The organism is Acinetobacter sp. SWAC5, from assembly GCF_003419885.1.
Taxonomy (GTDB): domain Bacteria; phylum Pseudomonadota; class Gammaproteobacteria; order Pseudomonadales; family Moraxellaceae; genus Acinetobacter; species Acinetobacter cumulans.
Genome location: NZ_QUWR01000021.1, coordinates 1 through 57,671 on the forward strand (window position 1 = coordinate 1; position 57,671 = coordinate 57,671).

Consider the following 57,671-nt stretch of genomic DNA (forward strand, 5'->3'; position numbering starts at 1 on the left):
TGAATTTCTTTGTCAGACATAGTGATCAGCATCTATATTTATATCCAGTCCATGGTGATAAAAACCATCATAAACTAGACATTTTTATTGGTGAGAATATAGACACTTTAAATGGGTTCTAACAATATCGCAGCAGAATACCCAGAATATGTAAAATCTGTGGTGTTATTGGCCCCTTATCTTAAAGGCAATGCACGCACTAAACTCCAATTTGAGCTATGGAAAGATTTAGGTCAAAACAACCGTAAAGCGATGTCGAGTATTATTATTCAAACAGGTTTTAGCGCAAATTTCACCTCGGCATGGGATGAAAATACCATGGCGCAAACCTTAGAAAACACGCTGCAAACCAATAATTGGGAAGGATTTATCCGCCAAGCTGAGTTGCTGATTCATACCGATGTGACTGCTCAAGCGAAGAAAATCAACAAACCGACCTTGGTGATTGGCTGTACTTATGACTATATGGTGCCAAGTGTACTGGCCAAAGACGCTGTAGCGCTGATTTCACACGCTGAATATGCTGAACTGGCAGCTGGACATATGGCTGTATATGAAAAACCGGAAGAATTTTTAAAATTAGCGACTGAATTTTTGCAAAAATCTTAATCTTTAAATGACGTAAAAAAGCCGATCATCTGATCGGCTTTTTTTAATACTGTCTTAACTTAAGCAACTTTCGCTTTCGCCATCAGCGCTTCAATATCTTCTACAGATTTCACAACTGCTGCAGTTAAAACATGTGGGCCATTTGGCATTGCCACCACATCATCTTCAATACGGATACCAATACCACGCCATTTTGCATCCACTGTTTCATCATCTGGTGCAATATACAATCCTGGCTCTACAGTCACGACCATTCCTGCTTCATAAGCACGCCATTCGCCATCTTGTTTATATGAACCCACATCATGCACATCCATACCTAACCAATGCCCTGTGCCATGCATATAAAACTGACGATAGGCTTCTTTCTGAATAATTTCCTCAAGATCACCCTGCATGATGCCAAGATCCAGTAAGCCTTGAACTAAAATACGTACTGCAACGTTATGCGGTTCTTTATAAGAGTTGCCAATGCGTACCGCATCAATCGCAGCAATTTGCGCATCTAGCACGACATTATAAAGCGCCTTTTGTTCTGGGCTAAATTTGCCGTTGACTGGGAAGGTACGGGTAATATCCGAAGCATACAGTTGATATTCGCAAGCTGCGTCAATTAGTACCAAATCACCATCTTTTAATTCTTTATCATTTTCCACATAGTGCAAAATACAGCCATTTTCACCACCACCAACAATACTGTTATATGACGGCACACAGCCATTTTTACCAAAAACATAATTCAGTTCAGCTTCTAGCGCGTATTCTATCATGCCCGGTTTAACCATTTGCATAGCGCGTGTATGTGCTTGTGCTGAAATATTAGAAGCAATTTGCATCAGTTCAATTTCATCTGCAGATTTCTGCAAACGCATTTCATCTACAATACGGTCAAGCTGAATGACTTGACCTGGTATCGCATGACCGCGACGGCTTTCGCCCCCCGCTGTTGCTAACCATTTTGTAACTCGTGCATCAAATTCGGCATTTTGTCCAATACGGTAAAATAACTTATCTTTATTTTGAAGCTTGCTTAAAATTTCCTCATCAAGCAAATCAATCGCATAAGCTTCATCTGCTTCATAATCGTCTACCGCGCCATCTACACCAGCGCGGTAACCGTTCCAAATTTCCATTTCACGGTCACGTTCACGGCAAAATAAGCTATAACTATAGCCGTCTTCTTCCGAATCAAAGGTTTCAATCACCGCAACCGCTTCTGGCTCTGCAAAACCCGTCAAATAGAAAAAACTGCTATCGCTACGATACTTATAATCAGCATCTCGGTTACGTAACATTTCTGCACGCGTCGAAATAATAGCAATACTGCGTAAACCCATTTCAGCTGCGAGATGATCACGACGTTCTTGAAAGTCTTCTTGAGTCAGTTTTTTCATTGGTTTTTAAAAGCTCGAATTGAAAATGAAATTTGGAAACACAACGCCCGATTAACTCGGACGGTGCGGTGTAAACATTTCTACAACATTAGTACTGTCAGCATTTGCTTGGGTATTTGATTTACCGAGGTGTAGTTGCAATAAAGGCGTCTCAGACACTTCGACTTTCTTACGCCCCATCGACAAACTTACAGGAATTAAACGCACAAATTCGTATAATTCTTGGTAGCTTTCTTCGCCTTCTTCGTCATCGTCTGATTCATCAAACTCTACAGCAGCGACATCTTGTAAATGCTCAATCAGTTCATGTTCTTCAGCACGTAAGTGACCTGCTGCCAAACCAAAACCAAGCACCACACCTGCACACCAATCTGCCAAGGCTTGTACACGCTCAGCCAATGAATGTGTGTCATCTGGAAGTAGGGGTAAATAGTCTAATTCGTCATCAGACAATGCATTTGCAATATCTTCTGATTCGTCAGTCAGTATTGCTAAAGCTTCAGGATGAATTTCGAGCACTTCAAGTGTAGATAAAATTTGTTCCCACTCATCACGCGTAGGTGCTTGAGACACACAAACTATACCTGTAAGCAGGCCGTGTAACTCACTTGGGCTTGAAATCTCTTCAATTGCCTTAAAATTTTGGTCCCATTCCGACCAACCTGAAATATCGTCTTGCATTCGTTTATCCAATCTCTATACTTCTTATATATTACCTTTGTTTGCAATACTGTGCGACCACGATATGTTAGAAGAATTACAGCGTCTGCAAGCGCATATAGGTGTTTTAAAAACACGCCTCGCGCATTATGAATCGGAAAATGATGCTTTAGCTGAAGATAAAAACTCAGCGAATGAACAGCACCATAGTCAAATTGTGCAAAAAAATGGCATCATCACCAAGAAACAAGAAGAAATTGATAACCTGACTGAGCAACTCGCTGAATCTCGAAGTCAATTTCAAAAGCTCAATACAGATGCCTCGGCTTTAGCGGATCGCTATAGTCGTTTAGAAAAAAGTTGCACCGATTTAAAAAATCGCTTTCAAGAAATTTTGTCAGAGCGTAATGAGTTACGCATTGTCAAAGAGAAAATTCAGAATGAGCAGCGCCATGCGCAGCAAGAAATTCAAAACTTAGAAAAAGAACGCGAACGCTTATTACAAAAAAATGAGCACGCCAAAGCAAAAGTTGAAGCGATTATTCAGCGTTTATCTGTCTTGGGTACCGCACAAGATCATCATGCGCAAGAAATTCAACAATTGGCCCACCCTGCCGATGTTAATGAGGAAGTTTAAGCATGAGCGAAGCAATTCCAGTAGATTTAAAAGTTTTAGGGCATAACTTTCGTTTAGCCACAACGCAAGAAAAACAGCCAGAACTCGAACGCGCCGCTCAACTCCTCAACGACAAATATGATGAGTTCCGTCGTAAAGCACCACGTATGGAACCTAGCAAACTGATCATTATGGTAGCGCTAGAGTTGATGCAAGAAGTGCTCAGTATGAATAAAAGTTTACAAGAGTACGAACATTGTGAGCGCTTGCTCCAAGCCATTCTTGAAGAAGTAGAAGATCTTGCTGAATAAGCAAGATTTTTTTTGCCTAAAGCCTAGCCAATTAAACATCGCTTTACAGTTATACATGCCAAAAGATTTGCCAAAGCCTCGTTATTCGCTATACTTGGCATAACTCTGAGGTGTTCGCCAGCGCGTCTATATCCCTGCCGATACTTAAATCTCCGGATTGTGTTCTGCATATTTAGAGTGTATGCCTACCTTCGTGTAGGAAACCCAGCAAGTATGCGTCGCGTCCACCTTGAACTTCTTCGGGTTCAGGGTAACGACATGCAGCGGCATCTTCGGAGCTATTTATTTTCTCTCTTATAATTATTATAAAATTCTGTTTTTATTTATTTTTCTAATATCCTGCCAAATATACAATAAATTCTTTGTCATTTCCCTCACTCGTATTTAGCACAACTTTAAGCCATAAATGGCGAAGGTATTAAAAGACTTTCAAAGACGTTTAGCTAAAGTCGAAACCTACAGAAAGAACAAAATGACTACTATTAAATTAGTAGCCGCTTTTCTGTCCTAGCCAAAATAATGGACAGCACTTCCCTCTAAAGATAACGTAACGTTAACTTTGGAGATACAAGAAATGGCTAAATGCTGAAAAAGCTGGGTTTACGCAGCAGGATTTCGCGTAAATACAAGCATACGACTGATTCAAACCATCGTTTTCCTGCAGCACCCAATCTGTTAGAGCGTCAATTTACAGTCATTCAGCCTAACAAGGTTTGGACAACGGATATTACCTATATCTGTACCAAGCAAGGTTGGCTGTATTTATGTGTGATGCTGGATCTATTTAGTCGTCGTATTGTGGGGTGGCAAACCAGCCATCGAATAGACCGTCAATTGGTGTGTGATGCGTTTCATTATGCAATGGCTCGTCAAGGGTATCCAACGGGTGTCATGGTACATTCACTTGCGAAGCAATGCTTCTCAGGCTCACAGTACTGTAGTCGTGATTTTAGAACGCTATTATTAACGAATAACTGTATCCAAAAGCATGTCACGCAGAGGGAACTGTTGGGATAATGCAGTGACCGAAAGCTTTTTTCATACATTGAAAGGTCATGTCGTACATGACAGTGTATTTGCCACTCGAAAAGAGGCGAATGCTGTCTTGTTTGACTATATTGAGATTTATTACAATCGGGTCAGAAGGCATTCTGCAAATGGTTGGTTAAGCCCAGAAGCTTTTGAACAGAAATATTTTAAGAATTTAGAGGGATCGGTTGTCCACAATACTGTCTAGGATCAACCTTTTAAAGCACAAGCAAATGTCCTACTTTTATTGTGCTGAAGGGACATAAATCGTCAAAGCAAACATAAAGCGTATGAATAAGCGACTTAAAGTTATCATCACTGCAAATTCCCTCTATAATATGCTGCATTCAGGACTATGCCTTACATAACACCAAAGTTTTGTATGTCAGTGTCCACTCATATTTTTTAAGTCAATGTTTATCCTAGCGTTCGGCTTGATTCATTTTTACTGCTTATTTGTCCGTGATGACAACTAAGAATTTAGGTGCCTACATGGAAATCAAAGTTAATTATCTCGACAATCTTCGACAAGAAGCTAAGTTCGATGACTTCACGGTGATTGCCGATCAGCCAATCCGTTATAAAGGTGATGGTTCGGCACCAGGCCCTTTTGATTATTTTTTAGCGTCTTCTGCACTTTGCGCGGCTTATTTTGTCAAAGTTTATTGCTTAGCCCGTGACATTCCGACAGACAATATCCGTCTTTCTCAAAACAATATTGTTGACCCTGAAAACCGCTACAAGCAAATTTTCAAAATTCAGGTGGAGTTGCCTGCAGATATTTCTGAAAAAGACCGCCAAGGGATTTTGCGTTCAATTGACCGTTGCACTGTTAAAAAAGTTATTCAAACGGGTCCAGAATTTATTATTGAAGAAGTTGAAAGCATTGATGCTGATGCTCAAGCCTTGCTGATTCCAAGCCTGACTGCTGAAAATAATACTTATATTTTAGGTAAAGACCGTCCTTTAGAAGAAACTATTGCCAAAATGTCGGGTATTTTGGCGGACTTAGGCATGAAAATTGAGATCGCATCTTGGCGTAATATTGTGCCAAATGTTTGGTCTTTACATATTCGTGATGCTCAATCGCCAATGTGCTTTACCAATGGTAAAGGTGCAACGAAAGAAAGTGCTTTAGCATCTGCACTCGGTGAGTTTATTGAACGTCTAAACTGTAACTTCTTCTATAACGACCAATTCTGGGGTGAAGAAATCGCCAATGCGCCTTTTGTGCATTATCCAGAAGAACAATGGTTCCAACCGGGTCCAAATGGTGAATTACCAAGCGAAATTTTAGATGAATATACGCTGGAAATTTACAATCCTGATGAAGAGTTATTGGGTACGCATCTTTACGACACCAACTCAGGCAATACAAAACGTGGCATTTGCTCACTCCCTTTTGTACGCCAATCTGATAAAGAAACTGTATATTTCCCATCAAATTTGATTGAAAATTTATATCTTTCAAATGGTATGAGCGCGGGTAACACCTTAGCGGAAGCACAAGTACAATGCCTATCTGAAATTTTTGAACGTGCAGTTAAGCGTGAAATTTTAGAAGGTGAATTAACTTTGCCTGACGTACCTGCTGAGTTTTTGGCTCAGTACCCAAGTATTGTTGCAGGCATCCAAGGCCTTGAAGAACAAGGCTTCCCTGTATTGGTTAAAGATGCGTCATTGGGCGGTGAATTCCCTGTCATGTGTGTGACTTTAATGAATCCACGTACTGGCGGTGTGTTTGCATCCTTTGGTGCACATCCAAATATGGAAGTCGCGATTGAACGTAGCTTAACTGAGCTATTACAAGGCCGTAGTTTTGAAGGTTTAAATGACCTACCAAAACCAACCTTTAGTTCAAATGCAGTCACAGAACCTAATAACTTTGTAGAGCACTTTATTGACTCAAGCGGTGTGGTGTCTTGGCGCTTCTTTAGCGCAAAGTCTGACTACGAATTTGTAGAATGGGATTTTGCTGGTGAAGGTGAAAATGCCAACCAAGAATCTGCGGACGCTTTGTTTGCTATTTTAGAAGAGATGGGCAAAGAAGTTTATATGGCGGTCTATGAACACCTTGGTGCAACAGCCTGCCGTATTTTAGTCCCTGATTATTCTGAAATTTATTTGGTTGAAGACCTTGTATGGGACAATACCAATAAAGCACTGCTTTACCGTGAAGACATTTTAAATCTGCACCGTTTAGATGACGAACAACTTGAGGCTTTAGTTGAACGCTTAGAAGAAGCGGATGAAGATGACTACACTGAAATTAAAACCTTGATTGGTATTGAGTTTGATGACAATACCGTTTGGGGGCAATTAACCATTTTAGAGCTGAAAATTCTCATCTATCTTGCACTAGAGCAATTTGAAGAAGCACATGATTTGGTAGGCCAATTCCTTCAGTTCAACACCAATACTGTTGAACGTGGTTTATTCTATCAGTGTATGAATGTAGTTCTTGAAGTCATGCTGGATGATGAAATGGAACTCGAAGACTATGCCTACAATTTCCGTCGCATGTTTGGTGATGAACGTATGGATGCAGTAATGGGCACAGTTGAAGGCGATGTTCGTTTCTATGGTTTAACTGAAACTAATATGCAACTTGAAGGTCTAGACCGTCATTTACGTCTGATTGAAAGCTATAAAAAATTACATGCTGCTCGCGCTAAAATTGCAGGGCTTTAATGCTCAAGCTTAAGCATGACACGGTGTGTATCAAACTGAGTATGCTGTAAAAACATAAAAAAACTTCCTTCGGGAAGTTTTTTTATCGCCAATTTTTTATCTTAAGACTCAATCGAATCGGCTATACCCAATACTTTTCAATTAAGATTTCAATTGCTCAAGCTGTTGAATATATCCATCCAAACTGCGTTCCATATCAGGCATGATCTTTTTTAAAAACTGACTATAGTGAATCGCATCATCCGCTGTTAATGCACCTACACGAACCAAATTCACTTGCGTTTTGAGCAATCGATCGACTTCACGAGGATCAACCTGTTGCCCATGACTTAAACGATAACTTAGTTGCTCAAAAGCTTGATATAGCTCGTCGCGTTGCTGAATAAGTTCAGGACTCACCTGCTGTGGTACTTGCGAAATAAGCGTCGTCGTCTGCTGTGTCTCTTTAGACTGAGGCTGTGACACAGTGTTTTGTAATGGTCGCTCTACCTCGCCGCTCTTCTGTTGTTGCGTTTGCATAGCTTCTGCTGGCTGTAATATTTTACTCAGCCCAAATCCACCCAACACAACCACGAGGGCCAAACTTGCATATTGTAATGAATGACGCATAAGCACTCCTTTTGCTCATCCTTGTATCTACGCGAAATTGCTTAAAACTTCATGCATAAAGCGAGTGGAATGTACTCGCTTTATGCAGTCCATCACCTTAGTTGCTCCATCCTGCAGGTGCATATCCAATACGCACACGCTGAGGATGATTGCCAACGGGTACGCTCAGCACTTTCTCGCCTGTCTCAAAATCAATTACGGTCACTACATCATTGGCACTTTCAGAAATCACGCAACTTTTGCCATTCGGGCTACGGGTTGCCCAATACGGTTTACCTGCTGGAATTAACTTGGCTGCGGTTAAAGTTTTACGGTCAACGATAGTTGCATAATCATCCATCGTACCTGCGACACACAGTTTCTCACCATCTGCACTCATCGATAAACCATGATGGCGTGAGTCATTCACCCACTTGGTACGGTCAGCAGGAATCGTTGAGCTGCCTGGTAGTTGACCAATGCGCGTGATTTTGTCTTGATTCAAATCGTATTCAATCAAGCCATTAAAAAATGACACTTGGGCATAAATTTTTGACTCATCTTTACTTAACACCATCGGTCGAACAGCATTGGATAAATCTTTACGTCCAAAGGCATCCAGCGCTGGTCTGAAGTCAATTTTTTTCAATATCTTATAGTTATTGGCATCTGCAATCGTGAGATAACGCTTTCCTTTGGTAAAATCTTGCCAGCTTGCATCCATTGGCGTTTCAACATTACCAATGGCTGAGTTGATAATTTTAGTGCCACCAGCAAAATAGATATTTTCATGAGGTTTATCACCAGTATCAAAACGGCCTAATTCCTTACCCGTTTGAATATCCAATACCTGCACCACGTTACCAGAAGAAGCCGATACCGCCACACGTAAACCATCAGGTGAAACTGCCATGTGATCTGCACGGAAGCCTTCTACAGAAGTTCGCCAATTAATTTTTCCACTTGCAATATCAATAGACACCACATCTGCGTAGCTTGGACGCGATGCCACCACAGACTTACCATCTGGCGTGGAATACATGTCGTCAACCAATTGGTCATTGCCCTCGCCAGCGGTATTTCGAATATAGCTATACGCCACCAGCTTGATGGGGTTTAAATAGATTTCTTTCAGGCGCTCTTTACGATCTGGCACCATATTAATCACGCCAATTTTAGCAAAGTCACCCGAAGGCCGAATCACTGTTACCGTGCCATCCCAGTTATTGCCCACAAAAAAAACTTGCTGGCTATTTAATGGGGCTGCATGACTCAGGCCACAACAGCTTGCAAGTGCCAAAACTGTCCCTAAACCGTATTTAAATAATGGTGTACGCTTTGTCATTTTTGTCCTTCCTGTATTTCCATATTTTTATTTTCTTGCGGATTAAACTTGCTGGCTTTTCCTTTCTAAGGCCAGATCAAGACAAATTAATATACAAATGTAGTTCAACAATAAATAAGCTTATCCGACCAAAATAACCCAATCCGATGAACCGTAAACTCATGGTCACTACACACAAGCGCCCATTTCGCAATACAAACGCTATGCAGTTGTTCTATAAAAGGATTAGACTATCCATACGCTCTGTTACTTCTGCTTCTCGTATGCATGAATTTTGTGTCGATTTAAAACAGCTCCGCAAACAATTAAGACAGCAACGCCGTGGCCTCAATAAATTCCAACAAAAACAAGCTGAACAAGCCTCTCTCAACCGTTTAATTCGCCTCGCAGAATTTCAACATGCCCAGCACATTGGTATCTATTTACATGCCTTTGGTGAGATCCATACCCAAAAAATCATTGAATATTGCTTTGCACACGGTAAAGCAGTGTATTTACCTCTCATTTGTAATATGAACCAACGCTTACAATGGGTGCGAATTTCACAGCATCAATTCCGTACACAGCGCTTTGCACCCCATCGTCTAGGAATGCGAGAGCCTATGCGTGCAAGAGGATTACATATTAGCCATTTAGATTTAGTGCTTATGCCGTTATTGGCCTGTGACACAACAGGTACTCGAATTGGCATGGGCGGTGGCTTTTATGATAAAACCCTTGCCAGCGCTATTCAGCGACCTTTTCGCTTAGGGCTTGCACATGAGTTTCAACTTTATAAATCATGTTTAAAGCGTGAAAAATGGGATCAACCCCTCGATGCACTGTTAACGCCGCAACGCATTCTACGTTTCAAACGTTAAATTGATCATTTTGACCATTAACAATGGTTAAAAAACATATATTTACTTATTTTTTGCACAATTTATATCACGTCGCCCTTGTAATTTTTAAAATACCCATCACTATAAAAAATATGGCAACACCGTTGTCACTCATTAGGAGTGCCCATGTCTGAACTTATTATGAATGAAGAAAGCTTAGAACTCGAAGTTCCTAGCGTTTTACCGCTTTTAGCGCTGCGTGACGTGGTGGTTTACCCGCATATGCAAATTGCACTGTTTGTTGGTCGTGAAAAATCGATTAACGCAGTGAATGTGGCTCGTAACAGTGACAATCTAGTATTTGTAGTTGCACAAAAAGATTCGCTTACAGAAGAAATTGATCACGAAAACTTATATCAATACGGTACTGTCGCGAAGATTGTGCAGGTTGTAAATCACGAAAATGACGAGAACTGCATTAAGGTCTTAATTGAAGGCTTGCACCGCTCTAAACTCGAAAAAATCATTGATGACAATGATTATTTGACTGCTGAGCATAGCTTAAGTCCAATGACCATTGATACTGATGCTGATGCACAGCAAAATCGTGTTGAAGAACTACGCACGCTGTTTGCTCAGTACGCTGAGGCTAAGCTACGTAATGCACGTGAACTGATTGCGGCTGCCAATAAAATTGATGACTTACTGCAATTATTGTTCTTTGTTGCAACACGTGTACCGCTAAACATTGATGTGAAACAAAAATTCTTAGAGCACGATGCTTTTGAAGCGCATTTGCAAGAATTAATGACTTATTTGTTGCAGCAGTCTGAAGAACAGCAGATTGAACAAACACTGCATGATTCTGTAAAACGTCAAATGGAGAAAAATCAGCGCGAATACTTCCTCAATGAAAAGATGAAAGTGATTCAGCGTGAACTTTCTGACATGAATGGCGGTGCAGAAGATGACGTTGCAGAAATTGAAAAACGTCTTGCTGAAGCAGATTTGCCTGAGCATGTGCGTAAGAAAGCAGAAAATGAATTCCGTAAATTAAAAGCGATGCAACCTGCGTCAAGCGAAGCTGCTGTTGTTCGCAACTATTTAGAGGTGATTTTAGATACACCTTGGAATAAAGCCAGCAAAGTCAGCATTAACTTGGCTAAAGCGCAAGAAATTTTAGATGCAGACCACTACGGCTTAGATGACGTTAAAGACCGCATTGTGGAATATCTTGCAGTACAGTCACGCGTGAAAAAATTACGCGGGCCGATTCTATGCTTAGTGGGTCCTCCTGGTGTAGGTAAAACTTCATTAGGTGAGTCTGTAGCAAAAGCAACAGGCCGTGAGTTCGTGCGTATGGCTCTTGGTGGCGTACGTGATGAAGCAGAAATTCGTGGTCACCGTCGTACTTATATCGGTGCGATGCCGGGTAAAATTGTGCAGTCTTTAACAAAAGTTGGCGTAAAGAACCCACTGTTCTTACTCGACGAAATCGACAAGATGGCACAAGACTACCGTGGTGATCCTGCTTCTGCGCTACTTGAAGTACTTGATCCGTCACAGAACAATAAGTTCAACGATCATTACCTAGATCTTGATTTGGACTTATCTGAAGTGATGTTCATCTGTACTGCAAACAGCATGAATATTCCTGAAGCATTGCTTGACCGTATGGAAGTGATTCGTCTACCGGGTTATACCGAAGATGAAAAAGTGAATATTGCTGAGCGCTACCTTGTGCCTAAAGCCATTAAAAATAATGGTCTACGTGCAAAAGAATTAACAGTTCACGAAGAAGCCATTCGCGACATCGTACAGCGTTATACACGTGAAGCTGGTGTGCGTAGCCTTGAGCGTGAAGTGTCTAAAATTGCGCGTAAAGTGGTGAAAGAAGCGGTCAGCAAAAAAGCCAAAAATCTTCAAATTGAAGTGAATTCAGGCAACTTACCAGACTACTTAGGTCCACACAAATTCGACTTCGGTATGGCTGAAGATGAAGCTCAAGTGGGTCGTGTGAATGGTTTAGCGTGGACTTCTGTTGGTGGTGAATTACTTACCATTGAAGTTGCGGCAGTGAAAGGTAAAGGTAAGTTTATTACCACAGGTTCACTTGGCGATGTAATGAAAGAATCCATTACCGCAGCCATGACCGTTGTACGTACACGTGCAGATGAGTTAGGTATTGAATCTTCACGTTTTGAAGAAACAGATGTACACGTACACTTACCTGAAGGTGCAACACCAAAAGATGGCCCATCTGCTGGTTTAGCACTCACGACTGCTTTAGTTTCGGCATTCACAGGTATTGCGATTCGCCCAGATATTGCAATGACGGGTGAAACAAGCCTAGGTGGCCGTGCAATGCGAATTGGTGGTCTAAAAGAGAAACTTTTAGCTGCACACCGTGGTGGAATTAAATTAGTGTTTATTCCTCAGGAAAACGTTCGTGATTTGGCTGAAATTCCAGAGAACGTTAAAGCTGGTTTAGAAATTAAAGCCGTGAAATCAATTGATGAGATTTTACCTTTAGCTTTAGTAGACATGCCAAAACCTTTGGTAAAAGCACCGATTGTAAAAGCCAATGATGAAGCGAAAGCTGCCCGTCATTAATTAAATTATAACAATGTAAAAGCCCTGTTTCGACAGGGCTTTTTAATGTCCTCAACTTAGACTCAGTTAAAGGTATTAGCACATACGTCAAGCACTTCACATTGAATATGACGACTCTGTTCATTGCTTCCTAACAAGCAACACTTGATTAAAAAACATAAAAAATGAATTTTATTTAAATAGGCTAAATTACTGATAAAGTTTAAATTAATAATAAAATTCAAAACTAAAACTTTATATTTTTATACTGATTTAATTTTTTCGCTTGAAATATAAACCACACTCCCCCATATTTTTAATAAGATCATACGCGCTGTATGTTTCTTTTTTGCTCTTAGATGATTACATCTAGAATGGCTACCAACATCTCCAGGTTGGTAACCACCTTTCGCAGTCCTATGGCTTTCTGGACTGCGTTTTTTATGCTTCTCAGTTAAGTAGCATTTTGACAACGCCATTCACCACTTGCCCCATTTTTTCGGTATCTAAACGATCCAAAGTATCTTGACGAGTGTGATAGTATTTATTGCGGTACATCGCGGTATCTGTAATGGTTATCGCAGGGAAATCAAATTTCCAATAATTCAAATGATCTGAAAAATCTAAATCTTGCATAAAACTTGGTGCAATCAAACGCTCACATTGCAGTTGATTGAGTTTTCTCATGGCTGCGCAATAGTCATAAGTCAAATCACGTGACATTAAATTACCCACTGCAGCAATAAAATTACCATGTGCTGGGTAAATCCACTTTAATCCTGCTGGATATTGTTGCACCTCATTTTCATCAAAATAGCCAATCATCTCTAAAATATATACCCCAGCAATATTTTGTTTTTGCTTGGCTACAGACTTAGCATGAATAAAACTTCCCATATTTTCTGTTCCAAAATATGGTGGCTCAGCCAAAGTATAAAAAACAAAATCGACATTATGTTTTAAACTGGTTTTTTCTGTGGCCAAAATACGTGCAACCTCTATCACGCCTGCCACACCAGAGGCATTATCATCAGCACCCGTGGTGTCTTCCAACACATCATAATGTGCTCCCACAATCACCTTTTGTTTTTTACCCGCATTTAAAGAGCACACCACATTACGATAAGGCAAACTATTTGCCGTATAGTTTTGATACTGACACGGCACACCAAACAAGCGCATTTGCTCGCGTATCCATGCCGATACTCGATTTAACTCTTGAATGTTTTTGGCATGACGACCTGCTTGAGCACCAATCACTTGCTCCATATATACACGCAAATTTTTAGCATCTGCAGGTACAGCAGCAAAGCTTATAGAACTCAAACTGAATAACGATAAAAGGCTAAGGATTAAACCAAGGGATTGAACAGAGTTTTTGCAGGGTTGAGGCATTATTATTATTCTCACTACTGATGGTTTTATATCATTATTTTGACCAGTTATGGCGTAGACCACAGACGCTATTCGGATATTAAAGCAACAATATTCGACCTAATTCAATTGCATTTTGTGTCTGAAATTCGCAATAGCGTATTACATCGTTATAATAGGCGTTTCTTGTTGTTACCCTGCTCACTATGAAAATTCGTATTTTGACCATTGGCCAAAAAATGCCTGCTTGGGTACTTACTGGATTTGAAGATTATTTCAAACGTATTCAGCCTTTTGTACAAACGCAGATTATTGAATTGCCTATGGCAAAACGAGGCAAAAACGATTCTGAAGCTGACATTTTAAAATACCGCCAAATTGAAGGTGACAGTATTTTAAATGCAATGAAGCACAATGAAGTACTCATTGCTTTAGAAGTCGGTGGCCGTGAGTTCAGTACAGAAAAGCTGGCAGAAACCATGAAAGGATGGATGCTTGAAGGCAATGATATTGTGTTGGCGATTGGTGGGCCAGATGGACACTCTGAGGCCGTGCGTAAGGCTGCTGCATGGCATTGGTCGCTTTCAAAGCTCACCCTGCCTCACCCAATGGTACGCGTGATGCTGATTGAACAACTTTACAGAGCCATGAGTATTAATAATAACCACCCTTACCATCGTGCAGGTTAATTTCACTTAAATTCAACTGTCATTTTTACACACTTATTCCTGTGTAGAATCATGTTATAAAGATTCACTTTTTCATTTTGGGCATGTAAATGTACATGCCTAAATTTATTTAGGGCATATCTCTCCTATGAAGCTACAGACTTTGCCTGGCTTATTCATTTCTCATGGCTCTCCAATGTTAGCCATCAATCCCGAGCAAATTGGGCCTGCACTCGAACGCCTGAGTCTTAACCTACCAAAGCCCAAAGCCATTATTGTGATGTCGGCCCATTGGGAGAGTAAAGATATAGAAGTCAGTACAGCTTCACGTCCTGAAACATGGCATGACTTCCGTGGCTTTCCGAGCGAACTCTATGAGATACGCTATCCAGCGCCCGGTCAGCCTGAGCTTGCTGAGCATATTTTAGAACTACTGGCTCAAGCAGGATTTGAAGCGCATGCCAATAACACACGTCCACGTGATCACGGCGTGTGGATGCCTTTGCTACACATGTACCCAGAAGCAGATATTCCACTCATTTCTATTTCATTGCCAATGAACTTATCCGCTGAACGAATTTATAAGATTGGACGCGCTTTAGCGGTGCTGCGTGAACAGCAAATTTTACTGATTGGTTCTGGCAGTATTACCCACAATTTACGTGAAATCGAATGGCAAAATCCTAAGCCAACCACTCCTGAATGGTGCTCAGTATTTCGTAATTATGTCGTGGCTAAATTACAACACCATGATTTTGATGCAGTGCTTGATTGGCAAGAGATCCCCTATGTCATGCGTAATCATCCAACCCTAGAACACTTTGCACCACTGTTCTTTGCCATGGGCACTGGCAACCGTTTTAACATTGTGCATCATAGCTATTCTATGGGCGCTTTAGGACGTGACATTTATCGCTTTGACTAATTTAAAAGCATTTAATAATTTATTTTTATATATTAACAAATATTTATTTATGGATACATTTTGATACTTAAATGCCCAAAATGTATCCATTAGTTTATGATTTAATTTATGTATTCTAAATTCTGTTATTTAAATCAATTATTTGTAGACTAAAATATGAAATTAAAATTTTTAGCCATTGCTCTTTTTCCACTCACACTGGCTGCCTGCCAAACCGCTGATCTACAAAAAGCAGGAGATCTAGCCGTGTCTGTATTACAACAGCAAAATGCAAGTAAGACTTTAAGTTCATACCAATGGAGCACCAATACAGGTTCAGAAAAGCCTTTGGTTTTAAATTTCCTGAATAATGGTACGCTTGGTATTTCAACCAGCTGTAATAACTTAAGTACAAGCTGGAAAGCTGAAAATAATACGATTGTTACAGGGAATATGGCCGCTACAATGATGGCTTGCCCACAAGACCGTATGCAACAAGAAGGCATTGCAAGTCAAATTTTTGATGGCGGTAAAACCGCATTTTTATTCAATTTAAATGACATCAATGCGCCGACCCTAACGCTGACAGCAAAAAATGGTAAGCAGTATGTTTTTACTGGAAAAATGACACCTGAAACGAAATACCAAACTCAAGCTGAAACCATCTTTTTAGAAATCAGCCCTGAAACCAAACAATGCACAGGCGTTGCACGACAAACTTGTTTACAAGTGCGTGAAATTAAATATGCAGAAAATGGGATAAAAACCCAAGTTGATAAAGACTGGACATTGTTCTACGACCAAATTGAAGGCTTTCAACACAGCCCAAATGAGCGTCAGATCATCCGTATTAAACGTTATGAGCTGAAAAACCCAGCTGCGGATCAATCTAAATATGCCTATATCTATGATATGGCTGTAGAGCGTGAAGCGGTAAAAGGCACGCTATAAGCTTTAAGCATCGCTGAAGCAGTAACGAATATAGGATTCACCCTACTTCGCGCATATCAAGCTTTGGCTTTTAAAGCGCATAAAAAAACCGAGGCATTAGCCTCGGTTTTTTTAATTCGAACTTGCGTAGAACTTAGTAAACGCCTTGAGCAAGCATTGCATCAGCAACTTTTACGAAGCCAGCGATGTTCGCGCCATTTACATAGTTCACAGTACCGTCTTCTTCAGTACCGAATTTCACGCAGTTACGGTGAATTTCTTTCATGATCGCGTGTAGACGCTCATCAACTTCTTCAAATGTCCAACCCAAACGGATTGCGTTTTGTGACATTTCAAGACCAGAAGTTGCAACACCGCCCGCATTTGATGCTTTACCTGGTGCATAAAGAATTTTCGCTTCTACAAATTTCTCTACTGCAGCCAAAGTTGAAGGCATGTTCGCGCCTTCAGCAACACAGATTGCGCCATTTGCAAGAAGAGCTTCAGCATCAGCTTCATCTAATTCATTTTGAGTTGCACATGGAAGCGCGATGTCGCACTTAATACCCCAAGGACGTTTGCCTTCAAGGTATTCAAAACCGTGTTTAGACGCAAACTCAGAAATACGGCCACGTTTAACGTTTTTAAGTTCCATCACTTCAGCAAGAAGTTCAGTTGTGAAACCGTCTTTTACGTATACAGTACCAGCAGAGTCAGAAAGTGAAACCACTTTCGCACCTAGGTACATTGCTTTATCAGCAGCGAATTGAGCAACGTTACCAGAACCTGAAATCGTTACCACTTTGTCTTTAAAGCTATCGCCACGAGTCTTAAGCATTTCCTCAGCGAAATACACAGTACCGTAACCTGTTGCTTCTGGACGAGCCAATGAGCCACCGAAAGTCAAACCTTTACCAGTGAATACGCTTGAAGTGTCATTGCTGAGCTTCTTCATCATACCCGCCATGTAGCCAACTTCACGGCCACCAACACCGATATCGCCCGCAGGGATGTCCGTGTTAGAACCAAGGTGACGGTAAAGCTCGATCATAAGCGCTTGGCAGAAACGCATAATTTCGCCTTCAGATTTACCTTTAGGGTCAAAATCTGAACCGCCTTTACCACCGCCCATAGGCAAAGTAGTCAATGCGTTTTTAAATGTTTGTTCGAAACCTAAGAATTTAAGAATTGAAAGGTTTACAGATGGGTGGAAACGCATACCACCCTTGAATGGACCAATTGCCGAGTTATATTGAACACGGAAAGCACGGTTTACATGCGTTTGACCTTTGTCATCAACCCAAGATACACGGAATTGAATCGCACGTTCAGGTTCTACTAGGCGTTCAAGTAGACCATAATCAGCATATTGTGGATTCTTTTCAATGAATGGCCAAAGACTGGTCATTACTTCTTCAACAGCTTGAAGAAATTCTGGTTGATGAGCATCACGTGATTTTACGTAATCTAGGAAGTCGTTAAGGCTGTTGTATTTCAACGCTTAATCCTCAGCAGAAATGGATCAAAATTGGTCAAAATTTCAATCAATGATTTATTTTGGCGCAAAACATTAAATATCTTTTGTTTACATTCAGCAACAGTTTTTTAAAAAAACTTTATTTTTTGTTTAACAACAGCAATTTAATTAAAACTAACAACACTTTTAGTTATACATTTAATAACTTTTATGCATATATTAGATTACTTTTTTGCGCGATTTTAATGCATTTATAGTGCTATTTTCGTGCAGAAGAATTATGTTCAAAAACATGCTAGTATTGCTTTTCAGCCATTTTTTAACATTTTGTCTGCCCCGCAGTTTTGGTTTCACATGAACACTCAATTTTCCCTTATCCAAAGTATCGATGCCTTGTTACCACAAACCCAGTGTGGCTTATGTGGTCACCGCGATGGTTGCTTACCTTATGCCAAATCGATTGCGGAAGGTGAAGATGCCAACAAATGTGTTCCAGGTGGTCAGCCTGTTGCTGATGCACTCGCCAGTTTGTTAGGTCGTGACAAACTGACCGCTGAAGAAAGTGTTTGGCCAACACAGAGCGATGGTCGCCCACAACGAATGAAAGCCGTTATTCGTGAAGATGAATGTATTGGTTGCACCAAATGTATTAGTGCCTGCCCAGTAGATGCCATCATTGGCTCTGGCAAACTGATGCATACCATTTTGACCGATTTATGCACAGGTTGTGAACTATGTATTCCCCCCTGCCCTGTAGACTGCATTGATTTGGTCGAAGATTTACAAAGTGTTCCGACAGACATTATTCGTATTGCTGAGCAAAATGATTTACGTGATCGTTATTACTCACACATTCAACGTGAAGAAAAGCGTCGTGTAGATCGTAAAGGGCCTGTTGTTCGTGCTGAAATTGATACTGCTCTTTTTGCTCAATTTTCTGCGCAATCTACCGCTATGCCTGACATACAAGTGGCTGAAAAACCTGAACCAGTTGCGGTTAAACTGGATGCAAAAACCACGATTGAATTAGCTAAAATTCGCACACAAATTAAGAAGTTAGAAAAACAGCTTAGTGTGCGTGAGGATGCCAATAAACGCCAAATGCTTGAGCAACTGACTGCACAACTCAATACATTGCAAGGAGCATCTGCATGACTGTAAAAAACATGACTAAAAAGCAAATTCAGACTTTTTTTGAACGCTTAAGAGCGCAGCGTCCGCACCCAGAAACAGAACTCAATTATTCTAATCCTTTTGAATTATTGGTTGCCGTTACGCTGTCCGCACAAGCGACCGATGTAAGCGTAAATAAAGCCACAGATAAATTATTCCCCGTTGCCAATACGCCTGAAGCCATTTATGCCCTAGGTGTAGAAGGACTCAAAGAATATATCAAGACCATTGGTTTATATAATTCAAAAGCCGAAAATGTGATTAAAGCCTGCAAAATGCTCATTGAAAAGCATAACAGTATTGTGCCAAATAACCGTGCCGACCTTGAAGCCTTACCCGGTGTAGGACGTAAAACGGCCAATGTGGTGCTGAATACTGCATTTGGCCAACCTACAATGGCGGTAGATACACATATTTTTCGTTTAGGTAATCGTACTGGATTAGCGGTAGGCAAAAATGTGCTCGAAGTCGAACACCGCTTAGTAAAAGTCATCCCCAAAGAATTTATTGTAGACTCTCATCATTGGCTCATTTTACATGGTCGTTATTGCTGTATTGCACGTAAACCCAAATGTAATGAATGCATTGTGTCCGATGTTTGCAACTGGCCAGACCGCTTTGAATTTGGCGCAACCCGCCCCATACAAATCAAAAACAGCAAAGCTGAACTTTAAGTTCAGCTTTTTTATGAATGATCCAAAATCAATAGCTTATTTATTGTTTTGATCTTGTTGTTGTTTAATTTTAGGATGCAATTGGCGCTCAGGAGCACCTGCTTGTTTTCGTTCTAAAGCTTCTTGCTTACGTACATTTACCAGCATTTTATAACTCATCACAGAAACACCAATAACGACAGCAACCGTCACCAGCATCATTAAAACAACACCTATTTCCATGATTTAACCTATTTATCAAAACCAACAAAAAGAGCCCTAATATGACTTAGGGCTCTTTGAAAGTCAAAATTCGAAAAATCGAATTATTTTGACTGATCTAAAATCGCAAACAAATCAGTTTGAACGTTCTCGATTGGACGAAGACCATTCAATTTGTCATACGTAGGTGCATTTTCACCAGAAGCCGCACGGCCTTGGTAGAAACCAACCAATTGTTCTGTTTCAGTGTGATATGAAGCTAAACGCTTACGGATCGTTTCTTCTTGGTCATCTGGACGTTGTACAAGATCTTCACCAGTTTCGTCATCTTTACCTTCCACTTTTGGTGGGTTGTAGACGATATGGTAAACACGACCAGATGCAGGGTGCTGACGACGACCAGAAAGACGTTGAACGATTTCTTCGTCTGGTACATCAATTTCAATCACGTGATCGATATTGATGCCTTCATTTTCCAACGCTTCCGCTTGTGGAATTGTACGAGGGAAACCGTCGAAGATGCAGCCGTTTACACAGTCAGGTTGAGCAATACGTTCTTTTACAAGACCAATAATCAGCTCATCTGAAACCAAGCCACCGTTGTCCATCACGCTTTTAGCTTTAAGGCCTAGTTCAGTTCCTTCACGAATTGCAGCACGGAGCATATCACCGGTTGAAATTTGTGGGACATTGTAGCGCTTACAGATCAGCTGAGCTTGTGTACCTTTACCTGCTCCAGGTGGTCCGAGTAAAATAATGCGCATAAATAAACATCCTCATTTAAAACAATATGTATGACACTGCTCAGCGATGATCAATCAAATTCGATCTTGCTGGCCAGCATCTAATTATAAGAAAGCCACGAACAAATGTATTGTACCAGCGATAAAACCAGTTACACCCCCAAGTACAATCAAAATCCATTCATCTTCCTGAAAAGCAGGTCGTAATAGGTTTTGAAATTCTTTTGGCGTTAACTCGCGGATACGGTCTTTAAACATTTGAAAGATTTTCTGTGCACGGCTCGCATTAAACGCAGGGTCGCATACAGGCACCATCGTAATTTCTATTGAGCGGTCAATCAAGTCTGTCTTGAGTTTTGCGTATTCTTTTGGTCCTAAAGACAGCTGTAAAGACGTTCTCACCAATGGTGTTTCCATAATTTCATTAATATGGCGCTTCACAATACGGCGTGTTTTGTCTTTTTTAGAACCATACATCATTTCCGTCATAATTGACTTTAAGGTGATTAATTCTTCAGTGACTACACTGGCAAAGACATCGGACACTTCTTCTTGGCGCTTCATAAACGCACCTTGAATATTGTAAGTTCCCATACGTGGAATTACAGGTTTAATCCATGGAAATTTGCGTCCCTTGGTCAACTCAAAAAACTGTGGATAGCGTACATAGTGTGGCTCTACAGGGTTAAACACCATCCAAATGGCAATCCAGTTGGTCAAGAAGCCCCAGATAGCTGCCCAAAATGGAACTGTCCAATGCCAAGGCACCACAAACCAAACGATCATTTGGAAAATACCAAAGAACATCCCAATAAGTGCACTAATATGCCAAATAAAGTTGATCTCTTTTTGACCCACTTTTAAAAACATGCGTACCATAAGCTTACGGTCGCCTTCCATTTGACTAACTACCATGTCACGCATGTTGACCAATGACTCGACGTTCATGGTCAGTTCGGTCACAAGTTCTTTTAAGGTACCTGGCAATTGTTTTTGCGCTTGCGCATAAATTCGACGTTTGATCGAATATGGAAGGTTTTCCCAAAGCACGGCATTACGATCGATCATGACTTCATCAATGAGATGTTCGAGCTCAAAGCCCACTTGCTCACCAATAATACGCGCCATGTCTTCAGGGTCCATCGCATTTAAAAACTCTTGTAAAGAGCCTAATTTTGATAGCGTATTATCGGTAATAATCCCAGAGATACGACCTGCTTTACGTGGCACAATCCCCTGCCAACCCACAGGCAATGGACCTACATGGAAACCCCAAAAATTAATTGGGTAAAACACCATTTTTAGCGCCATCCATACATGTGCCCATGTAACAAATGCAGTAACAGGGATAATGCTGAGCACGGCCCAAAAATCTGGACGTTGCGTAAAGGTTTGCCATAATTCACTGACGTACTCAAGCATGTATCATTTCCATATTTAATTTTATTAAGTCAATTCTAAAGAGTTCACAGGCAATATTGTTACTATAATCCGATACTTATAGTATAGGAAAATTGTAGCTGCGGTTTTGTTTCTGCAGCAACAGTGCCATCCTGATTCGTGAGTTTTTCACCCGCACCAATACCCACACTAAAGGTACTGATACGTTCACGGCTCATCATGACGTAGGCTAAATCCACACCACCACCTAAGCGACTTTCATAACTATTATCGACTTTTTTACTGTCAATATGGCCTGCGTATACACCTAGGTAATAACCGTTTTTATCTTTACCTGTAAATTGCACTGGGTAGCGAAAGCCAACTTGCCCACCTGCGGTATGATCATCATTTAAATATACACCGCCTTTCACATAAGCAATGCCGTATGGATTCACCCATTCGGTATTTAAATGGATCATTTTTTGCGTAAAACCGACCCCGAGGTTTAATGTCTGCGCATCACCTTGCTTTAGCTTTGCTTCTGGCAGAAAGCTATTGTCTTGGGCATAGGCAGCATTGGTCACCAATATGAAAGCTAACAAAGAATAAACTTTGTTCATTATTTCCACCATCTTCCTTAATTATATTTGTAATAGATTTCCTATTTTTATGCGATTTGACTTTATCAGAATTATTCGCATCCTTATATACTGGAATTTACCTTTTTCATGTCCACAAAGTCAAAGTTTAAACAGAACATACGAAACGGACTTTTTTTATTTATCAAAAAAACTGCATTTGCGTTAGAATATTGATCTTCAAATTTCCCTCTAGTTTCTGAGTCAAGCCGATCGCGTATGAAGCAGCACTTTCCTTTAAAAAATGTACAGCAAGAAAAGCGCATTTATCGCAATCGGGTACTGATTTCAGCGGGTATTGTTATTTTCTTTATGCTGTTGTTGGTCGTGCGTTATGCCTATCTCCAAATCAGCAGTTATCAAGAGTTTTCAACGGCATCAGATCAAAACCGTATTCGCCTACAGCCTTTAGCGCCTGCTCGTGGTTATATTTATGACCGCAATGGCGTATTGCTGGCAGATAATTATCCAGTATTTTCTGCCACAATGAGCCGTGCAGATATTCCTGATATTGATGACACTGTTGCACGTTTAATTCCAATTTTAAATTTGACTGAAGAGGATATTGATCGCTTCAAAAGTCGTATTAAAACCTCTAAAAAAACCGAACGTGTGGCACTTAAACTCAATTTAAATGAAATTGAGATTGCCAAATTTAGTGAAGTTAAATATCAGTTCCCTGGGGTCAATATAGAGACCCAAATGACGCGCTATTATCCACATGGCGAACTGTTTGCCCATGTGATTGGTTATGTCGGGCGTATTAATGACAAAGAACTAAAAAGTATTGATAAAGACCTCTACGCGGGGACAAACCTGATTGGTAAAATTGGGGTAGAAAAGTCTTATGAAGAGTTATTACATGGTTTACCTGGCAATGAATCTGTTGAAGCAGATGCGCACGGAAATGTGTTACGTCATTTAGGCCGTAAAGATCCTGTTCGCGGTAATGATCTGTTTTTATCTTTAGATTATGGCTTGCAAACCATTGCCTCAGAACAACTGGCGGGGCGCCGTGGTGCAATTATTGCCATGGACCCACGTACAGGTGAAATTTTAGCGCTCGTGTCTAGCCCAAGCTTTAACCCCAACCTTTTTGTGACAGGGATTAGCAGCAAGGACTATAGCGCACTACGTGATAATTTAGATCAGCCACTATATAACCGTGCTGTACAAGGCGCGTACCCACCAGGTTCGACCATTAAACCAATGTTTGGTATGGGTGGGTTGCACTATAATTTAGTGGATTGGAATACGGCGATTGCCGATCCGGGTTATTTCACTTTACCAGGTGATAGCCACCGCTTCCGTGACCATAAAAAAACAGGTCACGGTTCTGTGAATATGCATAAAGCTCAAAACGTTTCCTGTGATACTTATTTCTATATCCTGTCGTATCGTATGGGTATTGAAAAAATGAACACTTGGATGCGCCAATTTGGTTTTGGTTCGAAAACTGGCGTAGATTTACCAAGTGAAAGTGAAGGTCTATACCCAAGCCCTGAATGGAAAATGCGTACCCGTAAGTCAAAATGGCTCAAAGGTGAAACCATTTCAGTCAGTATTGGCCAAGGTGCTTTTACAGCTACACCACTACAACTAGCCATGGCAACCGCAATCACAGCCAATCAGGGCGCGCATGTGACTCCCCATGTACTCCGTGACAGTAAAGGCTTTAAAGCCTATAAAGCACACAATGCACCTGATGGCCATATCGAATTTAATGGTAAGCCTGAAGATTGGATCAAAATGCGTGATGCGATGGTTGATGTAGTGGAAAGCGGTACAGGCCGTGGTATTCGTACACCGATGTATCATATTGCAGGTAAAACAGGGACAGCTCAGGTTAAAAGTATTGCGCAGGGTAAACGTTACAACGAAGCACTATTAACAGAACGTCAGCTGGACCACGGTTTGTTTGTGGGCTTTGCACCTGCAGAAAATCCTGAAATTGCGATTGCCGTAGTATGGGAAAATGGTCGTCATGGTGGTTCGGCGGCCCAGTTAGCGCGTCCAATTTTTGATTATTGGTTATTGCAACGTAAGAAAAATCCTATTCGTCCTGCCAATCATCAAATTAGCGGTGGCCTAATGACTGCTGGCATTAAACCAGGTGAGTTGCCAAGTGGTAGCACTATATTATCTGCGGACCCAAATGCAACGACTCAAAGCAATAGCAATGCAAATAGCCATAATGCAGCACCTGCATCAAGCCCAGTAGCATCCGCACCTATTACTGCACCAGTTACACCATCAAACGATGTAGAATGAGTTGAATTATGAAAAATCAATTACGTATTATTGGCGGAGAATGGAAACGTCGCCAACTCCCATTCGCATCGATTGATGGTCTTCGACCAACGCCTGACCGTGTACGTGAAACGCTATTTAACTGGCTGATGTGGGATGTGCAAAATGCACAAGTTTTAGATATTTGCGCAGGCTCAGGGGCTTTGGCTTTTGAAGCGCTGTCTCGGGGTGCAAGCCAAGTTGTGATGATTGAACCTGACCGCAATCAGGCTCAATTTTTAACCCAAAACCTTGAGTTACTGCGTGTGACCAAGGCACAAGCTCAACTCAAAGTGAGCACCGCACAACAAGCCTTACCCAGCTTAAAACAACAATTTGATTTGGTGTTTTTGGATCCCCCGTATAGCTTAGATTTATGGCAAGAATTAGCTACTTTAGCGGACCCACTCATTAAAGACCAAGGCTTTATTTATGTTGAAGCCGATCGTGATTTAAGCCAACTGACACTCCCTCATACGTGGCATAAAGTTAAAGAAACCAAAGCAGGAACCGTACGTGCAGGCTTATTTCAAAAAACTGTACCAGCTTAAATTTTAGCTTTAGCGTTACTTTAGAACTTTGTGCATTTGCCCGTTCAATAGCTTTCTCCCCAAAAAGACGCAATATGCGTCTTTTTTAGTCGTAATCACAGAAGATCCTTTTTGTATTTATATATCTAAGACATATCGTAATTTCAGCTAAGCTTAGGCCAATTGCATTTAAATAAAGTGCTTTTAATTCGCTAAGATAAGCGCCTCAATTAACGTATATGATTGTCATGACTTGGCTGATTTTTATCATTGGTGCAATGCTTGCAGGCTTTGTACAAGGCTTAACAGGTTTTGCCTTTGCACTCGTGGCCATGTCTTTTTGGGTTTGGGTACTTCCACCACAATTAGCCGCACCTTTAGTGGTACTTGCTTCTGTGTGGAGTCATGTGATTTCCCTCAGACAAGAATGCGGACAACATACTTCGTCGCGACAATTAGTTATTCCCTATATTATTGCAGGCTTAATTGGCGTGCCCTTGGGTAGCTACTTTTTAGATTTAATTCAGGCAGATACTTTCAAGCTATTGCTTGGTGTATTTTTAATTCTGTGGTGCCCCGTCATGCTGTTTAATCCACAAATTAAAAAGATTCAACAGTCTGGTCATTATGCAGATGCCAGTATAGGTTTTTTGGGTGGTATTTTAGGTGGCTTGGGCGGGTTCTGTGGCTCACTGCCTTCCGCATGGCTCATGCTCAAACAACGCCCAAAGCAAGAACAGCGCTATATATTGCGCCATTTTAATTTTGCCATTCAACTGTTTACCCTCGTGGCATATTTAGCCCAAGGTACGCTACAGACCAAACTATTACCCTATGCCTTGCTATTACTCATTGCAGTAAGTGTTCCCGCAATGCTGGGTGCAAAACTATTTTATAAAATTTCAGAGCGTCAATTTAAACACAGTGTTTTGACCTTGTTATTCTCTTCAGGTTGCTTTCTTGTTTTCAGTAGTATCGTACAAGCGACTTAAAGCAAAAGACTTCGCTACTTGGGCCGTGTTGTACGTAAAGGTCTCGAATCACGTACGGGAGACTCTTCTTCCCTTGCCTCTTTAATATCTGGATCATCAGAATGACCAACTGAGCTCAATACTGCACTGGTCATTGGAATGAGATGTGTCACAGCTATGGTTTGTGGTGTTGTCATCGCATGTATATCTGTTGGAACATCAGCAGCATAACTTGAACTGGCCAAAACTAAACATAAAATTGCGAAAGACTTTTTACAACGTGTTAATAACATCAGTGCAACCTTTGACATCCCACCATACATGAAGCTGATTATTCAGATATATTCTGAAGAGACCTTGAAGAAGATGTAAACGTCCGTATATTTAAGTCATCAAAATGCATTTTTTGCTGGGTTAAATTCAAAACTTTTTCCTCTGACGAATATTTTAATCTCGGTTGAATTTAGTTATTTTCAGCTAAAATCAATTTACCCATGTATATGTCAGATCTATTTTTTTATTTTTTGATCAATTGTTCAAAAAATCTATACAGTTTTAATTTTAGATATTTATACAATAGTCATTTATACGCCCACACCTCCTATTGATCTCTCATGAAATATATTTTCATGCCTGTACTACTGCTGTTGCTTACAGGTTGTATGTTTGGCACATCTAGCGAAATCCGTAAAGCCGAAAAATTATATGCTCAGTTTCATTGCAATAACATTGAAACATCCCAAATGGGGGGCAGCTCGATTACCAGTTTTCATGAGCACAAATTGGCATCGAGCAAACAAAAAGCGCAATCCTATATTCAAAGCTACAAACAAGGAGAACACTTGTTTGATTTACCTTTAGATCAAGTGATTGAGCAACAATTCTTTATTTATAAAGCAGCCTGTCAAAATTTAGGTGGCATACAGCCTTAAATAAAATATACCTTGTAAAGCGTTGCCATAAACCTGCAACCACCATAAAAAATAGGGCTTATGCCCTATTTTTTATTCAACATAATAGCGCTGATCTACACTAAAGCTTTCTGGGAATTTGGCATGGATTTGTGCATAAAAATCCATAATTTCCGCCATATCTTTTTCATAATCCCCAGTCGGATAAACAATCTTGCCTACACCCGTTTTTTTCTTGGCATAGTCCATATAAGCCAATGCAATTGGCACACCTGCATTGGTTGCAACATGGTAAAAGCCAGTTTTCCACTGTTCTTGTTTCGCGCGAGTACCTTCAGGTGTAACTAACATGACCAACTTGGGATGATCTTTAAATAAGTTGCTCATGACTTCAACCATACTTAAACGTTGCTCACCCTCAACTTTTGGCCGACGGTCAATTCCTATGCCACCCATTGCGCGAACAAAAGGTCCAAATGGAAATTTCATATAGCTGTCTTTAATCGTAATGCGGACATTTACACCCATTGCCTTTAATGCTAAGCGTGCATAAAGTGCATCCCAATTGCTGGTATGTGGTGCAGCAATCATTACGCATTGATCCAAATCAAGTGGCCAATGATTATCAATTTCCCAACCCATTGCATTGAGACTTTTTTCTGCCAATTTTTCTAACACAGCAACCACTCACACCCCATTTAAAGTGCCCTGATTGTACTGATGTTATTGCAAATTAACACACAGATTCGCTTAATAAACAACCAAATAAAATACATCTGTTCAGGCGCTAGCGTCAAAATTTCATCTAGACTTTTATACGTTTACAAGATCACTGTACAAGCTTATTTTAAAATAGATTATTTTTTATTCATCCTCATACTGTAGTCAAATCACGTGAAAAAGATTATCTTCATTAGCTTACTATCTCTAGTTGCATTAAGTGCTTGTAGTAAAAATGATACAACGACAGCACCACAAACACCTGAAAAAACTGAACAAGCAACATCTACTAACACCACAACTCCCTCTGTATCTACCAGTGATAGCGCTGAAAATGCCTTAGATTGGGCAGGCGAATATAAAGGGGTATTCCCTTGCGCAGACTGCGAAGGCATTAAAACTGAGCTTGAGTTAAAATCAGATAAAACCTATGAATTGACAGAGGAATATCAAGGTAAAGGCAAAGAACACGAGTCTAAAGTCAAAGGAACATTTAGTTTTGATGCCAATCAACCTTCAGTGATTACCCTCGATCAGAATGCCGATCAACGTAAATTCTTTATTGGTGAAAATTTTGCTGAAGCTCGCGATAAGGAAACAGGTCAAGCACTTGATACAAAGTTGAATTACAAACTAATTAAAGAACAGCACTAAATCCTAAGTTTTTGCTCAGCGCTTAGTTTCTCCCATTTGGTATTCGCAAACAAAAATCCCTGCTCTTGAGCAGGGATTTTTTATCAGTTCTACAATTATTAAATAATGAATTAATATTTAAAACTTAGGTTAAAACGTAGCATACGCGGGTCTCCCCAATTCACCAACTGTGCATTCGGCGTTGTACCTGCCAAATACTCACGGTCAAATAGATTTTTCAGGCTTAACCCTGCACTCCAGTCTTTGGCTTCATAACCTGCATTTACATCAAAAAGCACATAAGTTGGAAGGTCTACATAATCTGTGCCACGCTGTGCAGTACGCGCTCCTTGATAACGCATACCAGCCCCTACACGCCAACCCAATTGATCTGGACTAAAATAATACTGCGTTGACAATGATGCTGCGTTTTTCGCCACATGATTCGTACGCTTGCCAATCTCGCTTGCAGTCAAGCTCTCAGTGACTTCTGCTGTCGGAATATAACTATAGCTAGCCAATACTTTCCACTGTGGATTCAACGTTGCCGCCAGCTCTGCTTCATAACCTTTGGTTTTTTGCTCACCTGTTTGGATTGAAAAATTTCCAGAGCTATCTGTTTCTGTTACATTTTTACGGGTCAAATCATAATAAGCCACGTAGCCTTGTAAGCGTTGATCCAAGGCTTGGAGCTTGACCCCAATTTCAGTCTGCTGACCTTTTTCTGGATTTAATAAGCGACCATCTTCGCCTGAATCTGTTACAGGCATAAAGGAGGTCGAATAACTCATATAGGGCGCAAACATGTCATTAATGCGATACATGACAGAAGCACTACCCGTAAATGCATTATCGGAGTTTTTCTGATTTGAGCCATTGAGTAAATTATTAATTTCTACCTGTGTCCAATCATGACGCCCAGATAAACCAATGATCCAGGTATCATCAATGCTTAGCGTATTACGTATATATGCTCCAGCATACTGGCTATACGTCATTTCATGGCTAGGTGTACCCGGCTTTTTAATAACAACATCACCATAATTGGGTGCATTCAAATTAAAGTCATTAATGGTATCTGTACGGCGATAATAATCACTGCGCTCGTGCATTAAATCTAAACCCGCCATCAAATCATATTGCACTGCGCCAAAGTCAAACTTACGCTGCAAATTGGTGTCCAATGCATAATTGACATCTTGTTTATCTTGATTATTAATTGCACGCTTAATAATGGGCAAGCTACTACGCCCTGACGCTAAGATAGAATTACCAACAGTATTGGTTTGTGTCACAGCAAAATTTTGTTTAAAAATCCAATCATTATCAAAATAATGTGCATAGTTCGCCCCTAAGCGGTACACATCCACGTCATAACCATAATCTGGATCACCAAAAAATAAGTTATGCGAATAATTTATATATTCTCCATTACTAAAAGGTATACCTTGCTGGCGTAAATAATTTCTATGCTGATAACTGGCGATAACCGAAAGCTCATCTTTTTCACCTAAATCAAAATTATAAGATGGTGCAATATAATAATTTTTGAAAAAAACTTGATCGGTTGGATCATCTTGATCTGATACCCGACCAACCAGTCGAAATGCACCTTTTTCTGTGTCATTCGGTGCATAATTGAGATCGAATGTCCCCTCTTTTAATCCATAGCTCCCCACACTGAGCGTTCCTTTAGCCTCTGTGCTTGCATGTGGGCGTTTGGTGGTAAGATTGACCATACCACCAGGTAAGCTTAAACCAAATCCAACTGAAGTCGGCCCTTTCACAACCTCAATCGATTCAAGCCCAGAAATATCCTCCGAACGTAAAACATTGTCTGAGGTTTGAATACGCAAGCCATCTATATATGTTTGCGAGCTTGAAATTTGCCCACGGATAACAAAGTCATCCCACCCTCTACGACCATATTGGCCGGAAGTCACGCCAGCTACACCATCCAATGCTTCCGCAACTGTTTGCACTTGCTTTTGTTCTAGTTGTTGCTGAGTTAACACACTTATGGCTTGTGCAGTTTCAAACAATGGAGCATCCGTTCGAAGCACAGCTTGTGCTTTAGTTGCCACATATTTGGCTTCTTGCTTGGGTGCCTTCACGGTAATTGTTTGTAGCTGTTGTGCCTCTGTATTGAGTGGTTCTGGAGAGACTTCTGCATGAGTTATAGAACTTAAAGCCACCAGAATTGAAAATGACAAGGTCGAACGTGGATATTGCACTTCGAAAAACCAATCCAAAAAAATTAATGCGAATTATAATCATTTAAACTTATAAAATATGGCTATTAATTCAGCATTATTTTTAGAAAAAAATAAACATTTGAATATGAAATAAAATTTATAAAAATATGTGCATTGTATAAATTAATCCATTTATACCCCAATGCAGGATTTTTAGATTATAACAAAATTAACCTTATAAAATAATAACCTACAAAAAACTCAAACAGCCATTTTTTATTTTTATTTAGTGGATGCAACAAATCAAAAACTTAAATTTATCTTAAAAAAAGCTTCAAATCATCCCTATTTGAAGATAGTCGATTGTAATAAAGATTTTTAAGATCGAAACATAACAAGAAGCATCAAAAAGGATCAATCCATGAAACATACCCTACTTAGCCTTGCTATAGTTACACTCCTCACAGCCTGTGGTGGTGGCAGTTCATCTGATGGTCAATCCACAAATAATAATGGCAATCCAAATACCCCCACAACACCAAGCACGACGAATAAAATTGGTATTTTGACTGATGCTGTAATCAGTGGTGTGCACTATGTATCGGCTTTGTTGCACAAAGATTTGAAATACAAAGCCCCCTAATTGAGCCAAATTTAAGGCGTAACTTGGGTAAGTGGTCGACCTAATTTCGTAAATCTGTTAAGGACTGCTACACGTGCATGGATCTCATTGACTTGGCTATCAAATTTTCTTGCACTGAGTTTATCCCCCAATAATTTGATGCAATGAATCTTAGTTTCGACCAAACTTCGGCAATGATAGCCGGACCATTTTTTCCATAATATCCTGCCTAAACGTTTAACTGTTCGAAGTAATTCATTTCGCGCTAGCGAGCTGATCTTTGTATCTTTCCATGGTTTCGCATTTTTTCTAGGTGGAATCACCGCATGCGCTTGCCGATCTGCAATGACCTGACGGCATTGCTTGGTGTCATAAGCTCCATCGGTATAAACAGCGTCAATCTGCTCATCTTGTGGAATCTGATCGAGTAAATCACCAAGCACTTGTGAATCACTCACATTATTTGTAGTGAGTTGAATAGCGCGTATTTGAAGGGTTTCAGCATCTATACCAATATGAAGTTTACGCCATTGGCGACGATATTCAGGTCCATATTTCTTCCTTTTCCATTCACCTTCACCTAAAAACTTTAGACCGGTAGAGTCTACCAGCAAGTTAAGCCCACCACTGCTTTTTTGATAATTAATCGCAATATCAATATGTTTTTGTCTTCTGCAAAGCGTACTGTAATCTGGTGCGGTCCAATTTAATCCACAAAGTTTAATCAGACTTTGCACAAAGCCAGTGACCATACGTAAAGATAGACGGAATAAGGATTTAATCATTAAGCAGCATTGGATAGCTGCGTCGGAGTAGGTTTGATTTCGCCCTTGTTTGCCTTTTGATGGAGCATACCATTGCGTAGCAGGATCAAACCAAATGGCAATATTTCCGCGACTCATGAGTGCTCGGTTATATGCGGGCCAATTGGTTGTGCGATAGATTTTGTGTGTAGGCTTCTTCATTTGAAAATTATATCGCTGAAAAAGCCTTTACAGATAGGTTTGTGCAACAAAGCCCTTTTTCACAAAAATATTGTTTTTTCTTCATTTTTTCTCACAGATTTTTGTGTTTACCCTCCCAATTTTGGGATAGCTCCTAAACTCATCTAATTTCTATACTGCAGATATGACAATTTGAATAACAAGGAATTCGTGATGAAAAAAACTTTATTATGCTTAACTTTAGCAGGCTTACTGAGTGCATGTGGCGGTTCAGACAATGATTCTGGTAGTTCTGCTCCCCCACCTTCAAGCTCCCTAAAAACTGGGATACTGACCGATGGACCTGTGAGTGGCGCAACGTATACAATTAATGGCGTTTCTAAACGTACAAATGCTCAAGGGGAGTTTGAATATCAAGAAGGTGATGAAATCACTTTCCATATCGGAAATATTGAAATTGGCACAGTAACTGGTGCTGATCGTATTACCCCTGTGGAGTTAGCCGATGATGTAACAACACGAACAAATTTACTTATTTTTTTACAATCTTTAGATTCTGAGGGTGATCATGACGATGGTATTCAAATCCCTGACTCAGTGAGTCAACTCCCTGCAAACTCAATTGACTTCTCTAAACCAACAACAGAATTTATTACAAGCTTTCAACCTGTTCTACAAACAATAGAAGTTTTTAAAGATAAAGTCGTAGTTAGCGCAACAGAAGCACAAGCTAACTTTAACAAAACACTCCTCAAAGATATCGTTGGGGTTTGGTACGCAAAAAATGCTGAATCAGAAATCGTACTTCAAGTAACCTCAGACGGGAAATACCTAATTGGCGAACCTATTGTTAGCTCACCATCTGATAGTGCGAATGGCATGGAGTACGGTGAGTTATCGGTGAATGCTGTTGCTGGAGATTTATGGGCGCAATCTTCAATTGATACAAATGAAGATTGGGGCTTAACTGATTCTGGAAAAACACGTGATATGAAAATATCATTTGATGGTACACAGTTAAAAATTTCTGAAGCTCAAAACCCTAATGAAAGTGCAACATTTACTAAAGTCCCTCAAAACAATTCGAGCATTGCAGGTGCTTGGAACTCAAGTTCAGGCAAGCAACTATTTGTTTTCAATCCGGATAATAATACCTATATCATGGTTGATGCTGTTGGGGACGATCAAGTGGAAGTTGGAGAAACGCCTTGTGGTGGACCAGGTATCGAATATGGTAAATATCGTGTTCAAGATGGAAAGTTATTCGTAGATAATATCCTGATCGATACAAATGGCTGTGCAGGCTTATCTGACAATAGTGCAAGCTCAAGCTCAGGTCTACCAGTCACGGTTAATACGACATCACTTACACTCCACGAACCAAATGAAGGTACATTTATACTCACAAGACCCAATACAGAAGGTGCTACCACAAGTAGCGCAAGCCAATTCTATAAAGATATTGCTGGAACTTGGGAAATTGGACGTACCAATGCATCTGCTGTTTTATTACATATTTTACCCGATGGACGTTATGCGCTAGGTGAAGCAGATGAAGCTGATGAAACAGGGAAGCCTGGTATTGAAATCGGACAATTAAATTGGAATGCTTTAACCTCAGCGCTGAACCCTGTAATTTCCATAGATACAAACGGTGACTACGGGCTTTCACATCCTGACAATGATGGTCACCACCGCCTAAGTTATAATGGCACAGATCTAGTGCTGACTGATGTAGGAAGTAATAGCACCTATATTTTAACTAAAGTAAAACAATCATCAGGTCTAGTTGGCACTTGGCAATTTAATCAAACTCACTTGTTTGCTTTCTTTGACACAGGATTCTATTTCTTGTTAGACACCGAAGGTGATTGCGATAACCCAGGAATTGAATATGGTAAATATTCAATAACATCCAATACACTTGCCGTAACAGAAGTGTTATATGACACCAACGGTTGCGGTGGATTACATGACACTTCGGATAGCACTAAAGTTAATGCAACTTATAGCATCTCAGGAACAAGCCTAACCTTGCATCCGCAAGGCGAAGACACTTTTACCCTACAACGTAGTAACTAAAATACTCAGAAGCAGCTTAAGCCCGACTTAGGCTGCTTTAACCAATATGCTCAAAATGAATGGTACAGCCCATTAATAAATGCATAAGTTCAATCTGCGAGTTGCATTGGGTTTTTTCATAAATATTTTTAAAATAAGTGCGCACCGAACTGAGGGTAATTCCACAATGTTCAGCGATTTCTTCTAACTTACAACCATTCAACAACAACTCACACAGCTCAAACTCACGTTTAGACAATTGATAAGCTTGCTGCAAATAGGCTTTTGACAAGGCGTAGAGTTGATTTTTATCGGTCAGAAATACCGCTATTTGATGTTGTCCTGCATCTTGATGCTGCATATTTTTTAATTTAGAAAAAGGCACGATAGTCAGCATTAATTCTCGTCCTTTCAGATCTGACAAAGCCAATACACCGCCTACATATGCATTTAATGCAGACTGTCCTAATAAGGCTGAATTTAATAATTGATCTAAACGACTTTGATCATAAGCATGGGTTTTTAAGCGATTATACAAATCCAAATCTAAACATGAATCGTGTTCAATCATGCTTTGAGCTAAAGGGTTTGAATAAGTCAAACTCAGCTGATGATCAAGCAAAATTACACCTGTTTTTAAATGATCGAGCACACTATACAAACTTAAATTTTCTTGTTTAACCAAACTAAACTGACGATGGATTTGTAAAGCACGGCGCAAATGCACCCCCAATTGCTTTAAAAAATCCAACTCTTTTTGTTGATACGGCGCTGCATCAGGCGCACGGTGTAACCCTAAAACCGCCCAGCGATGTGATCCTTGATCAAGCAAAACAGCGGATATATAACTGATTCCCGTTGGATTCAAACAGCGTTCATAAAAGATATATTCATCACTTTCAGGGTTTTCCCCATAATGCGATAAATCCGAGCTCGCTACTTGCCCCACACCCGAATTTTCCCACAATACTCGGTGTAACTGCATGTCAATCACGCGAATCCGCTCATCACGATAGGCATGCAAAGCTTCATCTGGAATATTGTGACTAAATAAAAAATCGTAACTTGGGCTAAATTGGTCTAATGCAGTAAAAATAGCGGTTTTGCTATTGGTATATTTGACGATTTTTTCAATGACTTGTGGCCATAAACTGACGTCGATAGCTGCATCGTAAATACTGCCAATAATTTCATGCTCTCGATCATTCATTCTTATCCCCTAGCTACTATGTTTATTTAATCATTTGTTTTTATTATTATTCTGATTAGCATAGTCGGTTTTTTACTCAAAAAAAAGCATTTTAAATATCTATTTCACATTAAATTTCCCGATTGAACAGGGCTTTGCAATTTTCACAATAAAGGTTTTCTTTTATACAACTTTATTGAATAAACAATAAAAAAACCCCGTATTAAAAATACGAGGTTTTTTTGAACTTTATGGAAGATGATGTATTACATCATGCCGCCCATACCACCCATTCCGCCCATGTCAGGCATTGCTGGTTTTTCTTCTGGGATTTCAGTGATCATACATTCAGTCGTCAACATTAAGCCCGCAACAGATGCAGCATGCTCAAGCGCAGAACGTGTTACTTTTGCAGGGTCAAGAATACCCATTTCAAGCATATCGCCATACTCAGAAGTTGCAGCGTTATAACCGTAGTTACCTTCACCGTTCTTCACAGCATTGATTACTACAGATGGCTCATCACCAGCATTGGCTACGATTTGACGAAGCGGAGCTTCGATTGCACGACGAAGAATGTTGATACCTACGTTTTGGTCATCGTTAGCACCAGTCAGACCATCAAGTGCAGATGCAGCACGTACCAGTGCAACACCACCACCCGCAACAACACCTTCTTCAACCGCAGCACGAGTTGCGTGAAGCGCATCATCCACACGGTCTTTCTTCTCTTTCATTTCAACTTCAGTTGCAGCACCAATTTTGATGACTGCTACACCGCCTGCTAATTTAGCTACACGTTCTTGAAGTTTTTCTTTATCGTATTCTGAAGTTGATTCTTCAATTTGCGCACGGATTTGAGTTACACGCTCAGCGATTTGAGCAGCATTACCAGCACCATCAACAATTACAGTGTTTTCTTTAGAAACAGTTACTTTATGCGCTGTACCTAAATCTTGAAGAGAAGCTTGTTCAAGTGACATGCCAACTTCTTCAGAAATCACAGTCGCGCCAGTTAAAATCGCGATATCTTGAAGCATAGCTTTACGACGATCACCAAAACCTGGTGCTTTAACCGCACATACTTTGATAATACCGCGCATGTTGTTCACTACAAGTGTAGCCAACGCTTCGCCTTCAACATCTTCAGCGATGATAAGAAGTGGTTTACCTGTTTTAGCAACAGCTTCAAGTACAGCAATCAATTCACGGATGTTGCTGATTTTTTTGTCTACAAGAAGGATGAATGGGTTTTCAAGTTCTGCAGTTAACGTATCTTGTTTGTTTGCAAAGTACGGGCTGATATAACCACGGTCAAACTGCATACCTTCTACAACGTCAAGCGAGTCTTCGAAGCCTGAACCTTCTTCAACTGTAATTACGCCTTCTTTGCCTACTTTTTCCATTGCTTGCGCAATTAAAGAACCCACAGTTGTATCAGAGTTCGCAGAGATCGAACCAACTTGCTCAATCGCTTTAGAGTCAGAAGCTGGTTTAGCTGTCGCTTTAATTTCAGCAACAACCGCTTTAACTGCGATGTCGATACCGCGTTTAAGATCCATTGGGTTCATACCAGCAGTTACTGATTTGATACCTTCGTTTAGGATTGCTTGAGCAAGTACAGTTGCAGTTGTTGTACCGTCACCCGCGATGTCATTGGTTTTTGAAGATACTTCACGTACAAGCTGAGCACCCATGTTTTCAAACTTGTCTTTTAGCGTAATTTCTTTTGCTACAGAAACACCATCTTTAGTGATGTGTGGCGCACCGAAAGAACGGTCGATGACAACGTTACGGCCTTTAGGACCTAAAGTTACTTTTACTGCGTCTGCAAGTACGTTTACGCCCGCGATCATTTTTGAACGCGCTGAATCACCAAATTTTACGTCTTTAGCTGACATGGTTTACTCCAAAATTTTTAATATATTTTTCAAATCGAATTCGGTTTGAGAGATCTAAACTTAGCCTTCAAGTACAGCTAAGATGTCAGATTCTTTCATCACAAGAAGTTCTTCACCTTCAACTTTTACTTTAGTGCCTGCATAAGCACCAAAAAGTACGTTGTCGCCTACTTTAACGTCGAGTGCGCGTACACCGTTGTCAGTTACTTTGCCATTACCCACTGCAATGATTTCACCTTGAGCTGGCTGTTCAGCAGCAGAAGTACTCAAGATTAAACCGCCAGCAGTTTTAGTTTCTTTCTCAACACGGCGGATAACAACGTTGTCATGTAAAGGACGAATCTTGCTCATTTCTAGCTCCATAGACATTTAAAAATGTCATTGATTACGATGTGAAGATGACTTCTTATTCCTAGGTCATCGACAAAATTTTGATATGACACTTTTGTGGGGATGGAAAAATCTGCTTCAAGGGCTAAAATTAAAAAAAGTGCTTTTTTTGTAGATTTTTTATGCAGTTTCAATCTTTTCTAAATTAAAGCTTCTAATTGTTGCGCCAAACAAAACTGTTGGCTGGCCATATCAAAGACATAAGCTTGCATATTTCCGTGCATATCAAGAGTATTAAAACTATTGGCTAAACCATGATGTAATCGATGTGATGTCGCCGTTCCTGCATGAATCTCCCAAATAGGATGATCACAACCCAACTGATAAATTTGATTTAAATCATAGCGCGCTGCTTGATGTAAATGCCCATGCAATAGCCCATTTAATCCATTTTTAGCCCAAGTCTGTAAAGCCATTCGCCCGAGCACAGGACAATCTTTCAACGCTTCTTTCTCTTGTGGCGGTATATAAAATGGCTGATGTGCAACCACGTATTTAAGCTTTTGCTGTGGCGCTTGCTTAAGCAATTGATCCACTTCTGCAATTTGCGCCAAAGAAATATGTCCACGTGTATGGTAACGTCGACGGATGCTATTTACCCCAACAATCATGAAATGTTCTGTTTCTAGCGTTGTTTCCATATTGCCAAAAAAAAGTTGATAACGCGCAAATGGACTAATAAATCGATTCCACAAATGAAATAGCGGTATATCGTGGTTTCCAGGCACCACCAAATATGGACGCTTTAAACTCTCTAAAAATTGCTTACAAGCATAAAATTGCTGAAAACGTGCGCGCTGGGTTAAATCCCCACTCACAACAATAAGCTCAGGTTGATGCAGGGCACAAAAATCACCTAAGGCACGTATACATTCGGGTTGCTCTGTCCCAAAATGTAAATCAGAAAGATGAACTAACATTAGGCACCATAATCTTTAAGGCATGTTTATGTACCTTTATACATAAAGGTGGATATAACTCTTTAAGTTCCCCATCGACAGCCACGGTTAGTTTTTTACTATTTGCATGTATTTTGACTTCATCTGCAGCAAAGCTATAAACATCTGGAGTATGTTCTAGGTTGCCACGAATCAGTTGCCACAGCATTTTAAACAAGCTGAGTTTATCGCTCTTAGCAACCACTACGCCTGCGACTTTGCCTAAAGCAGCCTGTTTTGCAATTTTTAAATTTAGATCTGCCAACTGTAGCTGATTATTACCAAAGAAAATCAGCGGTGTTTTAACAGGATAATAAATAGTATCCACTTCAATCTGTAGTTTTAATTCCTTGCGATCACGAATTAATACATCTAAGCCCGAAGTGTATGCATGTACTGGAAAGCGCCCAAAACGTTGATTATAAATTTCACGTTTTTTTATAAATAAAGGATATAACCCCAAACTCGCATTATTTAAATAAATATGGTTATTAATGCTGGCAACATGCGTTTCACGAATTAGCCCCTGCACAATAACTTCTGCAGCCTGTTTTAATTGCAGTGGTATATCCAACACACGTGCAACATAATTAAATGTACCTAAAGGCAATATTCCCATTGGAATTGACGTACCCATTAAGTATTGCGCAACAGCATTTAAGGTGCCATCTCCACCCGCAACCACCACAACTCCATGATTATCAAGTTGTTGATGACGCGCTAACACATGCGACATGAAATTTGCAAAGTTTCCAAATTCACTAATTTCAAATGACTGTATTTCAAAATCATGCGCCGAGAAAATATGCAATATTTCCTCATATCCATCTTCTTTTTGATTGGCATGAAAACCTGAATTTTGATTATATATAATGGATAAAGGTTTCGTTTGTTTAGACATTTTTTATACGTCTCAACCCTGAATATTATTATTTTGTAGAATTTATCAACAATTAATAGCACCTTTATGTAAAATTCGAATTACCACCATTTATTTAATCAATAATATTTCCCAATCACAAAGCAAGTACAAGCCATTGTTTTATATAATTATATATAAAATAAATAATACCCATTAAAACAAAAAATATGATTAAAAAATAATTAAAATAACACAAGTTATTGTTATTTAACAAAATAAATCATAAATAGCATTATCTACCAAATAAAATCTACCACTTCTTTAGTCTTATTTTTTTTATGAAATTATGCTTTAATAGCGCCACTTTTTTTAATATTTCATCTGCGCATTGTAACCCTTTGCACAGATTAGACTTTGTACAGTTTGTACACACTTTAGATAGGCCTCACCATGACCCAAGTGAACGCACCAGAATTCGTTCGTCACCCTAAGCTTATTGCTTGGGTGGAAGAAATTGCAAAATTAACCAAACCAGCAAAAATCGAATGGTGTGACGGTAGCGCAGAAGAATATCAACGTTATATCGACTTGATGATCGCTAACGGCACAATGCAAGAACTTAACCAAGAAAAACATCCTGGTTCTTACCTTGCTAATTCTGATCCTTCTGACGTTGCTCGTGTTGAAGGTCGTACTTACATCTGCTCTGAAAAGCAAGAAGATGCTGGCGCAACAAACAACTGGGAAGCTCCAGCTGAAATGCGTGCTCGTCTTAACGGTTTATTCGACGGTTCAATGAAAGGTCGTACTTTGTACGTAGTACCTTTCTCTATGGGTCCTTTAGGTTCTCATATTGCTCACATCGGTATCGAACTTACTGACTCTCCTTACGTTGCTGTAAGCATGTCTAAAATGGCTCGTATGGGTAAAGCTGTTTATGACGTTCTTGGTACTGATGGCGAATACGTACCTTGCGTACACACTGTTGGTGCGCCACTTGCAGAGGGCGAAAAAGACGTTGCTTGGCCTTGCAACCCTGAAAAATACATCGTTCATTACCCAGAAACTCGTGAAATCTGGTCTTACGGTTCTGGTTACGGCGGTAACGCATTGTTGGGTAAAAAATGCCTAGCTTTACGTATTGCTTCTTCAATGGGTCGTCAACAAGGTTGGTTAGCTGAACACATGCTGATCCTTGGTGTGACTAATCCACAAGGCGAAAAACACTACATCGCAGCTGCATTCCCATCTGCTTGTGGTAAAACAAACTTTGCAATGTTGATTCCACCAGCTGGTTATGAAGGTTGGAAAATTGAAACTGTAGGTGACGATATTGCTTGGATCAAACCAGGTGAAGACGGTCGCTTATATGCAATCAACCCTGAAGCTGGTTTCTTCGGTGTAGCGCCTGGTACAAATACTAAGACTAACCCGAACTGTATGGCTACTCTTCACAAAGACGTTATTTATACAAACGTTGCTGTGACAGACAATGGCGAAGTATGGTGGGAAGGTCTTTCTAAAGAAGTGCCTGCTAATCTTACAAACTGGAAAGGCCAACCGCATACTGGCGCTGAAAAAGCTGCGCATCCAAATGCGCGCTTCACTGTTGCTGCTGGTCAATGCCCTTCTATCGACGCTGACTGGGAAAATCCAGCTGGTGTGCCAATTTCTGCGTTCATCTTTGGTGGTCGTCGTGCAGACACAGTGCCTCTAATTTCAGAAGCATTTGACTGGGTTGACGGTGTTTATAAAGCTGCAACTATGGGCTCTGAAACAACTGCTGCTGCTGTTGGTCAACAAGGTATTGTTCGTCGCGACCCATTCGCGATGCTTCCATTTGCTGGCTACAACATGGCTGACTACTTCTCTCATTGGTTAGAAATGGGTGAAGAAGTTGCTGCTAAAGCAGAAGCTGCTGGTAACAAACTTCCGGGTATCTACAACGTGAACTGGTTCCGTCGTGATGCTGAAGGCAACTTCGTATGGCCTGGTTTCGGTCAAAACATGCGTGTTCTTGAGTGGATCATTGACCGCTGTGAAGGTCGTGCTACTGCAATTGATACACCAATCGGCCGTGTACCAACTTACGAACAGTTGAACTGGACTGGTTCAGACTTCACTAAAGAACAATTTGACCTTGTTACTTCTCAAGACAAAGATCAATGGATCAAAGAACTTGAAAGCCACACTGAATTGTTCAACAAGTTAGGTGACCGTTTACCAGCTGCGCTTAAAACTCGCCAAGACGAGCTTTTAGCTGCTGTTAAATCTGCTTAATCATTTAAGCGATTAAAAAAAAGACCGCTATATGCGGTCTTTTTTATTTTTATTAAATCTTTTACCATTAACTCTTATAAACCCAATTTAGTGATACAATTAATAAAATCAATAGATTATCTCTCAATTTCATGAATAAAAAATATTCTACCACCTATAGAATAAAGACTATCGAAGCTTTGGAACAATCTAAAAAATTAGATTTTGAAAATATTATTCCCATAAAACCATATTCAAAAATATCTAATAAAAAACTTGAAGAACTATCATTCTTATTAAATGAAAGAATTTTACCTATTCTTATCAGTCAATTTGGAAATAATTATAGAGGAGCCTCTTGTATTAATTTTTCTGCAGCTTTATATGCATGGTTAAACGCACTAAACTGTGATGCTGAAATAGTTTTTGGAGAAGTTGAAATTTTCCACACAGATGAATTTGATGTCACTTTAGAAAACTTAACGCACGAATACAAAAACAATATTAGATCTGGCGTCCAAAATGTTCATGCGTGGGTTACGATTGGTGATGATATTATAATTGATGCCTGCCTCCCTGATAGAATTTTTAAATATTATAAAGTGCCACAGTTACCCAATATTTTTGTTACGCGCGCATATATAATGGCTGAAAGATGGAAATCTAAATATAAGCCTATGTTAATAGGCTCAGATTTCATCAATAAAACCAACAACTTCAATCCAATTGATGCTATTCCACAAATTCAATCAATGATTAACAAATTGATGACTTCAGAAATAAATTCGCAATAGTAAATAAAGATATCTACTACGCAACATTCTTTTTCATACGGTGCTCATGTAGCGCCGTTAAATAATCATCCAATTGCTGCGTATCATCCACACTAAATTGTAAATACAGTTTCGTCCTACGTTTTAATATATCTTCACTACTCACTGCCCACTCATGCTCAACCAAATAATCGACTTCTAGCGCATACAAACCATGACCAAAGTTCTGCCCTAATTCATAAACTGATCCAGCTTGCTTGATCAAACTCCACACCCGTGTGCCGTAGGCATAAACCCAGCGCTGTATTGTATATTCGTCTAGCCCTTTTATTTTATACCCGATCTCAGTCGCAAGTTGGTCTATAGATGAAAACTGCTCTGCACCTGGCAATAACGCACTTTCCGTCCAGTGAGGTGCCAAATCACCAAAAAATGGCCTTAACTGTTCTAATGCTGCTTCAGCTAATTTGCGATATGTCGTCAACTTCCCACCAAATACCGAAAGTAGCGGTGCTTCATCAAGAGTTACATCTAGAGCCAAAGTATAATCACGAGTAACCGGAGCTGGGTTATCCGACTCATCATCACACAGCGGTCGCACACCAGAATAAGTTGCAATAATATCTAGCGCTGTCAGCGGTGTTTTAAAATGTGCATTGGACACATCCAATAAATAATTGATTTCTTCAGGGCTGATTTCGACTGTATTAGGGTCGCCGGTATACTCACGATCCGTCGTACCTATTAAGGTATATTGATTTAAGTACGGAATGGCAAAAACAATGCGTTGATCATGATTTTGCAAAATAAAGGCTTTATTTTGAGCATACAGCTTAGGCACAATGATATGACTACCTTGTACCAACCGTATACCATAAGCAGGTTTTAGCGCCAGACTTTGCTGAATAAATTGAGCAACCCAAGGGCCGGCAGCATTAACCAATGCCTTGGCTTTAATCCACAACCGTTGTCCATCTTTTTCTAATTCCAGCACCCAAACACCCGCCATACGCTGTGCGGACAAACAAATCGTTCGCGTCATAATTTTAGCGCCATGCTCATGTGCCTGCATTGCATTCACCACCACCAGACGCGCATCATCAACCGTACAGTCGGAATATTCAAAGCCTCGGCTAAAATTCGCTTTTAACGGGCTGTCAGGGCTTTCAAAAAATACTTGTTCTGACCCGAGTAACTGTTCACGCTTACCTAAATAATCATAGATAAATAGACCTGCTCGAATTAGCCATGCAGGCCTTAAATGAGGCTGATGAGGCATAATAAAACGCATAGGATGTACCAAATGTGGGGCTTTCTTTAACAGCACTTCACGTTCTGCCAATGCCTCACGCACCAAGCGAAATTCTTTATGCTCTAAATAACGCAAACCACCATGTATCAATTTAGAACTCGCAGAAGAAGTATGCGAAGCCAAATCATCTTTTTCACATAAGAAGACACTTAAACCGCGTCCTGCCGCATCTGCAGCAATACCCGCACCATTGATTCCTCCACCAATGATCGCCAAGTCATATAAATCATGCATAAGCGTCTCCTCTTATTGTTATTTTCAGTGCATTTTTTAATTCTTCCAATCCCAAGTCACCATTCCATCACTAAGAAAAAATTCACTCAACTTATATTTACCACCACTCAGCATAAATAAGTGCTCAATTCAATGTAACACCTCTTCGGCATAATGAACATTTTATATACAATTTGTTTAATTTCGTTACCTTTCCAGCAAAGCAGCAGACTTAAGATAAAACTTCAAACAAAAATAAATGGATATAACAATGACGAATACCGCAATGCAGCCTGCGCCGCTGGACACCAAAACGCGGGTTAAATCCATCTTGGGTGGTTCTGCTGGCAACTTAGTTGAATGGTATGACTGGTATGTCTATGCTGCCTTCACACTCTATTTTGCCCATGCCTTTTTCCCACAAGGTAGCCAAACTGCCCAACTCCTCCAAGCAGCAGCCATTTTTGCTGTCGGTTTCCTCATGCGACCAATTGGTGCATGGATTATGGGAGTTTACTCTGACAAAAAAGGCCGTAAATCGGGTTTAACCCTGTCTGTTACGCTCATGTGTATTGGCTCATTAATGATCGCCATCTCACCTACGCATGACCAAATCGGCATCTTCGCGCCCATTATTTTAGTGGTCGCACGGCTAATTCAAGGCCTAAGTGTTGGTGGTGAATATGGTGCCAGTGCGACTTATTTAAGTGAAATGGCTGAGAAAAACCACCGAGGCTTTTTTTCGAGTTTCCAGTATGTGACCTTAATTGCTGGGCAGCTCACTGCGCTCTGCGTTTTACTGATACTGCAATGGCTACTGACAGAGCAACAGCTACATGATTGGGGATGGCGTATCCCATTTTTCATTGGTGCTTGTTTGGCTGTTGTGGTGTTCCGTATCCGTCGTGGCTTACTCGAAACACAATCATTTCAAAATGCACAAAAAGAAAAAGACCAACCTGAATCTGGCTTACTTTCCTTATTTAAACACTATCCTAAAGAAGCTTTTACGGTGCTCTTTCTTACCGCAGGGGGTACTTTGGCTTTTTATACCTATACCACCTATTTACAAAAATATTTGGTCAATACTTCAGGCTTTAGCAAACCCGCCGCAACGCAAATTACCACCTTAGCTCTGTTTATTTTCATGTGCTTACAGCCTGTTGCAGGTGCATTGTCTGATAGAATTGGTCGTAAACCTATTATGATCGCCTTTGGTGTATTGGGCGTTCTATTTACATACGTGCTGTTTGATGCCTTGGGACAAACACAGGACTATTGGACTGCATTTTGGTTATGTTTAGCAGGTCTCATCATTGTTACAGGCTATACTTCTATTAATGCTGTAGTAAAAGCAGAGATGTTCCCTGCGCATATTCGTGCTTTAGGTGTTGCACTTCCTTATGCGCTAGCCAATACAATTTTTGGGGGTACTGCAGAATTCTTTGCGCTCAGCTTTAAAGAAGCAGGTCATGAATCGTGGTTCTTTGTTTATGTCACCGTGATGATCTTTATTTCACTGCTGGTATATATCTTTATGAAAGACACTAAACACCATTCTCAAATTAAAGAACACTAAGCGCTCTGCCACTGCTCAACTGCAGTGGCATATTTCCACACTGCATCATGTTTTTATAAGGTCACCTGCATTTTCGCCATCGAGTCTAAGGTCTGTTTATGTCATACTCAGCCATAGAAATAACAAGACTGGAAATGACCTTCATGAAAATAGCACTTAAATTGTTTACTTTAGGATGTTGCACCACATTTTTAGCAGCTTGCCAAAGCACTCCCCAAACTTATAATGGCCATGCTGGGTATCAAATTGAAGCACAAAATACCACAAGTGCGACGCTGGCTTACACCTTGGCTGGACGACAAAATCAACAATTAGACGAAAATAAATTACAGCGCGCCTGCCAAAAAGTACTTGGACAACATCGCACATTTAAGCTGAATATTTTAAGTATTAATGAAATTGCCAACCCAGCAACCACAGCGCAGCAATATGGTCGTCAAATTGGCAACTCTCGCGCAAGCTTTGGGCTAAGCAATACACCAGATCTACGCAATACAGACAACCTCGGTGCACAAAATGCACTAGATGCACGCCCTGCAACCTTACGTGTGGTGCGTTACACTTGCTCATAATGCAATGCATACATAAAAAAATAAGACGCTCAAGCGTCTTATTTTGTTTTAACACAGCAATTCTTATCGTGTCTTATAAAAGCTGACATTGCGAAACTCAGGTGATTCATCCAAATCTGGCCAAGTGGTTGCACTACGCTCATCGAGTTTTTCATACTTTGGATGACTAAAATTTTTGACACGACTGTCTGCTACCCAAACCTCTGGCGCAAACTTTAAAAACTCATCTAAGAAAAAACGGTTACACTGGTCATACAACACATCCGCCGCCAACAGAATATCGACTTGCTCTGCCTTATACAGATCATCTAAATATTCAAGCTCAACATTATTCAACTCGGCATTTGCACGACAAGCATCCAAGCTCACTTGATCAATATCACAGCAAATCACACGCTTTGCCCCTGCCATTTTGGCAGCAATTGCAACTACACCTGAACCCGCACCAAAATCCAACACCACTTTGTCTTTAACATGATGAGGTTCTGCCAGCAACCACTGCGCCATCGCAAGCCCTGAAGCCCAACAAAAAATCCAATACGGCGTGTCATTCCAAATACGGCGAATGACTTCGTCATCCATTTTATCCGTTGGAAATACAGGTGGAATCAGCCACAAAGAAATTAGGGTTTCAGGCAATTGCTGTGCATGCAATTCACAGTGTGGAATCACATTATGCAGTGCTTTAAGGAGGTGCTCAGGGGCTTGGGGGAATTGGAAAGTACAGCTCATATTAAGCCTTGGGGATAATTTTATTTGAATTTATAAACGTATTGGATACACGACATCGTCATCTGCTGCTGTTTGAGGCAGACCTCATTCAAATTAACACTGTTTCTGCGACAACATTAATCAAAAGACAAAATATGTCGATTTCAGCAGATGACAAATGGTTTTCTTGCGAAGCTCGCTTCTCATTTTGCCGAAACAAAAGTAACATACGAGCTTCTTACATTTATAAGTCACAACGGTAAGACTCCGTTCTGACTTTAAGATCATTTAATTAAAACATTAACCTAAAGCTTTTTCAGCAGCTTCAACAGTTTGACGAATCAAAGTTGTAATCGTCATAGGGCCTACACCGCCTGGAACTGGCGTATAAGCAGAAGCAATTTCTTCAATACCTACCAATTGAATATCGCCAACACCACCGCCATCACGTGGATGGAAGCCAGCATCTACAACCACTGCGCCCGGTTTGATCCAATCTTTTTGAATCAATTCAGCTTTACCAACAGCACCCACAATAATGTCTGCTTGCTTAACAAAGCTTGCTAAATCTTGTGTACGTGAGTGGCAAATCGTTACTGTTGCATTCGCTTCAAGTAGCATTGCAGCCATTGGTTTACCCAAAATAGCAGAACGACCCACAACAACCGCATGTTTACCCGCGATTTCGATGTTGTTTTCTTTCAAAATCGTCATGATGCCAGCAGGTGTAGCTGAACCGTAAGCTGCTTCACCCATTGCCATACGGCCAAAACCTAGGCAAGTCACGCCATCTACGTCTTTTGCAAGCGAGATTGCATCGAAGCAAGCACGTTCATCAATTTGAGCAGGGACTGGGTGTTGTAACAAAATTCCGTGAACATCTGGGTTTGCATTTAATTTTTCAATTTCAGCAAGCAATTGTTCAGTTGTGGTTTCTTTAGGAAGTTCAACTTTTAATGAATCCATACCGACACGGCGGCAAGCATTTCCTTTCATACGCACATAAGTTGCAGATGCACCATCGTCACCTACCAAAATAGTCGCAAGAATTGGGGTACGACCTGACTTCTCTTTTAACGCTTCTACGCGTGTTAACAAGTCAGCTTCAATTTGCTTCGCCAATGCACGACCATCTAAAACTAATGCCACGGCACATCTCCAAGTGATGATATGAATCAATTTTGCACATAATACATGATAATTTTAATTATTTTCCGCTATATGCTGTTTTTATGCGCATCCGAATGAACAAGCTATTGTTTTTTTTTCTGAGCTTGCTAATATACGCATCAACAAGACATGGCGGGGTGGCAGAGTGGTCATGCAGCGGACTGCAACTCCGTGTACGCCGGTTCGATTCCGACCTCCGCCTCCATCTTGTTAAGCCCGAGTGGTGAAATCGGTAGACACAGGGGATTTAAAATCCCCCGACCTTCAAGTCGTGCCAGTTCGAGTCTGGCCTCGGGCACCATCTTTCTACTACAGATTGATTGGTGCATATAAAGAACCCAGCGTTAAGCTGGTTTTTTTATGCCTAAAATTTGGCTTTCGCATCATTTTATTGGTCAATCCCCCTTCTTCGTTTTGAACGCATAAAAAAAGCACCCTTACGGATGCTGTGGAAAAACAGTTAAAATTTTATTTATTTTGAAATAATTTCAACATTTATAGCTAAGCACATTGATCTTGCAAATACATCATCAAACTCTGTTTAAGTTCTTGCCTTAAACTTTCTGGCTGTAAAATGGATAAGCCTGGTATCCAAAAACGTATTAAAGGCAACAGTTGCATGGTATGTGCAATCTGACAACTTAAAATTAATGCCCCATCTTCCAGCTCTTGTAAGATCTGTTGCTCTGGCAACAAGCGTCGTTGCTTAAAATAACTTGCAATATTCGAAGCGACTTTAATCTGCACCTCAAACTTATCTTGACCAAACCAAATACTGTCTTCATCTTGCAAACTGCTTAACACAGTATGATCTGGAAGAAATGTCTCATATTCATGCTTGGTTGCTTGTAGCTGCATGTGGCTTAAACGATAAGTTCTTAATTGTCCTTTACGGACAGCCGCCAAGTACCAACTACCATGATGATGAATTAAACGATAAGGCTGTACCAATTTAGGTTCATTTTTATATAAAAAACCAATTTGACGATGCTGCTGTATAGCACTACTTAAGCTTTGAAATAATTCAATATATAGTGAGGCATCTTCATATTCGTAACCTTTAGCGCTATACACCTCTGATGCCTGCTGATTTAACAGTTCCTTTAAAAAAGGAAAATCTAATGAGGGATACAGTTGCTCTACCCCTGAAATTTGAGCAAAGTGCTTAAAATCATGAGGCTTAACTTTGGTTAAATAGGCAGGGTCTAAATAGAATTTTTTGCTTTGCTCATCTTGTAAAAGTGGCAAATTACTACTCATACGATCAAAGTCACGGCTAATCGTTCTTGTGCTGACTGAATATTCAAGCGCCAACTCTTTTATCGACAAACGTGCTCCTGCATTTAGCTTGGTCAGTATACTGGCCAAACGCTCAGCAAGACGTTCATGCGTCGAAGGATTTTCTTTCATACAATCTCTTTTTAATACGCTTTTTAAATAGCGTTATTTTTAGCGACAACCTACCCGATTTAATCCCAAGACACCTAAACTCACATGAAGCTGGGCTTTAATTTTGTGCTAAACGGTCAATATATCGCTCTAGATGCAACATGGCTTTATAGAGTTTATGCAAATCTCGCACGACCACTTTATTGCGTATAATTCCTTTATGTAGACGCTTTAAAGCTCGACCACTATGCAAATCCGTGTAAGCATTTGGAATAATTTTCATAATCCCTCCCTGAATGTGATTTAACACAAAACTTCAAAAAATAGTGTGATTTATTAATTACCTAATTTATACAAAACTTTGGACAGGTTGTGTCGAATAATTTGCATTTTTTTTACTTTTTGGCAAATTTTATGATTTATTTTAAGCACATAATTTGACGCACCTCACACTTTCTTATAAAAAACAAAAGCCAGCTCAAAGAGCTGGCTTTTATTCAGTTTTTGCTCATTTATGCAGTCACATTTACCACAACTTTTCCAATATGCTCACCCGTATCCATACACGCATGTGCTTCTTGAATTTGATCAAAATTAAATGTCTTATAGATCATTGGTAAGCATTCACCTTTTGCCCATAGCGGTGCCACATGCTCTTGCAAGCCTTGTGCAATTTCGGCCTTTTCTGCGGTATTACGCGCGCGCATGGTAGAACCTGTAATAGTCAAACGCTTCATCATGATTTGACCCAATTTCACGTCTTTGGCTTTTGCACCACCTAAGAAAGCGATATACACCAAACGCCCGTCACGGCGCAGCAGATTCAAGTTCTTTTCTAAATACGGCGCGCCCACCATATCTAAAACCACATCCACACCGCCATTCTCGGTTGCGTCATTAATCACTTGCTCAAAATCTTGAGTTTTATAGTTAATGGCTGTGGTTAAATTTGAAATAGCGGCTACTTTTTCATCTGAACCCACGGTTGCAAATGACTTTAGACCCAAAGATTTACATAACATTAGCGCAGTGGTGCCAATACCGCTTGCGCCACCATGCACCAGTACGGTTTCACCTGCTTTGGCATGCGCCATTTGGAATACATTGGCCCAAACTGTAAAGAATGTTTCAGGAATGGCCGCCGCTTGAGTAAAGCTAACACCTTCAGGAATACGAATAGTTTGGCTTTCAGGCACCACGCAATATTCTGCATAACCGCCACCATTGGTCAGACCGCAGACTTTATCACCCACCTTAAATAAAGTGACATCAGTACCTACAGCAACCACTTCGCCTGCAACCTCTAAACCCGGTACTGGCGTCACGCCTTTCGGCATTGGATACAAGCCTTGGCGCTGTAAAATGTCTGGGCGGTTAATACCAAAGGCATGCACTTTAACCAGCACTTCATCCGCTTTCGCCTCTGGGATGGCAACACTTTCATAGGCCAGTTTTTCAACACCGCCCGGTTCAGTAATAATGACCTGCTGCATGCTTTGCTGTGACATTGTTTTTCCTTTTCAATTATTGACTATTCATCTATCTATGCACTATTTGAACATAGAAATGCCGCAGAATGAATAAACATGGACTTATGTATAATCTGTACTGTATTTCGTAAATGAATAATAGGCCAAGCATGTCTCAGATCGTTGAATACAATAAAGATAACGCTAAAGACTATGAATGGTTCGATGGTTTTGCCGTGATTCGCTTCTATGCAGACTGGTGCGCGCCATGTGTACAGAACTTCCCTGTATTTGAACAATGTGCAAGCCAAATGTCTTCGCAGCATGCACGGCTCAAATTTGGCAAGGTGAATGTTGATTCCTCACCGATACTGACCTTGCGTTATAAGGTTTATGGACTGCCTTCAACCTTAGTGTTTTATCGCGGGCAAGTGATTCAACGTATTGCAGGTGTCAAATCACTTTCTGAATTAACAGCCATCATTCTAAGCGCTATGCAGTCACACTCAGACAATGACTAAGCAAATTTCCTAACTGTTATTTGGAGGTCGGTTCATTCGGCAGGCGTACAAACTTCATTAACGTATTACGCACCAATGGCAACACGATCAAAATGAGCGGAAAGGCCATCATCCACGACATGCTCCATGCGCGCAGCCACATGCCAAGAAAACCTTCAACTAAGCCTTTATTCATCAGCATGTTAAAGCAGGAAATTGAACCGCTCATAATGCCGGACAAGATTAGGGGCATCAGCCAAGTCATGTGTTTGGGATGAAATTTTGGGAGTTGATTCATCTGTAAATACCTATTGTTCGTCTTGGGCTGAGTTCTGGGCTTTTACGGTTTGTTTCAGTGTTTTCATAAACTGACCAAAATACGGCATGAAATCTTTAAATAAAGGATGGTCTTTATTTTCCAACAAAGTTTCACCAAATAGTTTCAGACCCACGGCAAAGGCTTTGGTCTTTTCATCATCTAATAATTGCGCTTTGGTCAAATGCTCCAGCACCTTAAACAGGTCATCATGGTTGTAGGCATTAAACTGCAAAGCTTCTGTATAGGTCGATGGATTGCCCTGTGCATCCGCAATGTGTTTGAGTGTAATTTCATATTGATGCTGTTTCACTAAGACACCTCCATACGGCTGATTTCGACGGCCGCCTGATCGATTTTTTCTGCAATGGCATACACCTGTTCAGATGTCAGTTCACAGTGCTGAATTTTGATGCGTAGTGATGCTTTTAGGTTTTCCATCGCACGCTTGATGTCAACGTATTGTTCATTGTTATGAATTTGCTTGCGGGTATCAAAACGGCACAGAATTTTCTCTACTGTGGCTTTTTCTGCATCTAGGTGCTGTATGCCTGACTGCGTAACGCTGTATTGTTTACGGTCTTCTGCATTCAGTTCTGCGTGTATGTATTGCTGTTCTTCGAGGTAATTCAGCGTTGGGTAAATTGTCCCTGTGCTTGGGCTGTAGCCACCGCCGACGATTGCACCGACATCTTTGATAATATCGTAGCTGAACTTAGGCGCTTGAGAGATCAAATGTAGCACCAATAGTTTCATGTGCCCTGCTTCAAACAAGCGTTTGCGGGTTTTAGCAGGACTATCGTTAACAGCAAGAAGGTCAGAATTTGACATCGCAAAGATACACCTTAAGATTTATTAAGATATATCTTATATTAAATTAAAAAATTTTCAACTCTGTATACACAATCAGCACAAATGATTTATTTTCTGCCCTAACGTGAGCTTTAGCGTTTGATTTGCTGGGCAATGTGTTGAAATTCAACTCTGTTTTGGCAGTACATCTTGGTGATGTGTACAGCCTAAAATTTTTCAGCATTCGATTTCATCGCACAATTTCGTATATAATTCGACTGTGTTTAAATTAAGCATACCGCCTAAAACCAATAACAATCACGATATAAAGAATAACAATGACCGATCATCTGCGACATAAATTTGAGAATCTTGAACTTCAAGCTGGCCAAGGCAAAATCAGTGCGTTTATGTCCATGTCCTTAGGGCTTTTAGGCATATTTTCTGCTTTGTGCTTTTTGTTTCCTAGTGTACTAACCACCCCCGAATTACGCCCACTGTATAGCAAGCATTATGATGTGTTTTATTACACGCTTTTGGCGGGAATTGTTTTGGCTGCGGGTTTTGGGGCTTATAGCGCCATTATTAAGCAAAATAGATATGGTTTTTATGGGCTGTGTTTTAGTTTGCTGGCTGTGGTTTTGGGCTGTGGCTTAATTAAAGCGCCTACGCTTCCTGCTTTGCCATTTTATGCAGGTTTTGATTACTTTGTGATTACGCTGATTATTTTGGCGGCTGTGTTTATTCCGCTTGAAGGTTTTTTTGCCAAAAATAAGGAACAAAAGTTATTGCGTGTAGGCTGGGTGACAGACATGAAGTATTTTATGTTTAGCCATGTGGGGATTCAGCTGTTTTCGTTTTTAACCGTAATGCCAATTCAATATTGGATTACGCACCTGCCTTCTAACCCGATTGTTCCTTGGGTGCAAGCGCAGCCGATGTGGCTGCAGTTTATTGAGCTATTAATTGTGGTAGATTTCACAACCTATTGGTTGCACCGTGCTATGCATGAGGTGAATTTTTTATGGCGTTTTCATGCTATTCACCATTCTACGGAGCAAATGGATTGGCTGGCGTCTTCTCGTTTGCACATTGTTGAAGTTTTAATGACGCGCTTTATTGCTACTTTGCCTATTTTTCTTTTAGGTTTTCATACTTCTGCGGTATTTGCGTATTTGGTGTTTATTTCTTTTCACGCGATTTTTATTCATTCGAATGTGCGTTTTCGCTTTCCGTATTTGCGCTGGATTATTGCTACACCTGAGTTTCATCATTGGCATCATTCTTCGGAAAAGCCTGCGATTGATAAAAATTATGCTGCTTTTATTCCGCTTTATGATGTGGTGTTTAAGTCGGTGTATATGCCGAATCATTTGGCGAGTGTATATGGGACAGTTGGCTATAAGATTCCCAATAGCTTTGTAAAGCAGTTCACTTGGCCGTTTAAGCGTTATGTAAACAAGTTGAAGAAGCGTTTTGGCAAAGATTCGATTTGAGTGAAAAAAGCCCTGCTACTAAAAGACATCTGCGTGTTTTAACAGGGCTACTATTAGCTGCGAAAAGATCTGAATTTGACATTGTAAAGATACACCTTAAGATTAATTAAGATGCATCTTAATGCATTTTTTAATTCTTCATATTAAATTAAACAAAACCACCTTGATGGTGGTTTTTAATTACAACAATACATAATTGTTTTGTAAGTTTTTATATGCGATATCAATTTGACGTGGAGTAAAATTTTTTTTGTTTAAATTCCAATTGTGAATTTTATTTACTAAATCTTCCCTATTATTAGATCCTTCATATTTAGCTACCCAATGAACAGATGCTAGTAACTCTAAACCATACCTACTTTCAAAACCATCTACTATATCTGTAACCTTTTCGAAGCGCTCTAATGTCTCAGGATAGCTTTTAAGAAACTCTCTAGCTTCTTCAATTGCTCCCGGCACCAAGCTTAAAGCTTTCGATGGATCATCTCCACCATCATCATAACCATGAATATAATGACCTTCCATCACATTCAATACATGTCTTAGATTATCTGCATAAGGACCATAATGCGCCTTTGTATAATTCAAACGTAATGGCTCGCCAACTTCTTGCATAAAATATAAAAGTTTCTGAACCTCCAATAATGATACAAAAGGATCCAATAAACCCTTTAAATATCTTTGCATTAGCTCAATTAAAATTGCACGCCCAGGCGTCATTTTGGGAACTTTCTTATTGATAACTTTCTCAATTTTTGTATCTAAACTTAGTGGTTCGAAAACAAGAATATCAACATCAGATAGATCACTTAAATGTTGAACTATTTTATCTTTTACATTATGCCAATCTAAACCACCTAAACCTGCACCTAATGGAGGTATTGCAATTGAGCTTATTTTTTTATTCTTAATTTCTAAAGCCAAACTATTTAAACCTGAATCTATATCTTCGATACGACTAGCACCTTTCCAATGTCTTTTTGTTGGGAAATTAACGATATATCTAGGATTTGTTAATTCTAGTGTTTCATAAACAAACATTTTTCCAGGTACTACTTCGTTATGTTTACAAGCTAAAGCATATTGTTTAAAGTTTTCTGGCCATGCTTTTTTAAATTGAAGAGCAATACCTCTCCCCATTACTCCTACACAATTAACTGTGTTTACAATAGCTTCGACATCTGCTTTTAATATGTCGCCATGAGTAAATCTAATCATAACGAAATCTCAATAATACCATTCTGGCATAATTCTAACATGAGGCCTATAGCTTTGACCAACCAATACAGTGTTAACTCTAGTCAACATAGCTTGATTACAAACACCTATTTCTTTAACTAAGCTCCATGGAATTGAATTCTCAATCAAAAATTCTGCTTGTTTTTGATCTCGGCAACTACTCCAATATCGACTGAAAATAGCATTCCAGTCTAATAAAATTAGATCACTTAAATTATTGTAATCTTCAAAAAATCTAGATCCAGCATTAGTAGAGGTAAAGACCCAACGTCTACTATTAGCTATTGCCCATTGAACACATTCATGCATATCAAAACGTAAATGAATGATATTAGACTGCCCTCCATCGTAGGTTAAATCCGAATTACCCTGATTAATCATATATAACATTACTGATCTAGGACAGAAATAGAATGGAACACATTGCCCTACATATAAATTAGGATAACAACTTAAAGTCAGCTCCGTTAAACGCCTTTGCTTTATATGACTTAGACCAATTACCGTACCACCAAACTGATTTTGAGACACAAGACTATCTGACAATAATCCATGGGATATTATCGAAGAAAGTTTATCAATGTGTGCTATATGATATAATTCAGGGTTACGTGGTACTGTCATCGAATCATCCATGAAATTTTTCTATTTCTTTTTATTGGGATGCTTAAAACAAAATCAACTTAAATCGTTAAATTTATATATTTTTTATAAAAACCCGCCTTTCGGCGGGTCTTTTTTTAAATCAATTCAACCAATTACAGACGAACTAACTCAACAATTTTCTCAGCAACTTCTTCAGCAGACTCAACTGTATAAGTCACATCAGTACCTTCAGCAGTATCTGTAATCACAACCACACCAGTTTCACGAACTAGTGCAATTTGCTCTACAGTTAAACCAGCTTTCGCAATCGCAACTACACCTTGCTGAATCAACAAACTTTCAATCGCTTGCGCATTTTCAAGGGCTTTCGCAGTCACAGTTACCGCAGCAGGTTTTTGACCTAAACGTGCAGCACGCACTTCAGCAGTCACAGGCTCGTTGTGTGCAGTCCATTCAATTGCAGACTCAACCATACCCGCACCAACAGTTACGTTATTTAAACGGTCAATAAAGATAAATGAACCTGTGTAACGGCTGTCTTGATAGCGGTCAAATACCACTGGCGCATCAAACTCGATGGTTACATCCGCAATTGAGTTTAACTCAAGCTCAGACACTTCCATTTTTTCCAATGTGTTTACATTGGTACGATAGTTGATTTTCGCAACTTTCGCAGGAATAGTTTGTGTACCAAACTTCACGTTATACAGTTTGCCAACCACTAAAGGCGCATCTGTCATCCATACCACAGAGGCACGTGCAGAACGTGAAATTAACGGTTGTTCGCCCGCTTTTACCAACACGTTACCGCGTGAAATATCAATTTCATCATTTAGCGTAAGTGTTACCGCTTGACCTGCAACAGCATAGTCTAAGTTACCGTCAAAAGTCACGATTTCTTTAACAGTAGACGACTTACCAGATGGCAATGCAGTAATGGTATCGCCAACTTTCACTTCACCAAGTGCAATCGTACCGCAGAAGCCACGGAAGTCGAGGTTCGGACGGTTGACATACTGAACTGGGAAACGGAATTCGTGCTTGCTCGTATCATGCGAAATTTCAACAGTTTCCAAAGTCTCCATTAAAGTCTGACCTTGGTACCAAGGTGTAGATGGAGATTTGTTTACAACGTTATCACCATTCAACGCAGAAATTGGCGTGAAGATAATGTTCGCAGGTTTACGGTCGCCCAATTGGTTTACGAACTCGTTGTACTCTGCTTGAATTTCATTGAAGCGCGCTTCAGAGAATTCAACCAAGTCCATTTTGTTCACTGCAACCACAATATTACGAAT

At 40.1% G+C, this 57,671-nt stretch carries 54 protein-coding genes, 2 tRNA genes, 1 other RNA gene and 2 pseudogenes (1 of these 59 running past the window's edge); 28 read left to right on the forward strand and 31 right to left on the reverse strand.

Features of this window, described 5'->3' with window-relative positions:
- Positions 1-111 precede the first annotated feature (111 nt).
- A complete protein-coding gene (locus DYI81_RS14180; RefSeq protein ID WP_117007919.1) occupies positions 112-609 on the forward strand; it encodes an alpha/beta hydrolase in 498 nt (165 codons plus the stop codon).
- Positions 610-668: 59 nt separating this feature from the next.
- Here DYI81_RS14180 and pepP read toward each other — a convergent pair whose 3' ends face one another.
- Positions 669-2,003, reverse strand: a complete 1,335-nt coding sequence (gene pepP / locus DYI81_RS14185) for a Xaa-Pro aminopeptidase (protein ID WP_117007921.1) — start codon at positions 2,001-2,003, stop codon at positions 669-671.
- Between the two features lie 51 nt (positions 2,004-2,054).
- A complete protein-coding gene (locus DYI81_RS14190; protein ID WP_117007923.1) occupies positions 2,055-2,684 on the reverse strand; it encodes a UPF0149 family protein in 630 nt (209 codons plus the stop codon).
- Between the two features lie 64 nt (positions 2,685-2,748).
- Between DYI81_RS14190 and DYI81_RS14195 the strand changes: the two genes are divergently transcribed.
- The 5 genes and pseudogenes from DYI81_RS14195 (at position 2,749) to DYI81_RS14215 (ending at position 7,310) form a co-directional block, all read left to right on the forward strand.
- Entirely contained in the window at positions 2,749-3,300 is a 552-nt protein-coding gene (locus DYI81_RS14195) for a hypothetical protein (protein ID WP_106986129.1), read from the forward strand.
- A gap of 2 nt (positions 3,301-3,302) precedes the next feature.
- Positions 3,303-3,590, forward strand: coding sequence for a cell division protein ZapA (locus DYI81_RS14200; RefSeq protein ID WP_106986130.1), 288 nt, complete (start codon positions 3,303-3,305; stop codon positions 3,588-3,590).
- 99 nt (positions 3,591-3,689) lie between these two features.
- Positions 3,690-3,873, forward strand: a non-coding RNA gene (gene ssrS / locus DYI81_RS14205) — 6S RNA.
- A 299-nt stretch (positions 3,874-4,172) separates the two neighbouring features.
- Positions 4,173-4,827: pseudogene (locus DYI81_RS14210) on the forward strand (IS3 family transposase); the annotation flags it as partial.
- Between the two features lie 284 nt (positions 4,828-5,111).
- Positions 5,112-7,310, forward strand: coding sequence for an OsmC domain/YcaO domain-containing protein (locus DYI81_RS14215; RefSeq protein ID WP_117007925.1), 2,199 nt, complete (start codon positions 5,112-5,114; stop codon positions 7,308-7,310).
- Positions 7,311-7,451: 141 nt separating this feature from the next.
- Here DYI81_RS14215 and DYI81_RS14220 read toward each other — a convergent pair whose 3' ends face one another.
- Both DYI81_RS14220 and DYI81_RS14225 read right to left on the reverse strand, forming a co-directional pair.
- On the reverse strand, positions 7,452-7,919 hold the full coding sequence (locus tag DYI81_RS14220; protein WP_117007927.1) for a hypothetical protein: 468 nt from the start codon (positions 7,917-7,919) through the stop codon (positions 7,452-7,454).
- A 97-nt stretch (positions 7,920-8,016) separates the two neighbouring features.
- Positions 8,017-9,243 carry a PQQ-binding-like beta-propeller repeat protein gene (locus DYI81_RS14225; RefSeq protein ID WP_117007929.1) on the reverse strand — a complete coding sequence of 409 codons (1,227 nt, stop codon included), beginning with the start codon at positions 9,241-9,243 and terminating at the stop codon, positions 8,017-8,019.
- 263 nt (positions 9,244-9,506) lie between these two features.
- Here DYI81_RS14225 and DYI81_RS14230 point away from each other — a divergent pair, with 263 nt between their 5' ends.
- Positions 9,507-10,103 (forward strand): 5-formyltetrahydrofolate cyclo-ligase, encoded by a 597-nt coding sequence (locus DYI81_RS14230; RefSeq protein WP_117007931.1) that lies wholly within the window; start codon positions 9,507-9,509, stop codon positions 10,101-10,103.
- A gap of 147 nt (positions 10,104-10,250) precedes the next feature.
- Positions 10,251-12,677, forward strand: coding sequence for an endopeptidase La (gene lon, locus DYI81_RS14235; protein WP_117007932.1), 2,427 nt, complete (start codon positions 10,251-10,253; stop codon positions 12,675-12,677).
- Between the two features lie 429 nt (positions 12,678-13,106).
- On the opposite strand, the gene DYI81_RS14240 is transcribed toward lon, so the two are convergent.
- Positions 13,107-13,925, reverse strand: a complete 819-nt coding sequence (locus DYI81_RS14240) for a M28 family peptidase (RefSeq protein WP_106986157.1) — start codon at positions 13,923-13,925, stop codon at positions 13,107-13,109.
- A 311-nt stretch (positions 13,926-14,236) separates the two neighbouring features.
- Between DYI81_RS14240 and rlmH the strand changes: the two genes are divergently transcribed.
- The 3 genes from rlmH (at position 14,237) to DYI81_RS14255 (ending at position 16,553) form a co-directional block, all read left to right on the forward strand.
- Positions 14,237-14,719 carry a 23S rRNA (pseudouridine(1915)-N(3))-methyltransferase RlmH gene (rlmH, locus tag DYI81_RS14245; protein WP_106986135.1) on the forward strand — a complete coding sequence of 161 codons (483 nt, stop codon included), beginning with the start codon at positions 14,237-14,239 and terminating at the stop codon, positions 14,717-14,719.
- A gap of 127 nt (positions 14,720-14,846) precedes the next feature.
- Entirely contained in the window at positions 14,847-15,623 is a 777-nt protein-coding gene (locus DYI81_RS14250) for a class III extradiol ring-cleavage dioxygenase (RefSeq protein WP_106986136.1), read from the forward strand.
- Between the two features lie 156 nt (positions 15,624-15,779).
- Complete coding sequence (locus DYI81_RS14255; RefSeq protein WP_106986137.1) at positions 15,780-16,553, forward strand: DUF4377 domain-containing protein; 774 nt, start codon at positions 15,780-15,782, stop codon at positions 16,551-16,553.
- 133 nt (positions 16,554-16,686) lie between these two features.
- On the opposite strand, the pseudogene gdhA reads toward DYI81_RS14255, so the two are convergent.
- Positions 16,687-18,061, reverse strand: a pseudogene (gene gdhA / locus DYI81_RS14260) (NADP-specific glutamate dehydrogenase).
- A gap of 275 nt (positions 18,062-18,336) precedes the next feature.
- Between gdhA and DYI81_RS14265 the strand changes: the two are divergent.
- Together DYI81_RS14265 and nth are read left to right on the forward strand one after the other, a co-directional pair.
- Complete coding sequence (locus DYI81_RS14265) at positions 18,337-19,164, forward strand: RnfABCDGE type electron transport complex subunit B (RefSeq protein WP_276310167.1); 828 nt, start codon at positions 18,337-18,339, stop codon at positions 19,162-19,164.
- Entirely contained in the window at positions 19,161-19,856 is a 696-nt protein-coding gene (gene nth / locus DYI81_RS14270; protein WP_106986139.1) for an endonuclease III, read from the forward strand. The genes DYI81_RS14265 and nth overlap by 4 nt, the downstream gene beginning before the upstream one ends.
- A 36-nt stretch (positions 19,857-19,892) precedes the next feature.
- Here nth and DYI81_RS14275 read toward each other — a convergent pair whose 3' ends face one another.
- The 4 genes from DYI81_RS14275 to DYI81_RS14290 all read right to left on the reverse strand — a co-directional run bounded on the left by DYI81_RS14275 (position 19,893) and on the right by DYI81_RS14290 (position 22,803).
- Positions 19,893-20,078 carry a hypothetical protein gene (locus DYI81_RS14275; protein WP_106986140.1) on the reverse strand — a complete coding sequence of 62 codons (186 nt, stop codon included), beginning with the start codon at positions 20,076-20,078 and terminating at the stop codon, positions 19,893-19,895.
- A gap of 83 nt (positions 20,079-20,161) precedes the next feature.
- Positions 20,162-20,821 carry an adenylate kinase gene (adk, locus tag DYI81_RS14280; RefSeq protein WP_106986141.1) on the reverse strand — a complete coding sequence of 220 codons (660 nt, stop codon included), beginning with the start codon at positions 20,819-20,821 and terminating at the stop codon, positions 20,162-20,164.
- A gap of 84 nt (positions 20,822-20,905) precedes the next feature.
- Positions 20,906-22,222: a hypothetical protein gene (locus DYI81_RS14285; RefSeq protein WP_117007933.1), complete on the reverse strand. Its 1,317-nt coding sequence runs from the start codon at positions 22,220-22,222 to the stop codon at positions 20,906-20,908.
- Positions 22,223-22,284: 62 nt separating this feature from the next.
- A complete protein-coding gene (locus DYI81_RS14290) occupies positions 22,285-22,803 on the reverse strand; it encodes a hypothetical protein (protein ID WP_106986143.1) in 519 nt (172 codons plus the stop codon).
- Positions 22,804-23,040: 237 nt separating this feature from the next.
- On the opposite strand from DYI81_RS14290, the gene mrdA reads away from it, so the two are divergent.
- The 3 genes from mrdA to DYI81_RS14305 all read left to right on the forward strand — a co-directional run bounded on the left by mrdA (position 23,041) and on the right by DYI81_RS14305 (position 26,632).
- Entirely contained in the window at positions 23,041-25,092 is a 2,052-nt protein-coding gene (gene mrdA / locus DYI81_RS14295; RefSeq protein WP_106986144.1) for a penicillin-binding protein 2, read from the forward strand.
- Positions 25,093-25,100: 8 nt separating this feature from the next.
- A complete protein-coding gene (gene rsmD / locus DYI81_RS14300) occupies positions 25,101-25,661 on the forward strand; it encodes a 16S rRNA (guanine(966)-N(2))-methyltransferase RsmD (protein WP_117007934.1) in 561 nt (186 codons plus the stop codon).
- Positions 25,662-25,888: 227 nt separating this feature from the next.
- Positions 25,889-26,632: a sulfite exporter TauE/SafE family protein gene (locus tag DYI81_RS14305; RefSeq protein WP_117007953.1), complete on the forward strand. Its 744-nt coding sequence runs from the start codon at positions 25,889-25,891 to the stop codon at positions 26,630-26,632.
- Positions 26,633-26,646: 14 nt separating this feature from the next.
- Here the strand turns inward: DYI81_RS14305 and DYI81_RS14310 are convergent, their stop codons facing one another.
- The gene (locus tag DYI81_RS14310) at positions 26,647-26,904 is read right to left on the reverse strand and encodes a hypothetical protein (protein ID WP_120366151.1); all 258 of its coding nucleotides are present in this window, start codon (positions 26,902-26,904) and stop codon (positions 26,647-26,649) included.
- A 321-nt stretch (positions 26,905-27,225) separates the two neighbouring features.
- On the opposite strand from DYI81_RS14310, the gene DYI81_RS14315 reads away from it, so the two are divergent.
- Positions 27,226-27,543 (forward strand): hypothetical protein, encoded by a 318-nt coding sequence (locus DYI81_RS14315; protein ID WP_106986147.1) that lies wholly within the window; start codon positions 27,226-27,228, stop codon positions 27,541-27,543.
- A 72-nt stretch (positions 27,544-27,615) separates the two neighbouring features.
- Here the strand turns inward: DYI81_RS14315 and DYI81_RS14320 are convergent, their stop codons facing one another.
- Entirely contained in the window at positions 27,616-28,200 is a 585-nt protein-coding gene (locus tag DYI81_RS14320) for a 1-acyl-sn-glycerol-3-phosphate acyltransferase (protein ID WP_117007954.1), read from the reverse strand.
- A 216-nt stretch (positions 28,201-28,416) separates the two neighbouring features.
- Between DYI81_RS14320 and DYI81_RS14325 the strand changes: the two genes are divergently transcribed.
- Entirely contained in the window at positions 28,417-28,896 is a 480-nt protein-coding gene (locus tag DYI81_RS14325; protein WP_117007935.1) for a copper resistance protein NlpE, read from the forward strand.
- A gap of 110 nt (positions 28,897-29,006) precedes the next feature.
- Here the strand turns inward: DYI81_RS14325 and DYI81_RS14330 are convergent, their stop codons facing one another.
- Positions 29,007-31,109 carry a TonB-dependent siderophore receptor gene (locus DYI81_RS14330; RefSeq protein WP_117007936.1) on the reverse strand — a complete coding sequence of 701 codons (2,103 nt, stop codon included), beginning with the start codon at positions 31,107-31,109 and terminating at the stop codon, positions 29,007-29,009.
- Between the two features lie 382 nt (positions 31,110-31,491).
- On the opposite strand from DYI81_RS14330, the gene DYI81_RS17965 reads away from it, so the two are divergent.
- Complete coding sequence (locus DYI81_RS17965) at positions 31,492-31,713, forward strand: hypothetical protein (RefSeq protein ID WP_171356369.1); 222 nt, start codon at positions 31,492-31,494, stop codon at positions 31,711-31,713.
- Between the two features lie 11 nt (positions 31,714-31,724).
- Here DYI81_RS17965 and DYI81_RS14335 read toward each other — a convergent pair whose 3' ends face one another.
- Positions 31,725-32,657 carry an IS5 family transposase gene (locus tag DYI81_RS14335; RefSeq protein ID WP_117007937.1) on the reverse strand — a complete coding sequence of 311 codons (933 nt, stop codon included), beginning with the start codon at positions 32,655-32,657 and terminating at the stop codon, positions 31,725-31,727.
- Between the two features lie 192 nt (positions 32,658-32,849).
- Between DYI81_RS14335 and DYI81_RS18130 the strand changes: the two genes are divergently transcribed.
- Positions 32,850-34,718: a hypothetical protein gene (locus DYI81_RS18130; RefSeq protein WP_240627425.1), complete on the forward strand. Its 1,869-nt coding sequence runs from the start codon at positions 32,850-32,852 to the stop codon at positions 34,716-34,718.
- A gap of 37 nt (positions 34,719-34,755) precedes the next feature.
- Here DYI81_RS18130 and DYI81_RS14345 read toward each other — a convergent pair whose 3' ends face one another.
- The 5 genes from DYI81_RS14345 to DYI81_RS14365 form a co-directional block, all read right to left on the reverse strand.
- Positions 34,756-35,907: a helix-turn-helix transcriptional regulator gene (locus DYI81_RS14345; RefSeq protein WP_117007938.1), complete on the reverse strand. Its 1,152-nt coding sequence runs from the start codon at positions 35,905-35,907 to the stop codon at positions 34,756-34,758.
- 245 nt (positions 35,908-36,152) lie between these two features.
- Entirely contained in the window at positions 36,153-37,787 is a 1,635-nt protein-coding gene (gene groL, locus DYI81_RS14350) for a chaperonin GroEL (protein ID WP_117007939.1), read from the reverse strand.
- A 60-nt stretch (positions 37,788-37,847) separates the two neighbouring features.
- Positions 37,848-38,138 (reverse strand): co-chaperone GroES, encoded by a 291-nt coding sequence (locus tag DYI81_RS14355; protein ID WP_005008328.1) that lies wholly within the window; start codon positions 38,136-38,138, stop codon positions 37,848-37,850.
- A 179-nt stretch (positions 38,139-38,317) separates the two neighbouring features.
- Positions 38,318-39,097 (reverse strand): metallophosphoesterase family protein, encoded by a 780-nt coding sequence (locus DYI81_RS14360; protein ID WP_117007940.1) that lies wholly within the window; start codon positions 39,095-39,097, stop codon positions 38,318-38,320.
- A complete protein-coding gene (locus DYI81_RS14365; RefSeq protein WP_106985700.1) occupies positions 39,078-40,016 on the reverse strand; it encodes a diacylglycerol kinase family protein in 939 nt (312 codons plus the stop codon). Before DYI81_RS14365 ends, DYI81_RS14360 begins: the two co-directional genes overlap by 20 nt.
- A gap of 411 nt (positions 40,017-40,427) precedes the next feature.
- Between DYI81_RS14365 and DYI81_RS14370 the strand changes: the two genes are divergently transcribed.
- Both DYI81_RS14370 and DYI81_RS14375 read left to right on the forward strand, forming a co-directional pair.
- Positions 40,428-42,257 carry a phosphoenolpyruvate carboxykinase (GTP) gene (locus DYI81_RS14370; protein WP_117007941.1) on the forward strand — a complete coding sequence of 610 codons (1,830 nt, stop codon included), beginning with the start codon at positions 40,428-40,430 and terminating at the stop codon, positions 42,255-42,257.
- A 131-nt stretch (positions 42,258-42,388) separates the two neighbouring features.
- Positions 42,389-43,030 (forward strand): hypothetical protein, encoded by a 642-nt coding sequence (locus tag DYI81_RS14375; protein ID WP_117007942.1) that lies wholly within the window; start codon positions 42,389-42,391, stop codon positions 43,028-43,030.
- A gap of 16 nt (positions 43,031-43,046) precedes the next feature.
- On the opposite strand, the gene glpD is transcribed toward DYI81_RS14375, so the two are convergent.
- Positions 43,047-44,555 (reverse strand): glycerol-3-phosphate dehydrogenase, encoded by a 1,509-nt coding sequence (gene glpD / locus DYI81_RS14380; RefSeq protein WP_117007943.1) that lies wholly within the window; start codon positions 44,553-44,555, stop codon positions 43,047-43,049.
- A gap of 238 nt (positions 44,556-44,793) precedes the next feature.
- On the opposite strand from glpD, the gene DYI81_RS14385 reads away from it, so the two are divergent.
- Positions 44,794-46,113, forward strand: coding sequence for an MFS transporter (locus tag DYI81_RS14385; RefSeq protein WP_106985704.1), 1,320 nt, complete (start codon positions 44,794-44,796; stop codon positions 46,111-46,113).
- Between the two features lie 143 nt (positions 46,114-46,256).
- Positions 46,257-46,685, forward strand: a complete 429-nt coding sequence (locus tag DYI81_RS14390) for a hypothetical protein (RefSeq protein WP_117007944.1) — start codon at positions 46,257-46,259, stop codon at positions 46,683-46,685.
- Positions 46,686-46,748: 63 nt separating this feature from the next.
- Here the strand turns inward: DYI81_RS14390 and DYI81_RS14395 are convergent, their stop codons facing one another.
- The gene (locus DYI81_RS14395) at positions 46,749-47,417 is read right to left on the reverse strand and encodes a 50S ribosomal protein L11 methyltransferase (protein ID WP_117007945.1); all 669 of its coding nucleotides are present in this window, start codon (positions 47,415-47,417) and stop codon (positions 46,749-46,751) included.
- 279 nt (positions 47,418-47,696) lie between these two features.
- A complete protein-coding gene (gene folD / locus DYI81_RS14400; RefSeq protein WP_117007946.1) occupies positions 47,697-48,545 on the reverse strand; it encodes a bifunctional methylenetetrahydrofolate dehydrogenase/methenyltetrahydrofolate cyclohydrolase FolD in 849 nt (282 codons plus the stop codon).
- Between the two features lie 152 nt (positions 48,546-48,697).
- Between folD and DYI81_RS14405 the strand changes: the two genes are divergently transcribed.
- A tRNA-Cys gene (locus DYI81_RS14405) sits at positions 48,698-48,771 on the forward strand.
- Between the two features lie 9 nt (positions 48,772-48,780).
- Positions 48,781-48,867, forward strand: a tRNA-Leu gene (locus DYI81_RS14410).
- A 200-nt stretch (positions 48,868-49,067) separates the two neighbouring features.
- Here the strand turns inward: DYI81_RS14410 and DYI81_RS14415 are convergent.
- The 3 genes from DYI81_RS14415 to DYI81_RS14420 form a co-directional block, all read right to left on the reverse strand.
- Complete coding sequence (locus DYI81_RS14415; RefSeq protein ID WP_117007947.1) at positions 49,068-49,976, reverse strand: WYL domain-containing protein; 909 nt, start codon at positions 49,974-49,976, stop codon at positions 49,068-49,070.
- A 97-nt stretch (positions 49,977-50,073) separates the two neighbouring features.
- Positions 50,074-50,238, reverse strand: coding sequence for a hypothetical protein (locus DYI81_RS17970; RefSeq protein ID WP_165382512.1), 165 nt, complete (start codon positions 50,236-50,238; stop codon positions 50,074-50,076).
- Positions 50,239-50,467: 229 nt separating this feature from the next.
- Positions 50,468-51,463, reverse strand: a complete 996-nt coding sequence (locus DYI81_RS14420; RefSeq protein ID WP_117007948.1) for an NAD(P)H-quinone oxidoreductase — start codon at positions 51,461-51,463, stop codon at positions 50,468-50,470.
- Between the two features lie 131 nt (positions 51,464-51,594).
- Here DYI81_RS14420 and DYI81_RS14425 point away from each other — a divergent pair, with 131 nt between their 5' ends.
- Positions 51,595-51,945: a thioredoxin family protein gene (locus DYI81_RS14425; protein WP_117007949.1), complete on the forward strand. Its 351-nt coding sequence runs from the start codon at positions 51,595-51,597 to the stop codon at positions 51,943-51,945.
- Between the two features lie 16 nt (positions 51,946-51,961).
- Here DYI81_RS14425 and DYI81_RS14430 read toward each other — a convergent pair whose 3' ends face one another.
- From DYI81_RS14430 to DYI81_RS14440, 3 genes are read right to left on the reverse strand one after another with little or no spacing between them, the layout of a single operon-like run.
- A complete protein-coding gene (locus tag DYI81_RS14430; protein WP_117007950.1) occupies positions 51,962-52,222 on the reverse strand; it encodes a DUF2798 domain-containing protein in 261 nt (86 codons plus the stop codon).
- Positions 52,223-52,232: 10 nt separating this feature from the next.
- Entirely contained in the window at positions 52,233-52,553 is a 321-nt protein-coding gene (locus DYI81_RS14435) for a DUF3861 domain-containing protein (protein ID WP_117007951.1), read from the reverse strand.
- Positions 52,553-53,071, reverse strand: a complete 519-nt coding sequence (locus tag DYI81_RS14440) for a PadR family transcriptional regulator (protein ID WP_106985712.1) — start codon at positions 53,069-53,071, stop codon at positions 52,553-52,555. Before DYI81_RS14440 ends, DYI81_RS14435 begins: the two co-directional genes overlap by 1 nt.
- Before the next feature lie 299 nt (positions 53,072-53,370).
- On the opposite strand from DYI81_RS14440, the gene DYI81_RS14445 reads away from it, so the two are divergent.
- On the forward strand, positions 53,371-54,528 hold the full coding sequence (locus DYI81_RS14445; protein ID WP_106985713.1) for a sterol desaturase family protein: 1,158 nt from the start codon (positions 53,371-53,373) through the stop codon (positions 54,526-54,528).
- Between the two features lie 180 nt (positions 54,529-54,708).
- Here the strand turns inward: DYI81_RS14445 and DYI81_RS14450 are convergent, their stop codons facing one another.
- From DYI81_RS14450 to cysN, 3 genes are all read right to left on the reverse strand, one after another.
- Complete coding sequence (locus DYI81_RS14450) at positions 54,709-55,746, reverse strand: macro domain-containing protein (RefSeq protein WP_106985714.1); 1,038 nt, start codon at positions 55,744-55,746, stop codon at positions 54,709-54,711.
- Positions 55,747-55,755: 9 nt separating this feature from the next.
- Positions 55,756-56,391: a DUF4433 domain-containing protein gene (locus DYI81_RS14455; protein WP_106985738.1), complete on the reverse strand. Its 636-nt coding sequence runs from the start codon at positions 56,389-56,391 to the stop codon at positions 55,756-55,758.
- Between the two features lie 134 nt (positions 56,392-56,525).
- Positions 56,526-57,671, reverse strand: the 3' portion of a protein-coding gene (gene cysN / locus DYI81_RS14460) for a sulfate adenylyltransferase subunit CysN (RefSeq protein WP_106985715.1). It continues 468 nt past the right edge of the window; the window shows 1,146 of its 1,614 coding nt (coding positions 469-1,614); the start codon falls outside the window, past its right edge — the gene reads right to left on this strand; it ends in the stop codon at positions 56,526-56,528.

What these genes read in the sequence shown, in the direction of transcription:
- DYI81_RS14305 (WP_117007953.1), top strand. Translation starts at nt 25,889, where the DNA reads ATGACTTGGCTGATTTTTATCATTGGTGCAATGCTTGCAGGCTTTGTA.
- mrdA (WP_106986144.1), top strand. Translation starts at nt 23,041, where the DNA reads ATGAAGCAGCACTTTCCTTTAAAAAATGTACAGCAAGAAAAGCGCATT.
- DYI81_RS14420 (WP_117007948.1), bottom strand. Translation starts at nt 51,463, where the DNA reads ATGTCACAGCAAAGCATGCAGCAGGTCATTATTACTGAACCGGGCGGT.
- DYI81_RS14445 (WP_106985713.1), top strand. Translation starts at nt 53,371, where the DNA reads ATGACCGATCATCTGCGACATAAATTTGAGAATCTTGAACTTCAAGCT.
- nth (WP_106986139.1), top strand. Translation starts at nt 19,161, where the DNA reads ATGACTGTAAAAAACATGACTAAAAAGCAAATTCAGACTTTTTTTGAA.
- DYI81_RS14335 (WP_117007937.1), bottom strand. Translation starts at nt 32,657, where the DNA reads ATGAAGAAGCCTACACACAAAATCTATCGCACAACCAATTGGCCCGCA.
- DYI81_RS14285 (WP_117007933.1), bottom strand. Translation starts at nt 22,222, where the DNA reads ATGCTTGAGTACGTCAGTGAATTATGGCAAACCTTTACGCAACGTCCA.
- DYI81_RS14195 (WP_106986129.1), top strand. Translation starts at nt 2,749, where the DNA reads ATGTTAGAAGAATTACAGCGTCTGCAAGCGCATATAGGTGTTTTAAAA.
- DYI81_RS17965 (WP_171356369.1), top strand. Translation starts at nt 31,492, where the DNA reads ATGAAACATACCCTACTTAGCCTTGCTATAGTTACACTCCTCACAGCC.
- DYI81_RS14180 (WP_117007919.1), top strand. Translation starts at nt 112, where the DNA reads ATGGGTTCTAACAATATCGCAGCAGAATACCCAGAATATGTAAAATCT.
- glpD (WP_117007943.1), bottom strand. Translation starts at nt 44,555, where the DNA reads ATGCATGATTTATATGACTTGGCGATCATTGGTGGAGGAATCAATGGT.
- DYI81_RS14395 (WP_117007945.1), bottom strand. Translation starts at nt 47,417, where the DNA reads ATGAGCTGTACTTTCCAATTCCCCCAAGCCCCTGAGCACCTCCTTAAA.
- pepP (WP_117007921.1), bottom strand. Translation starts at nt 2,003, where the DNA reads ATGAAAAAACTGACTCAAGAAGACTTTCAAGAACGTCGTGATCATCTC.
- DYI81_RS14450 (WP_106985714.1), bottom strand. Translation starts at nt 55,746, where the DNA reads ATGATTAGATTTACTCATGGCGACATATTAAAAGCAGATGTCGAAGCT.
- DYI81_RS14360 (WP_117007940.1), bottom strand. Translation starts at nt 39,097, where the DNA reads ATGTTAGTTCATCTTTCTGATTTACATTTTGGGACAGAGCAACCCGAA.
- DYI81_RS14455 (WP_106985738.1), bottom strand. Translation starts at nt 56,391, where the DNA reads ATGACAGTACCACGTAACCCTGAATTATATCATATAGCACACATTGAT.
- DYI81_RS18130 (WP_240627425.1), top strand. Translation starts at nt 32,850, where the DNA reads ATGAAAAAAACTTTATTATGCTTAACTTTAGCAGGCTTACTGAGTGCA.
- adk (WP_106986141.1), bottom strand. Translation starts at nt 20,821, where the DNA reads ATGCGCATTATTTTACTCGGACCACCTGGAGCAGGTAAAGGTACACAA.
- DYI81_RS14345 (WP_117007938.1), bottom strand. Translation starts at nt 35,907, where the DNA reads ATGAATGATCGAGAGCATGAAATTATTGGCAGTATTTACGATGCAGCT.
- DYI81_RS14370 (WP_117007941.1), top strand. Translation starts at nt 40,428, where the DNA reads ATGACCCAAGTGAACGCACCAGAATTCGTTCGTCACCCTAAGCTTATT.
- DYI81_RS14415 (WP_117007947.1), bottom strand. Translation starts at nt 49,976, where the DNA reads ATGAAAGAAAATCCTTCGACGCATGAACGTCTTGCTGAGCGTTTGGCC.
- DYI81_RS14250 (WP_106986136.1), top strand. Translation starts at nt 14,847, where the DNA reads ATGAAGCTACAGACTTTGCCTGGCTTATTCATTTCTCATGGCTCTCCA.
- DYI81_RS14430 (WP_117007950.1), bottom strand. Translation starts at nt 52,222, where the DNA reads ATGAATCAACTCCCAAAATTTCATCCCAAACACATGACTTGGCTGATG.
- DYI81_RS14215 (WP_117007925.1), top strand. Translation starts at nt 5,112, where the DNA reads ATGGAAATCAAAGTTAATTATCTCGACAATCTTCGACAAGAAGCTAAG.
- DYI81_RS14385 (WP_106985704.1), top strand. Translation starts at nt 44,794, where the DNA reads ATGGATATAACAATGACGAATACCGCAATGCAGCCTGCGCCGCTGGAC.
- DYI81_RS14390 (WP_117007944.1), top strand. Translation starts at nt 46,257, where the DNA reads ATGAAAATAGCACTTAAATTGTTTACTTTAGGATGTTGCACCACATTT.
- rlmH (WP_106986135.1), top strand. Translation starts at nt 14,237, where the DNA reads ATGAAAATTCGTATTTTGACCATTGGCCAAAAAATGCCTGCTTGGGTA.
- DYI81_RS14375 (WP_117007942.1), top strand. Translation starts at nt 42,389, where the DNA reads ATGAATAAAAAATATTCTACCACCTATAGAATAAAGACTATCGAAGCT.
- DYI81_RS14225 (WP_117007929.1), bottom strand. Translation starts at nt 9,243, where the DNA reads ATGACAAAGCGTACACCATTATTTAAATACGGTTTAGGGACAGTTTTG.
- DYI81_RS14355 (WP_005008328.1), bottom strand. Translation starts at nt 38,138, where the DNA reads ATGAGCAAGATTCGTCCTTTACATGACAACGTTGTTATCCGCCGTGTT.
- DYI81_RS14255 (WP_106986137.1), top strand. Translation starts at nt 15,780, where the DNA reads ATGAAATTAAAATTTTTAGCCATTGCTCTTTTTCCACTCACACTGGCT.
- DYI81_RS14220 (WP_117007927.1), bottom strand. Translation starts at nt 7,919, where the DNA reads ATGCGTCATTCATTACAATATGCAAGTTTGGCCCTCGTGGTTGTGTTG.
- DYI81_RS14200 (WP_106986130.1), top strand. Translation starts at nt 3,303, where the DNA reads ATGAGCGAAGCAATTCCAGTAGATTTAAAAGTTTTAGGGCATAACTTT.
- DYI81_RS14315 (WP_106986147.1), top strand. Translation starts at nt 27,226, where the DNA reads ATGAAATATATTTTCATGCCTGTACTACTGCTGTTGCTTACAGGTTGT.
- rsmD (WP_117007934.1), top strand. Translation starts at nt 25,101, where the DNA reads ATGAAAAATCAATTACGTATTATTGGCGGAGAATGGAAACGTCGCCAA.
- DYI81_RS14190 (WP_117007923.1), bottom strand. Translation starts at nt 2,684, where the DNA reads ATGCAAGACGATATTTCAGGTTGGTCGGAATGGGACCAAAATTTTAAG.
- DYI81_RS14440 (WP_106985712.1), bottom strand. Translation starts at nt 53,071, where the DNA reads ATGTCAAATTCTGACCTTCTTGCTGTTAACGATAGTCCTGCTAAAACC.
- DYI81_RS17970 (WP_165382512.1), bottom strand. Translation starts at nt 50,238, where the DNA reads ATGAAAATTATTCCAAATGCTTACACGGATTTGCATAGTGGTCGAGCT.
- DYI81_RS14275 (WP_106986140.1), bottom strand. Translation starts at nt 20,078, where the DNA reads ATGGAAATAGGTGTTGTTTTAATGATGCTGGTGACGGTTGCTGTCGTT.
- DYI81_RS14425 (WP_117007949.1), top strand. Translation starts at nt 51,595, where the DNA reads ATGTCTCAGATCGTTGAATACAATAAAGATAACGCTAAAGACTATGAA.
- DYI81_RS14290 (WP_106986143.1), bottom strand. Translation starts at nt 22,803, where the DNA reads ATGAACAAAGTTTATTCTTTGTTAGCTTTCATATTGGTGACCAATGCT.
- DYI81_RS14230 (WP_117007931.1), top strand. Translation starts at nt 9,507, where the DNA reads ATGCATGAATTTTGTGTCGATTTAAAACAGCTCCGCAAACAATTAAGA.
- DYI81_RS14310 (WP_120366151.1), bottom strand. Translation starts at nt 26,904, where the DNA reads ATGTTATTAACACGTTGTAAAAAGTCTTTCGCAATTTTATGTTTAGTT.
- DYI81_RS14365 (WP_106985700.1), bottom strand. Translation starts at nt 40,016, where the DNA reads ATGTCTAAACAAACGAAACCTTTATCCATTATATATAATCAAAATTCA.
- lon (WP_117007932.1), top strand. Translation starts at nt 10,251, where the DNA reads ATGTCTGAACTTATTATGAATGAAGAAAGCTTAGAACTCGAAGTTCCT.
- groL (WP_117007939.1), bottom strand. Translation starts at nt 37,787, where the DNA reads ATGTCAGCTAAAGACGTAAAATTTGGTGATTCAGCGCGTTCAAAAATG.
- DYI81_RS14240 (WP_106986157.1), bottom strand. Translation starts at nt 13,925, where the DNA reads ATGGAGCAAGTGATTGGTGCTCAAGCAGGTCGTCATGCCAAAAACATT.